Origin of the sequence: Streptomyces sp. NPDC096339 (assembly GCF_044762985.1) — a bacterium.
Taxonomy (GTDB): Bacteria; Actinomycetota; Actinomycetes; order Streptomycetales; family Streptomycetaceae; genus Streptomyces.
Window position 1 is genome coordinate 170851 of sequence record NZ_JBIWFI010000006.1, and the last position, 57671, is coordinate 228521.

A 57671-nucleotide genomic window follows, 5' to 3' on the forward strand; every position below is an offset into this window, starting at 1 on the left:
GACGCACTTGTCGCAGGCGATGCAGCGCTCCTGCGAGACCAGTTCGATCATGCCGCCGCCTCCGCCCGGGTCCACACGCGGTCGAGTCCGCCCACGGTGATGCGGTGGTGCAGCCTCGGGTCCTGTTCCGGGTGGTCCAGGCGCCTGGCCATGCCCCGGCTCTCCGGCCGCGCGAGCGCGGCCGCGTACATCCACCGCGCGTGCGCCGTCATCGCGGCCGCCTGCCGGGCCCTGACCAGGTCGGCGCCCTGCCCGTGCAGGGAGCCGCGCAGTTCGGCCCAGGCCCCGTCGAGGGTGCGCAGGGCGTCGCCCAGCACCCTGCCGTGGCGCAGGTAGTTCTTGTCGTACGGGAGCACCTGCGCCTGTACGAGTTCCACGGCCGCGCGGTGCCCACCGGCGGTTCCGGGAGTCCCCGTCGGGCGCAGTCCCGCGCCTCCCGCGCCGGTGACGGGCCGGGAGGCGGCCCGTCCCGGGCCGAGGGAGAGGGCGTGCCCGGCGGCTCCCCGGCCGGCCCAGCTGCCCGAGGAGATGGCCCAGGCGGCGTTGTGGCTGCCGCCTCCGGTGAAGCCCCCGCAGATCTCCTCACGGGTGGCCGCGTCCCCGGCCGCGTACAGGCCGGGGACGCCGGTGGCGCAGTCGTCGCCGGTGATCCGGATGCCGCCGGTACCGCGGACCGTGCCCTCCGCGAGCAGGGTGACGGCGAAGCGGTCGGTGAACGGGTCGATGCCGAGCCTGTCGAAGGTGAGGAAGAAGTTCGGCTGGGCCAGTCGCATCGCGGCCCGCGCCGCGTCGTCGGCCCGGTCGAGGCGCGCGTACACCTTGGCCCCGGTCAGGAGTTCTCGGGCGATGACCGAGCGGCCGCCCTGGCCGGCCGCGCCCTCCAGCACGCTGCCGTCCTCCTGGTAGAAGGTGGCGAAGGAGTAGAAGGCGGTCTTGGTGACGGAAGTGCCCTCGGGGGCGATCCCGTAGGCGTTGGAGAACTCCATCCCGGAGAGCTCCGCCCCGGCCTCGGCGGCGAACAGCGCGCCGTCGCCCGTGTTGGTGTTGGTTCCGAGCGCCCCGCTGAGGAAGGCGCAGCCGCCGGTGGCGAGGACCACGGCGCCGGCCCGGACCCGGTAGTGCTCGCGGGCCTGGCGGCGGTACCCTGCGGCGCCCGCGACGGCTCCCTCCGCGTCGGTGAGCAGTTCGGTGACCGGGCTGTGGTCCAGTACGCGGACCCCGGCGCGGCGGATCCGGATGCGCATCCGCCGCATGTACTCGGGCCCTTGGAGGCCGTTCCGCAGCGGCTGCCCGTCCCGGCCGGTCGGGAACGGGTACCGGCCGTCGGTGGCCAGCTCGTTCATCCGGTCGTAGGTCTCGTCGAGGACCCGGGCCATCCAGCGCCGGTCGGCGAGGTAGCCGCCGAGCCCCTCCCGGGAGGCCATGGCGGCCTCCCGGGCGGCGGGCTCGGGCGGGACGTACCAGACGCCGGTGCCGCCGGCAGCCGTGGAGCCGCTGGTACCGCAGTAGCCCTTGTCCGCGAGGACGACCCGGGCTCCGGCCTCGGCCGCCTTGAGGGCGGCCCAGGTGGCGGCCGGTCCACCGCCGACGACGAGGACGTCGGTGACGTACTCGTGAACGGTCATACGGATTCCCTCGCGTGCCGGTTGACGGGGCGCGGCAGGCCGTAGTTCTCCCGCAGGGTGCGGCCGGTGTACTCGGTGCGGAAGAGGCCGCGGCTCTGGAGGATCGGCACGACGTGGTCGACGAAGTCGGTCAGGCCGGTCGGCAGGATCGGGGCCATGATGTTGAAGCCGTCGGCGGCTCCCTGCGTGAACCACTCCTCCAGCTGGTCGGCGATCTGCTCGGGGGTGCCGGCGAAGGTGCGGTGGCCGCGGCCCGCGCCGAGGCGGGCGATCAGCTCGCGCAGGGTCAGCCCGTCGCGGCGGGCGAGCTCGGCGACGAGGGTGAAGCGGCTCTTGTTGCCGTTGATGTCCCGCTCCTCGGGGAGATCGGGCAGCGGGCCGTCGAGGGGCAGGCCGGTGAGGTCCACGCCGAGCATCCCGGAGAGCTGGGCGAGACCGTACTCGGGGATCTGGAGGTCGGTGAGCTGCTGCTCCAGGGCCTTCGCCTCGGCCTCGGTGGAGCCGATGACGGGGGCGATGCCCGGCAGCACGAGTAGGTCGCTCTCGGCGCGGCCGTGGCGGGCGAGCCGGGACTTGAGGTCCTTGTAGAAGGTCTGGCCGTCGGCGAGGGTCTGCTGGGCGGTGAAGACGGCCTCGGCGTACTGGGCGGCGAACTCCTTGCCGTCCTCGGAGGAGCCCGCCTGCACGAGGAGCGGGTATCCCTGCGGGGAGCGGGGCACGTTGAGCGGGCCGGCGACGCCGAAGTGCTCGCCCCGGTGGGCGGCGGGGTGGAGCTTGTCGGTGTCGGCGTAGATGCCGCGCTCCTTGTCGAGGACGATCGCGTCGTCCTCCCAGCTGTCCCAGAGCTTGGTGGCGACGTCGAGGAACTCGCGGGCGCGCTCGTAGCGGCGGGCGTGCTCCAGGTGCTCGTCCCGGTTGAAGTTGCGGGCCTCGTCGACGCTGCCGGAGGTGACGATGTTCCAGCCGGCGCGGCCGCCGCTGATGTGGTCGAGGGAGGCGAACTTGCGGGCCAGGTTGTACGGCTCGTTGAAGGTGGTGGAGACGGTGGCGATGAGCCCGATGTGCTCGGTGACGGCGGCGATCGCGGAGAGCAGGGTGATCGGCTCGAACCCGCCGAGGGCGTTGTAACGGGCCTTGCCCCACAGGGCGACCCCGTCGGCGAAGAAGATCGAGTCGAGCCTGCCGCGCTCGGCGGTGCGGGCCAGTTCCTGGAAGTACTTGAGGTCGGTGGCCCGTTCGGGCGTGCTGTCGGGGTGACGCCAGGCGGCGTCGTGGTGCCCGGCGTTCATGAGGAACGCGTTGAGGTGGAGGGTGCGGGATGCGGTCATGGCTGGTCCTGGGGTGGGAAGGGGGGCGGGCGGGGCGCGGCAACGGGTGGCGGGCGGGGCGCGGCAACGGGTGGCGGGCGGGGCGCGGCAACGGGTGGCGGGTGGCGGTCCCGCGGACCCGGCCCCGAACGGGGGGCGGGTCCGCGGGGCCGTGCTCTCGTTCGCCGCCCCTGCCGGGAGGCGAACGGCGTCAGGCGGCCGGGACGCGCCAGAGGCTGAGGCGGCGTTCGACGCTGACCAGCAGCTGGTTGAAGGCCACCCCGATGGCGGAGATGGTGATGATGCCCGCGTACATCTGCGGGATCGCGAAGTTGAACTGGGAGGCGTTGATCAGGTAGCCGAGGCCCGCCTTCGCGCCGATCATCTCGGCGGCGACGAGGACGAGGATGGAGACGGCGCCGGCGAGCCGGATCCCGGTGAAGATGACCGGTACCGAGGCCGGGAGGATCACCTTCTGGAAGAGCCTCGGCGTGGACAGGTCCATCGAGCGGGCCAGCCTGACGAGGGTGGGGTCGGCGTTGCCGACGGCGCTGATGGTGTTCAGGAGGATCGGCCACACGCAGGCGTAGACGACGATCGAGATCTTCGACGTCTCGCCGATGCCGAGCAGGAGCACGAAGACCGGCAGCAGGGCGAGCGCCGCGGTGTTGCGGAACAGCTCCAGCAGCGGGCCGAGCAGCGCGGCGACCGGCCGGTACCAGCCGATGAGCAGGCCGAGCGGGACCGCGACGGCCACGGCGATCCCGAAGCCTCCGAAGGAGCGGGTGAGGCTGGCCGAGGTGTGCTCGGCGAGCTGGCCGTTGCCCAGGAGGTCCCACCACGCCTGCGCCACGATGCTGAAGGGCGGCAGGAAGGTGGCGTCGACCAGGCCGAACCGTGGTGCGAGCTCCCACACGGCGAGCAGGGCGAGGACGGCCGCCGAGCGCAGGGCGGCGGCGCGCAGCCACCGGCCCACGGCCCGGACGGGCCGCCGGGCCGGAGCCCGGGCCGGACGGGTGGTCCGTCCGGCGCCGGGAGCCGGCAGGGGCGCGGCGTCGCGTACCGCGGCGGCCGGCGCCGGTACGGCGGGCTGTGCCGCAGGGGCTTCGACGGTGGCCGTGGCCGTCGCGGTGGCGACGGTGCTTTCGGTCCGGGTGGTCATACGGTGGCCTCCTCCTTCTCCAGTTGCTGGGCGCGGGCCACCTCGTCGTGGAGCAGGGTCCAGACCTCGTGGCGGTAGCGGGCGAACTCCGGGCTGGAGCGCAGCTCCTCGCCCTGCAGACCCTGGCTCCGCTCGCCGAAGGAGACGGGGACGATCTCCTTGATGCGTCCCGGGCGGGAGGTCATGACGGCCACCCTCTGGCCGAGGTAGACGGCCTCCTCGATGCCGTGCGTGATGAAGACGACGGTCTTGCCGGTGCGCTGCCAGATGCGGCGCAGCTCGTCCTGGAGGGACTCGCGGGTCTGCGCGTCGAGCGCGGCGAACGGCTCGTCCATCAGCAGCACGTCCGGGTCGTACGCCAGCGAGCGGGCGATGGCCACGCGCTGGCGCATGCCGCCGGAGAGCTCGTGCGGGTGCCGGTCCTCGAATCCGCTCAGTCCCACCAGGTCGAGGAACTCCCGTGCTCGGTCGGCTCGTTCACGCCTCGGAACACCGGTGGCCTCGAGGCCGAATTCGACGTTGCCGAGCGCCGTCCGCCACGGCAGCAGCGCGTACTGCTGGAAGACGATCCCCCGGTCCAGACCGGGCCCGGTGACCGGCTTGCCGTCGAGCAGGATCCGCCCCGACGTCGGCCGGGACAGGCCGCCGAGGAGGTCCAGGAGGGTGGATTTGCCGCAGCCGCTGGGGCCCACGACGACCACGAACTCACCTGCCTCGATCTCCAGGTCGATGCCGTCGAGGGCGGTGAACTCCTCCCTGCCCCGGCTCCTGTTCCTGGCCGGGAAGGTCTTGCCCACCCCCGCGAACACGATCTTCGCCATGTCCGGTCAGCCCTTTCCGAAGCCGTTGAACTCGTTGGTGTAGAGATCGGAGGGCTTGAACTGCCCCTTCTTGATCTCGCCGCGCTCGCCGAGCCAGTCGATCCACAGCTGGAAGGACTTGTCGGGTATCCGGCCGCCGTGCTCGGCGATCCCGTAGGAGTGCCAGTACTGGAGGGCGGCCGTGTCCTCGTTGCGCCCGCGCTTCTTGACGATCTCCGTCATCCGCGCGACGACCTCCTCGCGCGGGGTGGTGCGGGACCACTCGATGGCCTTGGCGACACCCGTCGTGAAGGTCCGTACGGTGTCGGGGTTCTGCTTGATGAAGCGCTCGGTCATGATGTAGGTGCCCGCGCTGAACGGGCCGAGCAGCTCGACGTCCGTGAACAGCGGCCGGATGCCGCCGGTGGCCAGGGCCTTGTCGCGCAGGATCCCGGTGAGCACCCCCACTTCGATCTGCTTCTGGCGCAGGGCCTGTTCGGTGTTGACGGGCGGCACCACCAGGGGCTCGACCTTGGCCGCGTCCGCCTTGGAGAGGCCGTTGCGGCTCAGGTAGAGGTCGAGCAGGGCCTGGTAGTGCGCGCCCAGGGTGTTCATGCCGACCTTCTTGCCGACCAGGTCGCGGGCGGAGCGGATCGGGCTGTCCTCCAGGACGAAGTAGCCGCCGTAGGAGTACTGGTCGGATCCGTAGGAGGAGATGACGGCCTTGATCGGGGCGTTGCCGGCGGCGAGCTTGATGACCGCGCCGTTGAAGGCGCTGCCGAAGTGGGTCTGGCCGGTGGCGGCGGACTGGATGTCCTGCGGGCCGCTGATGGTGTTGCCGACCCATTCGAGCTTGAGGTCCTCGAGGTGGCCGAGGTCGGCGGCGAGTTCGGGGAGCGAGACCGAGCCGACGGCTCCCTGGTACTTCAGGGTCTTGATCTGCGACCCCGAGCCCGAGCCGCCGTTGGCGGTGGCCGTGCCGCAGCTCACCGCGGCCGCCGAGATGCCGAGCAGGGTGAGGAACTGGCGACGGGAGGTGGAGGTCGAGGTGAAGGCTGCGGCCATGACGGTTCCTTGTCGGTGCGGGTTGCGGGGCTACGGGGTTTACGGGGCGGCGGTCAGCGCGGTGGCGGGGACGGGGCGCAGGGCGTCCGCGAACTCGTCCACGGCCTGGTAGAGGTCCAGCTCCGCCTCGGGCCGCAGCCGGTCGGGGCCGTTGCCCCGCTCGACGGTGGAGTCGAGGACGAACCGGCCGGCGGTGACGTGTCGGGCGCCGAGGGCGGAGAGGACGGGGCGCAGGGCGTAGTCGATGGTCAGGACGTGGGCGAGGCTGCCGCCGGTGACCAGGGGCAGGATCGTTTTGCCGGCGAGCCCGTCCTGCGGGAGCAGATCGAGGAACGCCTTGAGCAGACCGGTGTACGAGGCCTTGTAGACCGGGGTCGCGATGACCAGGCCGTCGGCCTCGGCGACGGCTTCGAGCGCACGGCGGATCTCCGGCTCGCCGCGGCGGGCGGCGAGCAGGTCGGCGGCGGGCAGGTCGCGTACGGAGAGGTGCGCGGTCTCGAAGCCGGAGTGGGCCAGGCGGCCCAGCACGTGGTCGGCGACCACGGCGGTACGGGAGTGGGCGGAGGGGCTGCCGGTGATGGCGAGCAGTCTGGGCACGGGTGCTCCTTGCGGGACGGTCAGGCGGCGGAGGCGTCGGCGGAAGCGCCGGAGGTGGAAGCGCCGGAGGTGGAAGCGCCGGAGGCGATGCCGAAGGACGGGTCCGGGACGGCCTCCGGGGTGATCAGTCGCGAGGGCTCGCCGTCGGGGCCGACCGGGACGTCTCCGTCGACGGTCACGCGGCGCAGGGTGCGCTCGTGGTCGTCGGAGTCGTTCACGCCGTAGTGCTGGGTGGCGCGGTTGTCCCAGATCGCGACGTCACCGGCCCGCCACTGCCAGCGCACGGTGTTCTCGGGGCTCTCGATGTGGGCCTGGAAGAGGTCGACGAGGGCCCGGGAGTCGCGGCCGGTCAGGCCGTCGATGCGCTGCACGAAGTTGCCGAGCAGCAGGGTGCGCTCGCCGGTCTCGGGGTGGACGCGGACCACCGGGTGCTCGGTGAGGAACTTCGTCGAGGTGAACACCTCGCGGTACTGCACCAGGGCCTCGGGCAGCGCGTCGGGCTTGAGGGCGGCGTAGTCGTACTCGTTGGAGTGCAGGGCGCGCAGGCCGTCGGCGAGGGCGCGCAGCGGCTCGGGGAGGTTGGCGTAAGCCGTGGCCGTGTTGGCCCAGAGGGTGTTGCCGCCGTACGGCGGGACGGTGACGGCGCGCAGGATGGAGAAGGCGGGGTAGGCGGGGACGAAGGTGACGTCGGTGTGCCACTGGTTGGCGCGGGCGCCGTGGTGCGAGTCGATGCCGAGGGCGTAACGGCCGTCCGCGGAGGGGACGGTGGGGTGCGCGACGGGCGTGCCGAGCAGCTGGGCGAAGGCCTCGTGGCCGGCCTCGTCGAGGTGGTCCTGGTCGCGGAAGAAGACGACCTTGTGGGCGAGGAGCGCGGACCGGATCTCGGCGACGGTCGCCTCGGGGAGGTCTCCGCCGAGCTTTACGCCACCGATCTCGGCGCCGATGCGGCCGCCGATCTTCGTGACGGTGGTGGCGGTGGTGACGGTGGTCATGGGGACTCCTTGGACGACGGGCCGCGGCAGTTATTTCCGCAGCGGAAGAAATGGACCTACGGGGGTACGCGGCCACGGACCCACGGGGACTGGCGGGGGCACGGGGCTACGGGACGACGGGGAGAGCGCGAGTACGGGACGACAGACGACAGGGGGACGCCGGCGCGGATCCTCGCAACGACGGGCGCCGACGACACCGGGGCGCGGGCCCGGGGACGGCCGGGCCCGGGAGCCGGTCCCGCCAGGGCCCCCGCGGGGCTCGGGTCGGACGCGGTTCGTACGGGACCCGGACGACCGGACACCCGGGCACGGGCCCCTGCGGGACCGGGACGTGACGCGGGGTCCGGGGGCCTGGTCCGGGGTCGGACCCGACGCGGGGTCCGGGCCGCGGGACTCGGATCCGGTGTCGAGGCGCGAGCCCCGTGCGGGGCTCAGGACCGACACGGAGCCGGGACCCTCCGGAGCCGGGACCCTCCGGGACCGGGACCCTGCGGAGCCGGGACCCTTCGGGACCGGGACCCTGCGGAGCCGGGACCCGGCGTCGGGGCGCGGGCCCCGTGCGGGACTCAGGCCCGACGCGGGGCGCTACAGCGGCCCGGACAGCCACCCGGCGCGGTACAGGGGCCGGGGGTGTGGAGCCGCGGGACAAGGAGTTCGTTCGCGGACATGTCCCGGAGCGTGTCAGCGCCCGCGCCCCCGGTCAACCCTCGTCCCCGGCCCCGTCACAATCCCGCGCCGACCCCCGTCCACCCCACGTGACCTGTGCTTTCCCGCCGCCCGCCCATCCCACCGCACCTCTCCGGTCGGCCGAAAACCATGGCCGGATTTCATACCCCCGCAACGCGCCCGCCACGGGTGCGGACTCCTGCCGAGCGGGGCGCCTTCCCCACCCCGTTCCCGGCCCCGTTCCCGGCCCCGTCCCCCGGGCCCGTCCCCCGGCCCCGGCCCTCCCGGCGACGGCCGGGGGAGTTCGGGGTGCGGGGTCAGGGGCGGGGCCCCGGTTCTTCGTGCCGCGCCGGCCCGGCCCCGCCGGGGACCCGGCATCATCGGGGGACCGAGCCCCAGGAGCCCCCATGCCCCCCACCACCGGCGACGGCCGAGCCGCCGCGAACGCCGCCACCGTGCTGCGCACGGTCCTCGCGCACGGGCCCGTCGCACGCAGCGCCATCGCCCGGCTGTGCGGGCTCAGCCCCGCCGCCGTGTCCCGGCAGACCACCGGCCTGCTCCGCAGCGGCCTGCTGCGCGAACTCCCCGGCCCCGCCGCGGGGGTCGGACGCCCGCGGATCCCGCTCGACCTGCACACCGGGGCCATCGGCGGTCCCGTCGCCGCCGGGCTGCACATCGGCGTGCCCTCCGCCACGTTCAGCATCGTCGACCTCCGCGGCACGGTCCTCGCCCGCCGCACCTCCCCCCACCCCTCCTCCGGCGCCACCGACCCCGCCGACATCGCCGACCGACTCGCCGTCTTCCTCCGCGAGTTCGACACCGGCCGTCCGCTCCTCGGCCTCGGCGTGGCCCTCGGCGGATGGGTCCGTCCCGCCGACGGGACCGTCGTACGCCACGAGGCGCTCGGCTGGCACGACCGCCCCCTCGCCGCCCAGCTCGCCGAACGGCTCCGGCTGCCCGTCTCGGTCGACAACCACGCCCGCGCCGTCGCCCACTCCGAGATCCTCTTCGGCCGCCCCGAGGCCCGGCGCAGCATCGTCCACCTCTTCATCGGCAGCGTCGTCGACGCCGCCTTCGGCATCGAGGGCACCGTGCACCAGGGCCCCGGCGCGGCGGCCGGTGACGTGGCCCACCTCCCCGTGCCGGGAAGCCGTACGGTCTGCCCCTGCGGCCGTACCGGCTGCCTCCAGGCCACCGCCTCCGACGCCGCGCTCGGCGCCGAGGCCCTCCGCCTCGGCATCGTCCCGGAACCGTCCGTCAACCTGCTCGTGGACGCCGCGGCGACCGGCGACCCACGCGCCGACCGGCTGCTGCGCGAGCGGGCCCGGGCCGTCGGCAGGGCCGCGGCCGTGCTCCTCGACGTCTTCAACCCGGCCGTCATGGTGATCACCGAACTGTCGAGCGTGCTGCACGACGGCTACCTGGACGAGATCCGTACCGCGGCGGCCTCCGTCTCCCGGACCGGCGCGGCCCCCGGCGCTGCCGACCGCATCGTGGCGCCGCACGCGGGTCCCGCCGTACTCCCCGGGGCGGCCGCGACCGTCCTGCTCGGCCCGCTCTTTCGTGACCCCTCCCACCTCAGTTGAGAGGGGGAGATCACATCCGGTGGTTATTGGTCGTGCACAGACACCCCCCTAGCATTCGAGCCATGACGGTCCTGCCTGACGACGGGCTCTCCTTGGCCGCCGAGTTCCCTGACGCGACGCATGAGCAGTGGCAGCGCCTGGTAGAGGGCGTGCTGCGCAAGTCGGGCAAGGAAGCCTCCGGCGAGGCCGCGGAAGAAGCGTTGTCCACGAAACTCGAGGACGGGCTCACCACCCGCCCGCTGTACACCGCGCGCACCGGCGCGCCCGACGCCGATGCCACGGGCCTGCCCGGCTTCGCACCCTTCGTGCGCGGAGGCAGGGCCGAGGGGAACGCGGCGACCGGCTGGGACGTGCGCCAGCGCCACCTGGGCACCGACCCCGTACGGGTCAACGAGGCGGTCCTGGCCGACCTGGAGAACGGGGTCACCTCCCTCTGGCTGACCGTCGGCCGAGGCGGTATCCCGGTGGACGGCCTGGCCCGCGCCCTGGAGGGCGTCTACCTCGACCTCGCACCCGTGTCCCTGGACGCCGGGGCCGACCACGCCGAAGCGGCAAGGGCGTTCCTCGCCCTCTGCGCCGAGCGCGGGACGCGCCCCGAAGCCGTGCACGCCTCTCTGGGCGCCGACCCGCTGGGCCACGAGGCCCGCACCGGCGAGGTCCTGGACCTCGCGGAAGCCGTGGAGTCGGCGAAGGCCGTCGCGGACCACCCGCACGTGCGGGCGCTGACGGTGGACGCGCTGCCGTACCACGAAGCCGGCGGGAGCGCCGCCGAGGAGCTGGGACTGTCCCTGGCCACCGGCGTCGCCTACCTGCGCGCCCTCACCGACGGCGGCCTGAGCGTCGAGTCGGCTCTGCGACAGGTGGAGTTCCGTTACGCGGCCACGGCCGACCAGTTCCTCACGATCTCCAAGCTCCGCGCCGCCCGCCGCCTGTGGGCCCGTATCGCCGAGGCGTGCGGAGCCCCGGCCGCGGGCGCGCAGCGCCAGCACGTGGTGACCTCGCCGGTGATGATGACCCGCCGCGACCCGTGGGTGAACATGCTCCGCACCACCGTCGCCTGTATGGCGGCCGGTGTCGGCGGCGCGGACTCGGTCACCGTGCTCCCCTTCGACCACGAGCTGGGTCTCCCGGACGCCTTCGCACGACGGATCGCCCGCAACACCTCCACGATCCTCCTGGAGGAATCGCACCTGGCCCGGGTCATCGACCCGGCCGGCGGCTCCCACTACGTCGAGCGGCTCACGGACGAACTCGCCCACGCGGCATGGGAGTTCTTCCAGACCCTGGAGAAGGCCGGCGGCCAGGCCGCCGCCCTGCGCTCCGGACTGGTCGCCGACCGCCTCGCCGCCACCTGGGCCGAGCGGTCGAAGAAGCTCGCCAAGCGCCGCGAACCCATCACCGGCGTCAGCGAGTTCCCGCTGCTCGCGGAGAAGCCCGTCGTACGGGAACCCGCCCCCGCGGCCCCCTCCGGCGGCCTGCCCCGGGTCCGCCGCGACGAGGCCTACGAGGCACTGCGCGCCCGCAGCGACGCCCACCTCGCCGCCACCGGCGCCCGCCCGCGGATCTTCCTCGCCGCGCTCGGCCCCGCCGCCGCGCACACCGCACGAGCGACCTTCGCCGCCAACCTCTTCCAGGCGGGCGGCGTCACACCGGTGCACGACCCGGTGTCCGTCGACCCGTCCACGGCCGCCGAGGCGTACGCCGCGAGCGGCGCCGACGGCATGGCCGTGCTCTGCTCCAGCGACGCGCTGTACGAGGAGCAGGCGGAGGCGGTGGCCGCAGCCCTGCGCGCGGCGGGCGCCACGACCGTCTACCTCGCGGGCAAGCCCGGTACCGCCGAGGCCGCCGTGGACGCGTACGTCTTCGCCGGCTGCGACGCGGTCGCCGTGCTGTCCTCCGTACTCGACCGGATGGGAGTCGCGTCTTGAGCGGCACCGGAATCCCCGATTTCTCCGAGCTCGCCCTCGGCGGCCACGGCGCCGCCGCATCCGAGGACCACTGGCGCGCGGCGGTCAAGGAGTCCACCGGCCACGCCCCCGCCGACCTCCTCTGGGAGACCCCCGAGGGCATCGGCGTCAAGCCGCTCTACACCGGCCGTGACCTCGAAGGCCTCGACTTCCTGAACACCTACCCGGGCGTGGCCCCGTACCTTCGCGGCCCCTACCCGACCATGTACGTCAACCAGCCCTGGACGATCCGGCAGTACGCCGGTTTCTCCACGGCCGAGGAGTCCAACGCCTTCTACCGCCGCAACCTCGCGGCCGGCCAGAAGGGGCTCTCGGTCGCCTTCGACCTGCCCACCCACCGCGGCTACGACAGCGACCACCCCCGCGTCACCGGCGACGTCGGCATGGCGGGTGTGGCGATCGACTCCATCTACGACATGCGGCAGCTGTTCGACGGGATCCCCCTCGACAAGATGTCGGTGTCGATGACGATGAACGGCGCGGTCCTTCCGGTCCTCGCGCTCTACATCGTGGCGGCGGAGGAGCAGGGCGTCTCGCCGGACAAGCTCGCGGGGACCATCCAGAACGACATCCTCAAAGAGTTCATGGTCCGCAACACCTACATCTATCCGCCCACGCCCTCGATGCGGATCATCTCCGACATCTTCGCGTTCACCTCGCAGAAGATGCCCCGGTACAACTCGATCTCCATCTCCGGCTACCACATCCAGGAGGCCGGGGCCACGGCCGACCTGGAGCTGGCCTACACCCTCGCCGACGGCGTGGAGTACCTGCGGGCCGGGCAGGCGGTCGGGCTGGACGTGGACGCGTTCGCGCCGCGCCTGTCGTTCTTCTGGGCGATCGGCATGAACTTCTTCATGGAGGTCGCCAAGCTCCGCGCGGCGCGCCTGCTGTGGGCGAAGCTCGTGAAGCAGTTCGACCCGAAGAACCCCAAGTCGCTTTCGCTGCGCACCCATTCGCAGACCTCGGGCTGGTCGCTGACCGCGCAGGACGTCTTCAACAACGTGACGCGCACCTGCATCGAGGCCATGGCGGCGACCCAGGGCCACACCCAGTCCCTGCACACCAACGCCCTCGACGAGGCCCTCGCGCTGCCGACGGACTTCTCGGCGCGCATCGCCCGCAACACCCAGCTCCTGCTCCAGCAGGAATCGGGCACCTGCCGGTCGATCGACCCCTGGGGCGGCAGCGCGTACGTGGAGAAGCTGACGTACGACCTGGCCCGGCGTGCCTGGCAGCACATCGAGGAGGTCGAGGCGGCGGGCGGTATGGCGCGGGCCATCGACGCGGGCATTCCCAAGCTCCGCGTCGAGGAGGCCGCGGCCCGCACCCAGGCCCGTATCGACTCCGGCCGCCAGCCGGTCATCGGCGTCAACAAGTACCGGGTGGAGAACGACGAGGCTATCGAGGTCCTGAAGGTCGACAACTCCTCGGTCCGCGCCCAGCAGATCGCCAAGCTGCGGCGCCTGCGCGAGGAACGCGACGAGGCCGTCACGCAGGACACCCTGCGGGCGCTGACGAACGCGGCCGAGCGCGGCGACGGCAACCTCCTGGCCCTGGCGGTGGACGCGGCGCGGGCGAAGGCCACGGTCGGCGAGATCTCGGATGCGCTGGAGAAGGTGTACGGACGGCACGCGAGCCAGATCCGTACCATCTCGGGTGTGTACCGAACCGAAGCAGGCGAGTCCCCGTCCGTGGAGCGCACCCGTACCCTCGTCGACCGGTTCGAGGAGGCGGAGGGACGCCGTCCGCGCATCCTGGTCGCCAAGATGGGCCAGGACGGGCACGACCGCGGCCAGAAGGTCATCGCGACCGCCTTCGCCGACCTGGGCTTCGACGTCGACGTCGGCCCCCTGTTCCAGACCCCGGCGGAAGTGGCCCGCCAGGCGGTCGAGGCCGACGTCCACGTCGTGGGCGTCTCCTCCCTCGCCGCCGGCCACCTGACCCTCGTACCGGCACTGCGCGAGCAACTGGCGGAAGAGGGACGCGAGGACATCATGATCGTGGTGGGTGGGGTCATCCCGCCGGCCGATGTCCCCACGCTGCTGGAGATGGGCGCGACGGCGGTCTTCCCGCCCGGAACGGTCATCCCGGACGCGGCCCACGACCTGGTGACGCGGCTCGCCGCGGATCTGGGCCACGAGCTGTAGGCCGGCGATGGCGCGGATCGACATCGAGGCCTACGCGAAGGGAGTGCTCGACGGGAAGCGCGCGCTGATCGCGCGCGCCATCACCCTCGTCGAGTCCACCCTGCCCGCTCACCGGGTGCTGGCACAGCGCCTGTTGACGGAGCTGCTCCCGTACGCGGGCAACGCGCGCCGCATCGGCATCAGCGGGGTGCCGGGCGTCGGCAAGTCCACCTTCATCGACGCCTTCGGCACCATGCTCACCGGACTCGGCCACAAGGTCGCGGTCCTCGCCGTCGACCCCTCCTCCACCCGCACCGGCGGCTCCATCCTCGGCGACAAGACCCGGATGGAGCGCCTGGCCGTGGACCCGGCGGCCTTCGTCCGCCCGTCCCCCTCCGCCGGGACCCTGGGCGGCGTCGCCAAGGCCACCCGCGAATCCATGATCGTGATGGAGGCGGCGGGCTACGACGTCGTCCTCGTCGAAACCGTCGGCGTCGGCCAGTCCGAAACCACCGTCGCCGGCATGGTCGACTCCTTCCTCCTGCTCTCCCTCGCCCGCACCGGCGACCAGCTCCAGGGCATCAAGAAGGGCGTCCTGGAACTGGCCGACGTCCTCGCCGTCAACAAGGCGGACGGCCCTCACGAGCGCGACGCGAAGGCGGCGGCGCGGGAGCTGTCGGGGGCGCTGCGCCTCATGCACCCCACCGACGCCGCCTGGACCCCACCCGTCCTCACCTGCAGCGCCCGCGAATCGACCGGACTCGACGAGGTCTGGAACCGTCTCGAACAACACCGCACGCTCCTGGACGCGGGTGGCCGCCTGACGGCGAAGAGAGCCGCGCAGCAGGTGGAGTGGACCTGGTCCATGGTCCGCGAGGAGCTCCTGGAACGTCTCCGCGCGGACCCGGCCGTCCGCGACCTCGCACCGGCCCTGGAGGACTCGGTCCGGGCCGGCACCGTCACGCCCACCTCGGCCGCGGACCGGATCCTGGCGGCCTTCGCGTCCGGTGAGGCCTTCGCGTCCGGTCAGCCCAGGAACTGAACGACCTCGGTGGTGAAGGCCTCCGGGTCGTCGCGCCAGGGGAAGTGCCCGGCCCGGCGCTGGACGACCAGCCAGGGGTCCTGGAAGAGCTCCGCGTACTGGGCCACGACCTCCGGCAGGGCGCCCAGGTCGGTCTTGCCCGCGAGGAGCATCACGGGCCGGTCGAAGTCGGCGAGGGCGGCCCGGGTGGCGGGCGGGTCGTAGGCTCCCTCCGAGCCGTAGACGGAGGCGGCCTCGTGGTTGCGCGTGGCCTCTTCGGCCACCTTGCGGGCCTGCGCGGCGGCGTCCCAACGGCCGTGCGAGAACGGCTCGATCGCCTGCCAGTTCTCCGGGGTCTGCTGTCCGGCCAGGATGGCTTCGAGGGCGGCGTAGGCCTTGGCGAACCACGGCTGGTGCGAGTGCCTGCGCGCGCCCCGGAGCCGCGTCTCGGCGGGGACTTCGATGCCGACGGCGAAGACGCTCGGGGTGATGAGGACCATCCTGCCGATCCGCCGGGGATGGCGGGCGGCGTACAGGGCGGCGAGGTTCGCGCCGGCCGAGTGCGCCAGCAGGTCGAGGTGTCGGAGGCCGAGGTGCTCGCGCAGGGCCTCCACGTCGTCGACGAGCCGGTCGCACCGATAGCTGCCCGGGTCCTTGGGTATCGCGGAGCGGCCGGTGCCGCGCAGGTCCGGCAGGATGAGGCGCCGGTGTGCGGACAACCCGCCCAGCTCGTCGAGGTAGGCGGCGTCGATCATGGGGCCGCCCGGGAGGCAGACCAGCGGGGCGCCGTCACCGACCTCGCGGTAGGCGAGTTCGGTGCCGTCGTACGCGGAGAAGAGGGGCATGGCGCGGATCCTGACAGCCGCGTTCGGGGCGGTCAATGCGTTTTCGCGGCGCCAGGAACCCTCTGAACAGCGGTTTCGCGCTGTCGGTCGTTGCCGTCAGACCTCGACGAGGACCGATCCGGGCGCGGACAGAGTCTGGCGCAGCAGCGCCGTCTGTTCGGCCTGGTCGTCGCTGCCCAGCAGGGCGGAGAGCACGGCGATCCGCGCCTGGCCCGCCCGCAGGGTCCCCGTCGGGACGGCTCCGGCCGCGACGAGGTCCACCGCGCCCCCGTGCGTGTAGATCTCGGTGACCGGCCCGGCCATCACCCGTGTGGTGAGCGCGACCAGCACTCCGCGCTCGACGGCGGCCCTCACCGCGTCCACGATCTCCGGCGTGGCGTTGCCCGCCCCGGTGCCCACCAGGACGACACCGCGCGCCCCCGCCGCGATGGCGGCGTTGAACAGCACCGGGTCCCCGTCGGCGTGGTGCACCACCACGTCGACGCGCGGCGGCAGTTCCGGCATCGCCGGCAACGGGAGGGCTTGCGGCCGCTGCGGCGTGCGCAGGACGGTGATCTTGCCGAAGCCGATCTTCCCGAGCAGTTCCTTCGACGGGTCCGCGAACGCGTCCAGCGCCACCGCCTGGGTCTTCACCGTGCCCCGTGCGGCGTGCACCCGTCCCGCGAAGGAGATCAGCACGCCGAGCCCGCGCGTGTTGGCGGCGGTGAGGAGGGCGTCGTAGAGGTTCTCCGGACCGTCCCCGTCCGCGGTGCCCATGGGGCGCTGCGAGCCGGTGAACACCACGGAGCGCGCGTCGTGGTGGTGGAGGTCGACGAGGAAGGCCGACTCCTCCAGGGTGTCGGTGCCGTGCGTGACGACGATGCCGTCGACGCCGGGGTCCGCGAGGACCTCGTGCACGGTGCGCAGCAGGGTCAGCTGGTGGGCGGTGGTGAGGCGGGGGCTGTTCACGCTGAACAGGTCCACCACGTCGACGGTGACGCCTTCGGGCATCGGGGCGGTGGCGATGACCTCGTTCCCGTCCGCGTCCGCCGCGAAGCCGGAACCCTGCCAGCGGCTGGCTATGGTCCCGCCGGTGCTGATGACGACGATCCGTCCCATGGCCGTTGGCCGCCCTTCTCTCGAACCCCGAAAAGGCCCGCACATATGTACCTAAAGCAGCAATGATAGAGCGATCTACGCGCAATGTGCTTGCGTCTTCGGGCGCCCCTGTAACATTCGATGGGGGATAATTGCGCCATGGACGCGATTGACCGAGATATCTTGCGCGAGCTCCAGGCGGACGGACGACTCAGCAACCAGGAGCTCGCCCAGCGCGTGGGCCTCACTCCCTCCCCCTGCATGCGCCGTGTGCGCCAGCTCGAACAGGACGGGGTGATCCAGGGCTACCGCGCCGTGATCTCCCCCGAAGCGGTGGGCCGCGGCTTCGAGGTGCTCGTCTCGGTCGAGGTGCGCCGCGACCGCGAGGCCGTCGAGTCCTTCGAGGCCGCACTCCAGGACATTCCGGACGTCATCGAGGCCTACCGCCTCTTCGGCAGCCCCGGCTGCCTCCTGCGGATCGCCGTCGCGGACCTGCGTGCGTACGAACGCCTCTGGATCGAGAAGTTGACGGCCCTCTCCGGTGTCACCGAGGTCAACTCGCAGATCATCATGAAGCGCATCAAGGAGCCGACGGGCCTTCCCATCGAACGCTGACGCAGGCGCCGACGGCTGCGCCGAGACGCGGCGCGACACCGTACGGCCTGGCACGACACGGCCCCACCCGGACACGACAGGAAGCAGCGCACACCATGGAACCCCTCGGCGTCGGAGATCCCGTCCGGCTCGGCCCGTACCGCATCCTCGGCGTCCTGGGCGCGGGCGGCATGGGCAAGGTGTACTTCGGCCGGGACAACGACGGCCGGACCGCCGCCGTGAAGGTGCTGCTGCCCGAGCTCGCCCACGACGCCCACCTCGCCCGGCGCTTCCTGCGCGAGGCACACACCGCCCAGGCGGTGACCAGCGCCGGCGTGGCCCGTGTCCTGGCCGCGGAGAGCGAGGAGAGCCGGCCCTGGATCGCCACCGAGTTCCTGTCCGGCCCCACCCTCGACGACGCGGTCCGCACGTACGGGCCCTTCGGCACCGACGCCGTCCGCGCACTCGCCGCCTCGCTCGCGGCCACCCTGCGCGACATCCACGCGGCGGGGCTGGTGCACCGCGACCTGAAGCCGCCGAACATCGTGCTCACCTCCACGGGCCCGCGCGTCATCGACTTCGGCATCGCCCGCCCCGAGCACGGGATGACGCTCACGACCACCGGCCAGGTGCCGGTCACCCCCGGCTACGGGGCCCCCGAGCAGGTGCTCGGACAGCGCGTCGGGCCGGCGGCGGACGTGTTCTCCCTCGGAGCGGTACTGGCCTACGCGGCGACCGGCCGGCGCACCTTCGACGGCACGCACGTGGCGGCGGTCCAGTACGAAGTGGTGCACGGGGAGCCCCGGCTCGACGACGTACCCGCCGAGCTGCGCCACCTGATCGCTCCCTGCCTCGCCAAGGACCCGGCGCACCGCCCGACCACCGACCGGATCGCCGGCGCCTTCGCCCCGCCTCCCGGCGCCGACCGGATCTGGCGCACGGGCCCGCTGGCCAAGGACATCGCCCGCCGCGGCGCCGCCGCCGAACGCCACTCCACCCTCACCGGCGGAAATCCCGCAACCGGCCCCTCCCGCAGGAGGCTGCTGCGCACCTCGCTGGCCGCGGGCGGGGTCCTGGCGGCGACGGGCGGGGCCGGGGCGTGGTGGCTGCTGCGCGGGGAACCCGAGGAACCCCGTACGCCCAATGAACCCGGAGCGGCGAGCAGCGCGGAACCGCTGCCCCTGTCCGCGGCCACGTCCGGCAAGGCCCCCGAACCCCTGTGGGGCCCGCTGCCGGTGGCGGCGAAGCCGGCGAACGGCGTGGTCGCCACACCCGTGTCCCTGCGCGACGTGGTCGTCTTCGCCGCCAAGGAGGGAGGGCTGGCGGCCAGGCTGACGCGGAACGGAAAGGAGAAGTGGAGGCTGCCCGACATCGAGCCGGCGGCCGGCATCTTCCCGTTGCAGGACCGTCGGATCGCCGTGGCCGGCGTCGACGGCGCACTGTTCGTCCTCGACGCGTCCACCGGCAAGCAGCAGTCGTCACAGCCGCAGGCCGATGTCGGCCGCCTCCTCGCACAGGACGACGAGTACCTGTTCGCGGTGACCCGGGGTGGAATGCTGCGCGCGTTCGACATCCAGACGCTGGTGGTCCGCTGGACGGCGCCGCTGCCGGCGGCCGCCGCACAGGGGGCCGGACCCCGGGGCGCCGTGGCGGGCATCTCCCTCGTCGTCTTCGGCGCCGACGGCACGGTGCGCGCCTTCTCCCGGCTCAGCGGGACCCCGACCTGGCAGGTCGAAGGCCAGGCGCGCTCGGCGATCGATCCGCTGGTCGTGGAACACAAGACCCCCACCACCAGGGACTACACCGTCATCCTGGGCGGCCGCACCCTGACGGCCCGCAAGGCCCTCGGCGGCGACGAACTGTGGAAGATCGCGGCCGCGGACGCCCCGGCGCCGGGCGTCGGCGGCTGGGGCCCCCTTCTGCGGGACGGCGAGACCTTGATCGGCGCGAACGGGGCGACCCTGTCCGCGCTCACCGTCGACGGCGGGCAACTCCCGCCGCGCGGCCGCGCCTCCCGCGGCCCGCTCCCCCACACCCCGCTCGTGCTCCAGGGCGAGGCGCTCTGGGCCGTGGAGGCGGACGGGCGGGGGGTCTCGGCCTATGCGCGTGCGGACGGCAGACGACTGTGGACCTGGTCGGGCACCTCACGCGGGCCCTGGGCCGTGTCCGCCGCCGGAAACCGGGTCTTCCTGGTCAACGACGGGAAGCTCACGGCCATGCCCACCGTCGGCTGACCCCGTGCCGGGCACCCTCGCGATCACCGCTTAGGCTCTGGGCCGGACCACCGACCCGGGAGAGCGCCCGCATGGAACGCCTACGCCACGACGACCCGACGCGGATCGGCCCGTACGTGACCCTGGCCCGGCTCGACGCGGACTCCGACGCCGCGCACTGCGTCCCCGAACGCCGCTACCTCGCCCGCGCCGCCGACGGGGAGCGCACGGTCCTGCTGTGCGTGCCCCGGGTCGGCGCCGATCCGTCCCGGTGGGCGATCGAGGCCGAGGGCGCCCGGCGGCTGTCCGTGCCCGGCTTCCTGACCGTCGCGGAGGTGGGCGGCACGGCCGGTTTCCCCTGGTACGCGGCCGCGTACGCGCCCGCGTTGCCGCTCCCGGCCGTGCTGGCGGCCTATGGCGGCCCGCTGCCGGAGGACACCGTACGCAGGCTGGGCGCGGCACTCGCGCAGGCGCTGGCCGCCGCGCACGCCCAGGGCGTGACGCACGCCGGGCTGTCCCCCGCCGCGGTCCTGGTCACCCCGTCCGGGCCGCTGCTGGCGTGCTTCGGGGCCACCCGGGCGGAGCGCACCGGGCACGACCCTGGCTGCCTGGCCCCCGAACGGGCGGCGGGCGCACCCGCCGCCCCCGCCGGAGACGTCTACTCCCTCGGCGCCGTACTCGCGTACGCGGCGACCGGCCACACGGTGCCGGAGCAGAGTGAACTGCCCCTGTCGCTGCGCCGGCTGACCGGCGCGTGCCTGGCCCGCGACCCCGCCGACCGGCCGGGGACGGCACAGGACGTGCTCCGCGAGCTGGCGGCCCCGGTCGAGCGCCCGGGACCGGCCCGGGATCCACGTCTGCCGACGGGGGTCCACGCCCCGGCCCCCTCTCCCCTGCCGACCGGAACGGTCCTGGACCCCGCCACCCCCCTCTCCCTGCCGGGCCGGGTCGTGGCCGCGCTCGCCGCGCAGTCGGGCGCGCTCCTGGCCGCTGAACTCCCGGCCCCGTACCAGTCGTTCGCCACGACACCCCAGAAAGCGCACTGACCCCGATGCCTTCCGCTCCGACCCCCTTCACCGGCCTCACGCACGAGGACCCGACGCACGTCGGCGACCACCGGCTGCTCGCCCGACTGGGCAGCGGCGGCATGGGCACCGTCTACCTGGCCCGCTCGTCGGGCGGACGTACGGTGGCCCTCAAAACCGTGCACCCCCGCATCGCGGCCTCCGCCGACACCACCTTCCGCACCCGCTTCCAACTCGAAACGGACGCGGCACGCGTCATCGGCGACCGTTACGGGGCCCGCGTCTTCGGCGCCGACCCGCTGGCCGCGACCCCCTGGCTGGCCACGGAATACGTCCTCGGCCCCCAGCTCGACGAGGCGGTGCGCCTCACCGGCCCCCTCCCCGAGCTGCTGGTCCGCTCCCTCGGCGCGCACCTGGCCCAGGCCCTCACCCAGCTCCACCGATCGGCCATCGTCCACCGCGACCTCAAGCCGTCCAACATCATGCTCACGGCCACCGGCCCCAAGCTCATCGACTTCGGCATCGCGCGGGCCCTCGGCGACGGACGGCTCACCAGCACCGGCACCGCGGCGGGCACGCCCGCGTACATGTCCCCCGAGCAGGCTTCCGGCCAGGAACACACCCCGGTGGGCGACGTGTTCGCCCTGGCCTCCGTACTGGTCTTCGCCGCTTCCGGGCACGGCCCGTTCGGCGCCGGCCGGCCCGCGGACCTCCTGTACCGGGTCCGCTACGCGGACCCCGACCTCACGGGCGTGCCGCAGGCGCTCACCCCGCTGCTCACCCGCTGCCTGAGCAAGGACCCCGCCGTCCGCCCCTCGACGATGGAACTGGCATCCCTCCTCACACCCCCCGCCCCCACCACCTCCACCTTCCCGGACCTCCTCCCCCACCCGGTGCTGGCGGACATCGCACGCCGCACCACGGCCGTCTGGCAGGACCCCCCACCCCGCGTGGAGGCCCCGGAAACCTCCCCTGGAACAGCGCCGCCGCAGCCCGCGCCGCGCGCCGTGTCCCGCCGCACGCTCCTGGCCCTCACCGGTACGTCGGTCCTCGCCACCGGCGGCGGCCTGTGGGCCTGGCTGTCGACGCGCGACCGGACCGACGCCCCCGATGCCAAACCGTCCCCGGCCCAGCCGCCCGCTCCCCTGTGGGCGGCGTCGGGCAGCCTGCCGGGACCGGACGCCATCCCCATGCGCGTGGGCGCCGAACTCGTCATGAGCTCGGGCACCGTGGTGAACGCCGTCGATGCGGAGACCGGCGCAAGCCGGTGGCTGAACAACGCCGACAAGTCCCCATGGCAGGTCACCACCGACGGCAAGACCGTCTACGCCCTCCGCATCCCGGCCGCCGACGACAGAATCAAAACACTGTCGATCGAGACGCTCCCCCAGGAGTCCGAGAAGAAGAAGCCGCCCGTCCTCACCCTCGCCTCCCTCGACGGCACCGAGGCACTCAACCAACTCCTGTGCGTGGAGGGCGACACGGTGTACCTGATCGCCAAGTCGGCAGCCGGCGCGCAGTGGTTCCTGGTCGCCGCGAGTCTGCGGTCCGGCCGTGAGCTGTGGCGCCGCGAAGAGGCGGCGCCCGCTCAAACCGCGAGGAAGCCCGGCGTCACCTGGGGCGAGATCGTGAAGGGCGGCCTCCTGCTGTGCCACGGCGCCCCGGATTCCCTCGTCCTGTCCCTGCACGACCCCGCCACCGGCGCGGAGCGCTGGCGCAGGGCCGATCTGTCCGTCCAGGGCATGCCGCCGTACCGGCCGGCCACGGACGACGACCACGTCTACGTCGGCGCGAACACCCTCCAGGCACTGCGCCTCGCGGACGGCGCGACGGCCTGGTCGTTCGGCGCGGGCCGGGACATGGGCAAGAAGCCCTACGGCTTCCGCCGCTACGGCCTCCCGGCCGTGGCGGACGGCGTCGTCTACGCCGTCGAGGCCGTCCGCGGCATCGTCGCCGTGGACGCCCGCACCGGCGCGGAACGCTGGTCGGAAACCCCGTTGGAGGACACCGTCCCCAATGGCGACGTAGCCCCCGTGGTCAGCGCCGGTCTGGTCTTCTCCTTGGACAAGCTCGGTCTGCGAGCCGTGGACCCCCGAACCCACCGCCCCCTGTGGCGCTACCCGATCACGGCGAACATCCTGATGGCCGACCCGGACGGCAAGCGCCTCTACGTCCGGGATCCAACCAGGACGCTGGCCCTCCCGACGTCCTGAGCCCGGCCGCGCACCCTCACGGTCCTTCACCGCGGCCCCGTACACCGGGGCGTGTGCGCGGCTCAGCCGGTCCGGGCCGCCTTCGCGTCGCGTGCCGGGGCCTCGATGCCCGCGCTCAGCCGCAGCTGCTCCTCCTGCGTGTACTCGACCCGCTTCATGGCCAGGCGCAGCAGCGGCGGCGCCATGACCGAGGTCACGACGGCGACCAGGACGATGATGGTGTACGTGGCGGTGTCCAGGATCCCGAGCCGCAGCCCGACCATCGCCACGATCACCTCGATGACACCGCGGGCGTTCATCCCGGCACCGAGCGCCATCGCCTCCCACTTGCTCAGCCGGCTGAGCCGCGCCCCCAGGTAGGCTCCGGCGAACTTGCCCACGATCGCGATCAGGAGCACCACCAGGGCGGCGCAGAGCACCGTCGGCCGGGCCAGCGCCCGGAGATCGATGCGCAGGCCGGCCGTGGCGAAGAAGACCGGTGCCAGGAAGCCCACGACGACCGTACGCAGCGAAGCCGTGCGCTCGCGCTCGAACTCACCGCTGGAGCCGATGAGGAGGCCGCAGAGAAAGGCTCCGAAGACGGCTTCGAGCCCGAGGGACTGGGTGCCCGCCGCGGCGAGCAGGATGAGCGCCGCGGCCAGGGCGACCGTCTGTTCCTCGGACCCGCGGCTGGCCCGGAGGGCCAGCCGGACGACCGGCCGGCCCACCACGACCGCGATCACGACGGCGAGCAGCAGGAAGGCGATCGCGGTCACGACGTGGCCGGTGGTCAGTCCGCCGACGGCCATCGCGGAGACGACCGAGAGCATGAACCACCCGAAGGCGTCGTCGACCATGCCGGCCGCGAGGGTGAGTTGGCCGATGTTGCGGTGCATCAGGTTCATGTCCATCAGCGTCTTGGCGATGACCGGGATGGCGCTGACGCACATGGCCACGCCCAGGAAGAGGGCGAACACGTGAGGGTCGGCGGTGTCGTAGTCCAGCAGCCGGACCAACGGGTAGCCGATGCCGATGCCGAGGGCGAGCGGAACGATCAGGCCGGACAGGCTGACCTTCAGGGCCGTGACGCGGCGGCGGCGGATCATGCCCAGATCCATTTCGATGCCGGTGAGCCCGACGAGCAGCAGCACGGCGATCTGCCCGACGGCGTCGAGCAGATGTGCCTGATCCGGCCGGGCCGGGAACAGCCACCCGGAGAGTCCCGGCGCCAGCCAGCCGAACAGCGAGGGGCCGAGAAGTACGCCCGCGCTCAGTTCGCCCACGATGGCCGGCAGGCCGAAGCGCGCCGCCAGGCGGCCGAGGAGGACGGCCACGAGGAGGAGCACACCGACCTGGAGGAGGAAGACCAGCAGCGGGTGCGCGGCTATCGGTGGTACCAGAGCGACTGTCATCAACAGGACTCCTTGGGGAAATCGTCCTGGCGGAAGCGCGACCGAGGGGCCTCCGCCAAGGGCAGTCGGTGTGCCGTTCGGTGCTGCGGCGGGGGTGTCGTCGCACCCGCCCGGGTCTCGGAATCGCATGACTTGGCAAGGGCCGCACGCAAATGCCCCGCAGACCGGAAAGCTTATTCGAAAGCGATACTCATCGCGCCACCGTCGGATCTGGACAATCGATCACGGCGTGCTTCCACTCGCCGGATTCACCGCGCGAATTCCTGCCGGATCCCGCCGCCTCCCAACTGCCGGGGTTCAGCACTTGGACGCCGGGCAACGCGGCGGGGGCGCTGGGGGCCGGGGGCATCGAGGCCGAGGCTACGGGTCGGCATGTGTCTTCCGCGTATCGAAAATCGCATACGTGCCGGCAACATCCGGTCGTCTTCCCTGGCAGCATGTCTCGAACCCAGCCCTCGGCACGAACGAAGACCCGTCGGGTTCACTGGCTGATCTTCCGCGACCTGATATCCGGCACGTCCGGTGAGGCGGTCGGCATCGGGCGCTCCGTCGCGACGGCGTGGCCGCCCGCGGACGCACGCCGATCCCACCCGTGACCCGAGAACGCGGCAGTGATCAGTGGTGAGCAAGAGTGAGCGAGGGCAGACGATGACACAGGTGGACACGGCGAAGGCCGGACAGGGCAGCCGGGCGGCCGGCGACGAAGGAACTCGACCAGCGGGCGGCTCCCGGCCGGGCCCGTGGAAGCGCGGCCCGGTGCTCGCCGCGTGCGCGCTGCTGCTCGGCCTGCTCCTGCTGTTGCACGGGAACCTCACGGACTGGGCCGGTCTGGGCAGTCTGGTGGAGACCTTCCTGCCGTGGTTCGGCCTGTTCCTCCCGGTACTGCTCGCCGGGGCACTGTGGCGCCGCTCCGCCTCCGCGGTCGTCGCGCTGCTGTTGCCGGTCACCGTGTGGCTGAACCTCTTCGGCGGGCTGCTCGGCGACAAGTCCGACCAAGCCGGCGATCTCACGGTGGTCAGCAACAACGTGGCCGCCGAGAACCGTGATCCGGCCGGCACCGCCCGTGACCTGGCCGCCTCCGGCGCGGATCTGCTGGCGCTCGAGGAGCTGACCGACCGGGCCAGGGACACGTACGAGAAGGAGCTGGCGAAGGCGTACCCGCACCACACCGTGCAGGGCACGGTCGGGCTGTGGAGCAAGCTACCGCTGTCCGGCACCCGGCCGGTCGACGTCCTGGAGGGCGATGTCGGGCCACTGGCCGACAAGGTGCCGACCGAGGACATCCAGGTGGACCCGCCTCGTGCGCTGCGCACCACGGTGGCCACCGAGAAGGGGCCGCTGACGGTGTACGTGGTGCATCTGGGCTCCGTAAGGGTGATGCTCAGGGGCGGTTTCTGGACGGACTCGCGGAACGCCGGCGCGACCAAGCTCGCGGAAGCCGTCGCCGCCGAGCGCGCCCAGCGGCTTCTGGTGCTGGGCGACTTCAACGGCACCATGGGCGACCGTGCGTTCGACGGGCTCACCTCGCAGCTGCGCTCGGTCCAGGACCTGGCCGGTGACGGCTTCGGCTTCAACTGGCCGGCGAAGTTCCCGGTGGCGCGGATCGACCAGATCCTGGTCCGCGGCGTGGAGCCGAAGAGCGCGTGGCTGCTGCCGGCCACCGGCAGCGACCACCGGCCGGTGGCGGCCGGAATCAGCTGGTGAATGCCGCGAGTCGCCGGCCCGTAACATATCGTCGGTGTATCGAGAATCGCATACGCCCGGGCAACACCCCACTGCATTGACTGGTGGCATGTCCTACAACTCCCCTAGTGAACCAATTCGAACTGCGGTCGGAAATCCGGTCGTCAGGCCGATCGGCGCCGCCGAGCATTTGGCGTTCGTGCGGGCCCAGCGGTCCGTCAGCTTTCTGCAGACCCCGGCATGGGGCCGCGTCAAGACCGAGTGGCGCAGCGAGTCCCTCGGCTGGTTCGACGGTCAGCGCCTGGTCGGTGCCGGGCTCGTCCTGCACCGACCGGTGCCGCGCCTCGACCGTTACACGCTGGCGTACCTGCCCGAGGGCCCGGTCATCGACTGGAGCGGCGAGATCGGTGTGTGGCTCGATCCGCTGGCGGCGTACCTGAAGGAGCACGGCGCGTTCGCGATCCGGCTCGGCCCGCCGGTGGTGACGGACACCTGGAGCGCCGCCCAGGTCAAGGAGGGCATCTCGGACCCGGGCATCCGGCGGCTGACCGACCTGCCAGGACAGTGGGGCGACCCGGTCGGCGCCCGCGTGAGCAGCAAGCTCAAGGACGCGGGCTGGCTGCCGCAGAACCCGCAGGACGGGTTCGGGGTCGGGCATCCGCAGTTCAAGTACGAGGTCCCGCTGACGAACAGGACCGAGGACGAGCTGCTCAGGGGCATGAACCAGCAGTGGCGCCGCAACATCAAGAAGGCGGCCAAGGAAGGCGTCGAGGTCACGGTCGGCGACGGGGGGCCGGAAGACCTGAAGGCGTTTCACGACCTCTACGTCCACACCGCCGAGCGCGACCACTTCACACCCCGGCCTCTGCGCTACTTCGAGACCATGTTCGCGGCGCTGAACGCCGAGGACCCCGAGCGGATCAAGGTCTACCTGGCCCACCACCAGGGCGACTTGGTCGCCGCGACCGTCCTGGTCCGCGTCGGGGCCCACGCGGTGTACTCCTATGGCGCTTCCGCCACCGCGAAGCGCGAGGTGCGCGGCTCCAACGCCTGCCAGTGGGCGATGATCCGCGACGCGCTCGCGGCCGACTGCGACGTCTACGACCTGCGCGGCATCACCCCCACCCTCGAGGCCGACGACCCGCACGTCGGCCTCGTCCAGTTCAAGGTCGGCACAGGCGGCCAGGCGGTGCGGTACGTCGGCGAGTGGGACCTGCCGCTGCGGCCGTTGGTCTACCGGGCCTTCGACCTCTACATGAGGCGGCGCGGCCGCTGAACCGCACGGTCCAGGCCGTCTCTTTCGGATCTTGCCGGTCAAGCCCGCGTCGTCTGGCACCGTGCATCGCAAGGCGGAGGGGCGCCCGAGTACTGGACGTACTTGGGCGCCCCGACAACGCAGCGAGGTGCGGTGCCAGGCGGCGCGGGTCAGGCAAGATCCGAAAGAGACGGCCTAGGCGAGCCCCGCGGCGACTTCGTCGAGGCGCGCCCCTCGGGAGGCCTTGACCAGCACCACATCGCCGGCGGTGAGGTGGTCCCGCAGCCAGTCGACGGCCGCGTCGTTGCCGGCGAGGACCACCGCCCGCTCTCCCGCACCGTCGGCGATCGGCCGGGCGGCCTCGCCGACGGCCGCCACCACGTCGGCCCGGGCGGCGGCGTACGCCCCGACGGCGCGGTGCTCCGCCTCGCCGGCGTCGCCGAGTTCGAGCATTTCGCCGAGTACCGCGATGCGGCGCCCGCCCTCGATGGCCGCCAGCGCGTCCAGGGCGGCGCGGGTCGAGTCGGGGTTGGCGTTGTACGAGTCGTTGAGCAGCCTCGCCCCGCAGGCGAGGTCGCGCTGCTCCATCCGCCACGGCGACAGCGAGGCGGTGGCCAGCGCCGCCGTGGCCAGGTCGAGGGGAACCCCGGCCACGAGTGCCGCCGCCGCGGCAGCCGAGGCGTTGAACGCCTGGTGGGCGCCGACGAGCGGCAACGTCATGTGAGCCGAGGTGTCGACGGTCCGCAGCGTGCAGGACGGTCGTCCGAGCCGGTCGAGGGCCAGGTCGAGTACCCGTACGTCGGCGTGGTCCGCCCGGCCGAAGGTCAGGACCGGACCGTCGGTGAGCGCGCGCATCGCGGCCACCCTGGGATCGTCGGCGTTGAGGACGGCGGTGCCGCCGGGCGCGAGCCCCTGCACCAGTTCGCCCTTGGCCCTGGCGATGGCGGCGCGCGACCCGAACTCGCCGAGGTGGGCCTGCCCGGCGTTGAGGACGACGGCGACGTCGGGCGCGACCAGGCCGGTGAGCTCGGCGATGTCGCCCACGTGGCGGGCTCCCATCTCCAGGACCAGGAACCGGGTGGCCGCCCGGGCGCGCAGCATGGTGAGCGGCACACCGAGCTCGTTGTTGAGGGAGCCGGCCGTGGCGACCGTCGGCCCGGCGCCCGAAAGCACGGCCGCCAGCAGGTCCTTGGTGCCGGTCTTGCCCTGAGAGCCGGTCACCCCGACGACGGTCAGCCCGTCGCGCAGCCGGGCCACGACATGGCCGGCGAGCCTCTGCAGCGCGGTCTGGACGTCCTCCACGACGACGGTGGGCAGCGACGTGGGCCGGGAGCCGAGTACGGCCACCGCACCGGCCCGCCCGGCCTGTTCCGCGTAGTCATGGCCGTCGGCGCGCTCGCCGGCGAAGGCGACGAAGAGGCCACCCGGCTCGGCCTGCCGGCTGTCGAGTACGGCCGGCGCCGTCACGGTCGCGGAGCCGTCGCCCACGGCCTTCCCGCCGACGATTTCGGCGATCTCGCCGAGGCTGAGCGGGATCACGTCGATTCCCTGGGCGCCGAGCCCGGTGTTGTGTGAGTCATGTCTCCAGTCAAGGGAGCGGGACGTATCGCGGGCATATCGAAAACCGCATACGTTCCGGCAACAGCACGCCGCCTTGACTGGAGGCATGAGCCACAGCGACAAGACCACCCGCATCACCATGTACGGGTGCGGTCCGGACGAGGCCGTTCTGTTCCGCGAGTTGGCGTCCGGCATGGGTGTGCAGCCGGCCATCACCGACGCACCGGTGTCCGAAGCCAACAGCGAACTGGCCGCCGGCAGCCGGTGCATCAGCGTCGGCCACAAGACTCCCATCACCCATGCCACGCTGCGTGCGCTCGGTGGAGTCGGCGTGGGCTACATCTCCACGCGGAGCATCGGGTACAACCACATCGACGTGGAATACGCGGACAGCATCGGCATCCGTGTCGAAAACGTCTCCTACTCGCCGGACAGCGTGGCCGACTACACGCTGATGCTCATGTTGATGGCGGTACGGGACGCGAAATCCATCGTCCGCCGCACCGACGTGCACGATTACCGGCTGAGCGATGTGCGCGGGAGGGAACTGCGCGATCTGACGGCCGGAGTGATAGGGACGGGCCGCATAGGCGGGGCGGTCTTGGACCGGTTGCGGGGCTTCGGCTGCCGCATTCTGACCCATGACCGTCGTCCCGTGGACCGCCCCGGTGTCGCTGTCGAGTACGTGTCGCTCGATGAATTGCTGCGGCGGAGCGACCTGGTCACGCTGCATACGCCGCTCACCGCCGCCACCCACCATCTGCTGAACCGGGAGCGCCTGGCGCAGATGAAGGACGGTGCGCTGATCGTCAACACCGGACGTGGTGGGCTCATCGACACCGAGGCCCTGTTGCAGGAATTGGAGAACGGCAGGCTGGGCGGCGCGGCGCTGGACGTCGTCGAAGGCGAGGAAGGCATCTTCTACGCCGACCACCGAGACAAACCCATGGAAAGCAAAGCGCTGTTGCGGATGCAGGAGCTGCCGAACGTGCTCATCAGTCCACACACCGCCTATTACACGGATCACGCCCTGCGCGACACCGTGGAGAACTCCCTCACCAACTGCCTGACATTCGAAAGCGGGAAACAGCATGGCTAGGCTGAAGGTCGGCATCATCTTCGGGGGTCGTTCCGAGGAGCACCTCGTCTCCGTCAAGTCCGCCCGAGAGGTGGCCCGGAGCCTGGATCTCGAGAAGTACGAACCCTTCTACATCGGGATCACGAAGAGCGGTGCCTGGAAGCTGTGCGACGGGCCCGACGCGGAGTGGGAGAACGGCAACTGCCGCCCCGTCGTGCTGTCGCCGGACAGCGACGTGCACGGACTGCTCGTTCTGGAGCAGGGGCGCTACGGAACGATACGCCTGGACGTCGTGCTGCCCGTGCTGCACGGCACACTCGGCGAGGACGGCGCGATGCAGGGACTGCTGGAACTCTCCGGCATCCCCTACATCGGCTGCGACGTCCAGAGTTCCGCTCTGTGCATGGACAAATCCCTCGCCTATGTCGTCGCCAGGAGCGCGGGAATCGCGACGCCGAACTTCTGGACCGTCACGGCGGAGGAGAACATCGATCCCGCCCGGCTCACCTATCCGGTCTTCGTGAAGCCGGCCCGATCGGGATCGTCCTTCGGTGTCACCAAGGTGTCCCGGGAAGAGGAACTTCCGAGTGCGGTGGAAACGGCACGGCAGTACGACTCGAAGGTGCTGATCGAAGAGGCCGTCGTCGGCAGCGAGATCGGCTGCGCCATCCTCGGGAACGAGTCGGATCTCGTCACGGGCGAGGTGGACCGGATCGCGCTCTCGCACGGATTCTTCAGGATCCACCAGGAAGACGCCCCCGAGACCGGTTCCGACAACTCCGTGGCGATCGTTCCCGCCGACATCCCCGAAGAGTCGCGGCTGCTGGTCCAGGAGGCGGCCAAGGCCGTGTACCGCGCCCTGGGGTGCGGCGGTCTCGCTCGGGTGGACATGTTCCTGAAGGAGGACGGCGAAGTCGTCCTCAACGAGGTCAACACCTTCCCGGGTCTGACCTCGTACAGCCGTTATCCGAGGATGATGGCGGCCGCGGGTCTGCCGCTGTCCGAGGTGATCGACCGGACCATCTCCCTCGCCCTGACGGGGAAGATCCGATGAAGTCGGGGGAGTCGATGCGGTCGATGACGGACGATTTCGCCTTCGTGGACGACCTGATGTCCCGAATACGCTGGGATGCCAAGTACGCCACGTGGGACAACTTCACCGGCAAACCCGTGGACGGATATCTGGCCAATCGGATCGTCGGTACGAGGGCTCTGTGCACGGCCCTGGAGGAGGCGCAGAAGAAGGCCGCATCACTGGGGTTCGGCCTGCTGCTCTGGGACGGCTATCGCCCGCAGCACGCCGTCGACTGCTTCGTGCGCTGGTCGCAGCAGCCGGAGGACGGCCGGACGAAGTCGCGGCACTATCCCAATATCGACAGGGCCGAGATGTTCGAGAAGGGATACGTGGCCGCCAGGTCGGGCCACAGCCGGGGCAGCACCGTCGACCTCACGATCTACGACCTGGCCACGGGTGAACTCGCCCCCATGGGCGGCGACCACGACCTGATGGATCCCATCTCGCACCATGGCGCACATGGGATCACGCCCGTCGAAGCACAGAACCGTCTGCACCTGCGGTCCATCATGGAGACCTGCGGTTTCGGCGCGTACGAGTGCGAGTGGTGGCACTACACACTCGTCGACGAGCCCTATCCGGACACCTACTTCGACTTCCCCATCGCGTAGGACGGTCGCGCTCGGACCGCCGACGCGAAGGCCGTTGCGGGCCGGCGCGCCACGAAGGGTGCGCCGGCCCGCAACGGCTGTCCGGCTCATGGCCCGACATCATCCGATCGGGTTCAGTACGACCATTGCCATTCGGCCTGGTTGAGCAGGTGACCGGATTTGACTCCCTTGCGCGAGCACCATTCCTCGAACTCGGCGATCTGCTGGAGCTGGTAGGAGTCCTCGTTGTAGCTCGTGGCCATGACGTGGCCGAGCCAACTCTCCTCACCCATGGCGTAGATGTACACCTCCTCCGCCCCGAGCTCGGTGACGATCGCGCTCGCCTGCTCCGCGTTGGATCCGGACAGTTTGCGGGTGTCGCTCATCTTCTTCGGTATCGGCTGGGTGAGCAGCGGCTGGTACTTCCAGGTCATCGGCGCACCGTCGCACTCCATGCCGAGGAACGCGATGTCGACCCGTCCGAGATGCCGGCGGACGTAGCGGTAGAGGACCGGATCGAGGCCGGAGGAGTCCGCTCCCACGTACACGGTCTTCCCGCCGAGACTGATCCAGTAGGTCGCCTTGGCGCGGATGTCGAGATCGGCGTGCTCCCCGAAGAACGGCGTGGCGACGATCTTCCCGCCGGGGAAGGCCACCTCGTCGAAGTCGTCCACCTCGATCACGGGGAGCCCGAGGGATTTCAGGAAGAGCGCCAGCGACGGGTCGCACAGATTGCCGCGCGAGCTCCTCGGCACGACGAACGTGCCGACCCGGCCGCGCAGCTGGAGCAGGGTCTCGGACACGAGATGGTCGGAATGCCCGTGGGTGATGAGGACGTAGTCGATGTGGTCGGGCAGGTCGTCATAGGTGTACCGGCCGGTCGCGCTGGTGTCGGCGCTGATGAACGGGTCCGTGAGGATCGACACCTCGGGCGTCTGCAGGAGGAGGCAGGCATGCCCCCAGTACCGGATCCTGGCTCCGGCCGTGACGTGGCGGTCGGCGGCGAGCCCCGGCTCCGGGACCAGCAAGCGGGACAGCCGGGAGGCTTCGGCGTCGCCGAGTTCCAGCGCCTCGCGGAGCGCGGCCAAGGTGGTGGGCCGGATCCTGGTGCGGAACAACTCCTCGATACCGGGGTGCCGGAAGGGGATGTCCAGCTCCAGCACGTCGGGCGAGGGCAGCCGCGGGGTGCTCATCACGAACGGCCGCTCGATGCCCGTCTCCACCGAGAGCTGGACCGACTGGCGGTCCTCGGTGTAGGCCTTGCTCTGGTAGGCGAGCGGTTCCAGGAAGTGCAGCGAGGCCTCGTTGCCGGTGCCATAGGTGACTTCCACCAGGCCCGCCAGTTCGGAGGGCAGCCTCGGGTAGAGCGGCCTGAGGTCGTAGCCGGTCGCCTCCTCCCGGACCATCTTCTCGGCCTCCGCGATGGCCTCGGCGAACCGGATCATGTCCGCGCGGTCGCGCCGGATGGCCGCCAGCAGTGCCTCGACCTCGCCCTTCCGCTTCTCCTCGATGCCGACGAAGAATCCGCCGCGGAACTTCGGATCGCGGCTCCCCGAGAAATGGAAGTCCGGGGTCTGCAGGTAGGACTCCAGCATCGGGATCTGCCGGAAGGCCAGGTTCATGGTGCCGGTCACCGGAGCCATCGTGTACAGCTGGGCGTAGAACCGGTCGACCAGTGGCTCGATGATGGTGTCGGACCGGAGAAACAACCGTTCCTCAGTCATTCGTGCTCCTCACGATCAAATGTCTCGTCACTTCGGCTGGTGGGGCAGCCATGTCAATCCGTCGGGTGAAACCGCCGGCCCGCCCGCGAACATCGGCTCCTCGGACGCCGACGCCCCTGCGCCCCGTGCCGCGAGCGCCGCATCGCCGGACGACACACCGGCGGCCAGGTCCACGAACGACTCCGGTTCCGGGTACTCGTCGCCGGTCGTCGTGTGGAACTCCGTGAGCAACTCGGAGAACGCGCCGAACTCGCGGCGGTACCGCGCCTCGAACTCCGTCAGGGCGGTCTTCTCGTCCAGATCGCCCGCGAGGACGCTGTTGATCGAACGGGCGGCCAGCAGGGCGCTGTAGGTCGCGAGATGAACGCCGCTGGAGAACAGCGGGTCGAGGGAGCAGGCGGCGTCGCCCACCAGGACCATCCCCGGACGCCAGAACGTCGTCTGGTGGTAGGCGTAGTCCTCGCGGATCCGCAGCTTCCCGTACTTGCCGGCCGTGACCCGCATCCCCTCCGAGAGCAGATCCGAGATGGTCGGGCATTCGGCGATCAGGGCCTTCAGCGCCTCCTCCCGGTCATGGGGGAGCTTCTCGGCCCTCTCCCGGCGCACCACCGCGCCCACGCTGGTCAGCCCGCCGAACAGTGGGACGTACCAGAACCAGCCGCCGTCGAAGGTCACGCTCAAGGAGTCACCCGAACGCGGTTCGGGCAGCCGCTTGCAGCCGTTCCCGAAGTAGCCGGACAACACCAGGCCGCGGAAGGACTCCGCATGGTCGCGGGTGCCGCCGACGCTGGAGAACAGCGGGCTCTCGTGGCCCGAGGCGTCGATCACGAAACGCGCGCCGACCTCGTGCTCACCGCCGTCGGCGTCGGTGTACCGCAAGCCGGTGACGCGGTCGCCCTCCTCGACCACCGCGGTGACCGAGCACCCTTCACGGACCACCACGCCCTTGCGCTTGGCGTTGTTCAGCAGGATCTCGTCGAACCGCGCCCGATCCGCCTGGTAGGCGAATGACGTCGACCCGGTCAACCTCGGTGACGCCTCGAAGGAGAAGGCCCACGGCTCCCGCCGACCGCCCCACTGGAACGTCGCACCCCGCTTCACCGGGAAATCCGTCTCCGCCAGTTCTTCCGTGACGCCGAGCATCCGGCACACCCCGTGAACGGTGGACGGAAGCAACGATTCTCCGACCTGGTAGCGCGGAAGGACCTCTTTCTCCACCAGGAGCACCCGGTGGCCGTGCATCGCCACCAAGGTGGCCGCGGTCGAACCCGCCGGCCCACCCCCCGCCACCACCACGTCGAATGCTTCTGCCGACATCTCCCACCGTCTTTCCGTAGATCGCTGATCCGTCGTCATGGCGGCCGCTACCAGGTGACCGGCAAGCGATCCGGGCTGTCTATGAACGCGTTGCGGAACTTCACGTCCCCCGCCGGTACGGCCAGGCTCAGCCCGGGGAACCGTCGCCACAGGGACTGATACGCGATGCGGAGCACCGCCCTCGCCACTGCGGCGCCTATGCAGTGGTGGATGCCGTGCCCGAATCCGACATGCGGGAGTGCTTCGCGGTTCGCGTCGAGGAGATGGGGGTTCGGCGTCAACCCCTCGTCGCGGTTGGCCATGAGGATCGAGCAGAGGACGTACTCCCCCGCCTTGATCAACTGCCCGTCGACGACGACGTCCCTGACGGCCATGCGCGGAGTCGGCTGCTGCACGGCCGAGAGGAAGCGCAGCAGTTCGTTCACCAGGCCGTCGGTCTCCTCGCGGGAGGAGAAGAGCAGCCGCCTCTGGTCGGGATGGTCGAGCAGCGCGAGGACCCCGAAGCCGATCATGCCGGCGACGCTCTCGACGCCGCCGAGGACCAGCGCCGTGCAGACGCCCCTCAACTCCTCGTCGGTGATCCGCTCGCCGTGCTCACGGACGAGCATGCCGAGGAACCCCTCGTCGGGCGCCTTCCGCTGCCGGGTGATGAGACCGTTCAGGTATCGGTTGAACGCCGCGCTGTCCGCCGCCCGGGCCTTGAATCCGCGGCTGAGGTCGACGTTCTGCCTGACGCGGCGGATGAACTCGCCCCGATCGTCGCGCGGGACCCCGAGCAGCTCGCACAGGGTCTCGCCGCCGACCGGGTCGGCGAACAGCACCTGGAGGTCCGCGGGTGGTCCCGCGGCCTCCATCGCATCGAGGTGCTCTTCGATGATGCCCTCGATCGCGGGCTCCAGCCGGCGGATCCGTCGGACCGTGAACTCGGGCGTCAGCATCCGTCGCAGTCGCGTGTGTTCGGGCTGGTCGTAGATCGAGATCTGTCCGGCCAGCTCGGGCGGGATCGGCACCCCTTCGCCGCTGAGGGGTTCCGACTCGGTCAGCCGGAGCCGCGTCGTGAAGTTCTCGTGGTCACCGAGTATCTTCCGCACCACGTCGTAGCCCATGGCCTGCCATACGTAGTCCGTGCTCATCTGGTCGGACGCGTTCCCCGCGATCCGGATCAGCGGGCCGTGCGCCCTGAGGGCGAGCATGTCCTCGTGCGGATCGCAGAGCGTTCGTCTCATGTAGTTCGCCGTCGGTTGGACGACCGGCGCCGCCTCGTCCACCTCAGCCACGGTAGGGCAGCCATTTCATCCCGTCGGGCGAGGCCACCAGCCCGCCCGGGAACACCGGCTCCTCGGGCGCGGCGTCCTCGCCGAGCACCGCTCGCATCTGGACCTGGCCGCCCTCCTGCATCACCTGCTTGACCACCTGCGACTTGAACAACGGCACCATGTCCGCGTCATCGCCGGCGGCCATCTGGTCGACGGCCACGGCGAACTCGGCGCTGCGCTCGGCGATCCTGGACGCCGCGAGCGCCGCCTCGCCGGACGACACCCCGCCGACCAGGTCCACGAAGGATTCCAACTCCGTGTGCTCGCCGTTCGTGACCTTCTTGGCGTGCCAGAAATACGATTCCTCGTTCTCGTTCATCTGGTAGAACGCCGTGAGGAACTCGTAGAACACCCCGTATTCGCGGCGGTACCGGGCCTCGAACTCGTTCAAGGCGGTCTTCTCGTCCAGGTCGCCCGCGAGAATGCTGTTGATCGAACGGGCGGCGAGCAGGGCGCTGTAGGTCGCCAGATGCACTCCGGAGGAGAACACCGGGTCGACGAAACACGCGGCGTCGCCGACGAGGACCATTCCCGGGCGCCAGAACGTCGTCTGGAGGTAGGAGTAGTCCTTTCGCACTCGCAGTTCCCCGTATTTCCCGGTCGTCACCCGGCGTGCGTCCGACAGGTATTCCGCGATCAGCGGGCATTCGGCGATCAGGGCCTTGTAGGCTTCTTCCCGGTCGCCCTGGACCTTCTCGGCCATGTCCCTGTGGACCACCGCACCCACACTGGTGAGCGTGTCGCTCAGCGGAATGTACCAGAACCATCCGCTGTCGAAGGCGACGCTCAGGATATTGCCCGAATAGGGCTCCGGGAGCCGTTTGCCGTTCTCGAAGTAGCCGAACAGCGCCAGGCTTCGGAAGAACTCCGAATAGTCGCGCGTGCCGCCGACGCTGGAGTACAGCCGGCTCTTGTTGCCCGACGCGTCGATCACGAAACGTGCGCTGACCTCGTGCTCGACGCCGTCGGCGTCGGTGTACCGCAGGCCGGTGACCCGGTCGCCCTCCTCCACGACTTCGCCGACCGGGCATCCCTCGCGGACCGTCACGCCCTTGCGCTTGGCGTTGTTCAGCAAGATCTCGTCGAATCGCGCCCGCTCCACCTGATAGGCGAACGAGGTCGGGCCGGTCATTCGCGGGGACACCGCGAAGGAGAACGTCCACGGTTCCGGCCTGGATCCCCACCGGAAAGTACCGCCGCGCTTCACCGGGAATTGTGCCGCCGCGAGTTCATCGGTGACTCCGAGCATCCGGCACACACCGTGAACGGTGGCCGGAAGTAACGATTCGCCGATCTGATACCGCGGGAATACCTCTTTCTCCAGCAGCAGCACTCGGTGGCCCTGCATGGCGACCAGGGAGGCCACGGTCGAACCCGCGGGTCCGCCTCCCGCCACCACCACGTCGAACGTTTCCACCGACATTCTCCCACCATCCCTCGATCGAGTCTTTTGCGATTGTGCAGGGCAATGGATCTCCGCTCAAGCCGTCCATCCGGTCACCACGCGACCATCAGACGGCTGATTCCATATGCGGGGGTGCTCAGCCGGTAGGCGGTCGCCCCGTCGGGATCCGCCGGCCGCAGATCGGGAAAGCGCCGCCATAGAGCGGTATAGGCGATGCGCAGTTCAAGGCGGGCGAGCGCGGCTCCCAGGCAATGGTGAACGCCGTGCCCGAACGCGACATGGGGGACGGCTTCCCGGGTCACGTCGAGGCGATCCGCGTCCGGCAGCAGAGCGGGGTCGCGGTTGGCCGTCGGGAGGGAGCACAGGACCGTCTCCCCCGCCTTGATCACCTGGTCGTCGACGGCGGTGTCCTCGATGGCGGTTCGGGGGGTCGGAGCGTAGGGGACCGTCAGGTACCGGATCAGCTCGTCGACCGCCCGGTCCGCCGACTGGACGTCGCCGCGCAGCGCGGCGATCTGCTCGGGGTTCCGCAGCAGCGCCAGCACGCCCAGGCCGATCATGCCGGAGATGTTGTCGTCGCCGGCGAGCATCATCTGCACGCAGACGCCCCTCAACTCCTCGTCGCTGACCGCGTCGCCGTGTTCGGCGACGACCATGCCGATGAGCCCTTCGCCGGGGTCCTTGCGTTCCCTGGCGACCATGGTCACCAGGTAGCGGGAGAAAGCCTCGCCCGCGGCCGCCCGCCTCCGGCCGCTGAGCGAAGCGTCGAGATGCCGGTGGCAGAGTTGGAGGAACATGGCGCGGTCGTCTCGCGGTACCCCGAGCAGCTCGCACAGCACGGGGCCGGGCACCTCGTCGGCGAACATCTCGATCAGGTCCGCGGGGGACCCCTCCCGCTCCATCGCGTCGAGGCGTTCCGTCACGATCTGTTCGATGTAGGGGGCCATCCGCCGTATCCGGCGATGGGTGAACCCCGGTGCCAGCAGGCGCCGTAACCGGGTGTGCTCCGGTGGGTCGTAGTCCATCAGGTTGCCGACCAGCTCACGCGGCCGGAAGACGCCCTTTCCGCCGATCTCGTCATTCCGGTCGAAGCGGCGGCGCGTGCTGAACCGTGTGTGATCGCCGAGAACCTGCCGGACGACAGCGTGCCCCGTGGCCAACCAGGTGCTCTCGGCGTCCGCTCCGGATCCGATCGTGATCCGCGTCAGCGTTCCGGCGGTGCGCAGCTCGTCGGCCGGGTCGAAGCCCTGCCGGCGCGTGTGGATCGGAGGCCTCTGGTCACCACTCAACGGGAAGCTCCTCCACGGCGAAGGGCGCGGGCCGGCCCGGCTTGAACCGCAGGTCCTCCTCGGGGACGGCGAGCCGCAGCGACGGGAAGCGGCGGAACACCGCCGGCAGAGCCACCCGTAGCTGGAGCCTGGCCAGCGGTGCCCCGAGGCAATGGTGGATGCCGTATCCGAACGCCATGTGCTTCGGGTTCTCACGGGTGATGTCGAAGCGGTCGTCCTGCGGACGGTTGATCGCCAGCATGGAGCAGGTCACGACGTCGCCGGCCCGGATGTCGCGTCCGGCGACGCGGGCGTCCGCGAGGGCGACCCGAGGGGCCGGGGCCTCCACGATCGAAGCGTGCCGCAGCAGTTCCTCGGTGGCGCCGTCCACGAGTTCGGGACTTTCGCGAAGCAGCGCCATCTGGTCGGGGTGGGTCACGAACAGGAGTACCGCGATGGCCAGCTGGGCGGCCATCTGCTCGGCCGCCATGATCAGGTTCCCCTCGGCGAGCCCCGCCAGTTCCTCGTCGCTGACCTCCGCCCCGTGCTCGCGCACGATGACACCGATCATGCCCTCGCCGGGATCGTGGCGTTTGCGGGCCGCGAGCTTCCGGGTGTAGTTGACCACGCCCATCCCCGATGAGGTCCGCTGTCGGGGGAGCCTGCTTTCCCTGCTCTCCCGGATCATCCGTGACAGCTCGGCCCGGTCGTCGCGGGGGACGTCGAGGAACTCGCAGGCGATGAGCGCCGGGATGGGCCAGGCCGCGTACCTGACGAAGTCGACCGGCGACCCCACGTCCTCCAGATCGTCCAGGCATTCCTCGACGATCTCCTCGATGCGGGGCCGCAGTCGCTCCATCCGCCGGACGGAGTAGGCCGAGGCCACGGTCCTGCGCAACCGGGTGTGGTCCGGCGGGTCGTACGCCTGAAGGATTCCCGGCAGCAGGGCCCGGTCGGCCTCGTCGTCGACCGGCCGCATGGAGCTGAACCGCACGGGATCGGCGAGGATCTCCCGGACCTCGTCATACCCGGTGACCAGCCATTGCCTACGGCCGTCCATCCCGGGCTCGGTGTCGTATTCGTGCAGCGGCCCCTCGTCCATCAGGTCGTGGAACTCCGGCACAGGATCGAGCCGGTGCCGCTGGTGCGGCAAGGGAAGTGCCATCGGTCCTCCTATGTCCGGTGTTACCAGTCGAGCAGCAGGGCTTCCACGTCGAAGGGCGGCGGCCCCAACGTGATCTCGCGGTGCGGTTCGGCGAGCCGCAGGGTGGGGAAGCGCTGCGCCAGCGCCGGAATGGCGACCCGGAACATCAGCTCGGCCATCGCCCTGCCGAGGCAGTGATGGATGCCGTACCCGAACGCCAGATGGTCCGGCCTGTCACGGGTGATGTCGAACTCGTCCTCCGTACCCGGGTAGTTCCGGCGGTTGGCGGCCAGCAGGGAGCAGGTGACGGTGTCGCCGGCCTTGACGAGGCGGTCCCCGATCCGCACGTCCTGCGTCGCGACGCGCGGATGGGTCTTCTCGTCGGTCGTGAGGTACCGCATCACCTCGTCCAGCCATTCCGGTGCGGCGTCGGGCTTCTCCCGGAGCAGAGCGAACTGCGCGGGCGCTTCGACCATCAACCAGGCGCCCGCCGCGAGGAGACGGGCCATCTGGTCGGCGCCCGCGCCCATGACGAACGCGGCCACCCCCGTCAGCTCGGCATCCGTGATGGCGTCGCCGTGCTCGCGGACCACGACGCCGAACAGGTCATCGCCGGCATCGCGGCGCGCGTTGGCGACGTGCTGCTTCATGTAGGTCATGTACTTGTTCCCGGCCGCGGTGCGCCGCCTGTCCGACCGGTCGGTCCGACTGGCGAGGAGGATCCGTGACAGATCCGCCTGGTCGTCCCTGGGAATGCCGAGGAAGTCGCAGGTCGACGGCGTCGCCACGGCCCATCCGAAGTGCGGGACGAAGTCCACCGGGCCGCCGAGGGCCTCGATGGCGTCAAGGCTGTCCTGGACGATCCGCTCGACCCGCGGCCGGAACTTCTGCATCCGGCGGGCGGAGAACGCGGGAAGCACCATCCGCCGGAGCCGGGTGTGCTCCGGCGGGTCGTACTGGGTGAGGAAGCCGGGCCAGGTGAAGCCGGCCGCGGTCCCGCCGTAGAGCAGGCGCGCGCTGAACTTGTCCGAGCCGAGGACCTGCCGGACCTCCTCGATCCCGGTGGCGAGCCACGCGGTCCGCCCCTCGGCGGAGTCCTCGGTTCCCAGGACGGTCAACTCGCCCTCGCTCATCAGGGCGTGGAGTTCGGGCACCGGATCGAACCGGTTCCTCCGGTGTAACTGCGACGCCCGGACGACGTTGATCTCCTCAAACATTCCGCGGGTCCTTTCGTCTCATCCGGCCGGCGTACGCAGAACGAGGATGTCCGGGCGGTCGGACGGGCGTCGAGCCCGTCCAACTGCCCGAATTGAGCGGCCGGACACCCTCAGCCGCCGATTTCCGCGATCAGGCTCTTCGGCCGGAGGTCGGTCCAGTTCTCCTCGATGTAGGCGAGGCAGTCCTGGCGGGCGGCCTCACCGTGCACGGGGGTCCAGCCGTCCGGCACCTCGGCGAAGGCGGGCCAGAGGGAGTGCTGGCCCTCGTCGTTGACGAGCACGAAGAAGGAGCCGTCCTCGTTGTCGAAGGGGTTGGTCATGGTGGTCCTTTCCCGCTACGGCCGCGGCCGGAGCTTCTCGGCGACGATGGCCCCGATCCGGGCCAGCGACGCGGGCTGCATCATCTCGTTGTGGTCGACGTGGATCTCGTGGGACTCCAGGACCCCGCTGGTCAGGGGCTGCCAGCTGGCGATCGCCCAATCGACGGGCATGTGCGGGGGGCGGTCCTTCGAAGCGACGAACAGCAGGATGTCGCCGGCGAAGCTCGGGGCGTCGTGCCTCGGCCCGACCTCGGCGAGGTTGCGCATCACCTCTTCCAGGCGGGCCCGGGCTCCGTCCCCCCGGACCAGTCCGGCGGCGAGCTCCATCTGCTGTTCCTTCAGCTTGTCGACGGCCTCTTGGGCGCCCCGGTCACCGCGTGCCTTCTTCCCCATGTAGGTGGGGTAGGCGTCGAGCAGCGCGAGCGTCGCGACCTGCTCGCCCTCGGACTCGAACAGCGCGGCCATCGCCTGCGCGATCCGCCCGCCGAGTGACCAACCGAGGAGGTGGTAGGGCCCGGTCGGCTGCACGGTGCGGATCTGCGCGACGTAGTCGGCCGCCATCTCCTCGACGCCGCCGGGCAGGGCTTCGGTGCGGGCCAGGCCGCGCGCCTGGATTCCGTAGACCGGCTGGTTCGACGGGAGTTCCCGCAGCAGCGGCCCGTAGTTCCAGCTCAGGCCGCCGCTCGCGTGGACGCAGAACAGCGGCGGACGGTCGCCGCCGGGGCGCAGCGGCAGCAGGACCTCGAAGTCGCCCGTGGCGGTCTTCGCCCCGGCGCTGGATCGCCGGCGCTCGCCCAGGAGGACCAGGGTTCCGGCAGCGGACCAGCGGGCGAGCGAGCCAGTGCGCAGCATACGCCGTCCCTCGGCCCCGAACGGGCAGGGCAGGCTCTGGTCGGCCGGGCCCGCGTCGACGGCGGAGCCGGTGACGTAGAGATCGCCGACGGCTCCGGGTGCGACGGGGAGCAGCCGTTCGTCGAGCACGAGCGCGCCGGACAGGCCTTCCCGGTCCAGGTCGGCGACTGCCGGGGGCACGGACCCGGTCCACACGGCCGGGGCCTCGGCCGGGCGCTCGCGCTCGGCGTCGTCCAGCAGGAGGTCCAGGTCACTGACGCGCCGGTGGGGGTCCTCCGCCACCTGTTCCAGGACTCGGATCAGTCGTCGTGCCAGCGATTCGGCCGTGGCCCTGTCGAACAGGTCGACGGCGTAGCGGAGCTCTCCGTCGATGCCGTCGCCGTGGTCGTCCTCGTCGCGGTGTTCGGTGAGCTTGAACGCGAGGTCCAGCTCGATGGCCTCGGGCCGGCCGGGTTCGACGCTGGTCCGCAGCGCCGGCAGTTCCGTCGCGTCCCAGGCGCCGGTGTCCTCCTCGGCCACACCCAGGGACACCTGGAACACGGGGTGGCGGGAGAACGAAGCGGGCAGGTCCAGCAGATCGACGATTCGCTCGAAGGGTACGTCCAGGTGCTGGCGGGTGTCCCGGACGGTCTCCTGCACCCGGGCGACGGTCTCCAGGAAGGTCGGGTCTCCCGAGACGTCGGTGCGCAGGGGGAGCGGCCGGGCGAAGGGCCCGATCATCGGCTCGAGGTCGATCAGGTCCTCGTCCCGCGGCAGCGTCGTGCCGATCACGAGGTCGTCGCCCGCGCCCGATCGGGTCAGCAGCATGGCGAGCGCGGCGTGCACCAACTGCTGGGCGTCGGCGCCCGCCGAGTCCACGGCCGCCAGCAGCCGGGCGTGCGGGGCGCCGTCCAGCCGGAGCGCGACCGTGCCGGCCTGCCGCGACGGGATGGCCGGGCGCGGACGGTCGAAGGGGAGGACCGTGTCCCCGTCGATGCCGGCGAGGCGGTCCCGCCAGAAGGACGCCTGGTCGTCGATCAGGCTTCCCTGCTCGCGCTCGCCCTCGAGCAGCCGTCGCTCCCAGATGGCGTAGTCGGCGAACTGCAGGGCCAGTGGCGCGCGCTCCGGGACCCGGCCCGCGCGCCGCGCGCCGTACGCGGCCGCCAGGTCGCGGAAGTACACGTCCAGCGAGTCGTCGTCGGCGGCGATCCGGTGCACCGTCAGCGCCAACACGTGCTCCCGCTCGTCGATCGCGAAGAGGTCGCAGCGCCACGGCGTGTCACGGGTGAGGTCGAAGGGCCGCCGGGCCCGTTCGGCGAGAAGCCCGGGGAGGTCCTCCTCGGTGGCCGGAATCGGCTTCAGCTCGACCGTCGCGGAGTCGTGGACGTGCTGGTGGACGGTCGTGGCCTGGCCGGGGAAGGTCGTCCGGAGGATCTCGTGCCGGGACGCGACGTCACCGAGCGCCGCCTCCAGCGCGGGCACGTCCAGCCGGCCGCGCACGCGCAACGCGACCGAGGCGTGCATGCCGGCGGTCGTCTCTCCGGGACGGGCCAGCAGCCAGGCGCGGAGCTGCCGGGCGGTCAGGGGCACCTGCTCCGGCCGGGTGGCGGCCTCCAGCGCGGGACGTGACTTCGCCGCCAGCGCCCGGGCGATGCCCGCGGGCGTGGGCGAGGAGAACAGCTGCCGGATGGGCAGGTCCGCGCCGATCTCCTCGCGGATCCGCGCGATGAGCCGCATGGCCAGCGCCGAGCTGCCGCCCAGGTCGTGGAAGGCGTCGTCGACACCCACCCGCTCGACGCCGAGGATCTCGGCGAACAGCGCGCACAGCACCTTCTCGGTCTCGCTCTCGGGGGCCTTCTCCGAGGTGCGTTCCGCGAGGTCGGGGGCGGGCAGGGACCGGCGATCCACCTTGCCGTTCGGGGTGATGGGCAGGCCCGGACGGACGACGATCGCCATGGGGACCATGTAGGAGGGCAGGACGAGGCCCATCCGGCGCCGCATCTCCTCCACGTCGGCCTCGCCCCCGTCGGTGACGACGTAGCCGACCAGACGCCGCTCGCCGGGCTGGTCCTCGCGTGCCATGGCGACCGCTTCGGTCACGCCCGGCTGGGCCGCCAGCACGGCTTCGACCTCGGCCAGCTCCACCCTGAAGCCCCGGATCTTCACCTGGTCGTCGGCCCGCCCGACGAACGCCACCTCGCCGTCGCGGGTCCAGCGCGCCAGGTCTCCGGTGCGGTACATGCGTTCACCGGCGAGGAACGGGCATGCGACGAACCGCTCGGCGGTCAGGTCCGGCCTGCCGAGGTACCCGCGGGCCAGGCCGGTGCCGGCGATGTACAGCTCGCCGGTGATGCCCGGCGCGACGGGCTGCAGGAAGGCGTCGAGGACGTAGATCTCGCGGTTCGCCATGGGGCGGCCGATCGGCAGCTCACGCCCGATCGCGTCACCGGGCTCGATCGGCTTCCACGTCGCGCACAGGGTGGTCTCGGTCGGCCCGTAGGTGTTCCTCACCCGCAGACCGGGCTGGGCCCGCCGCAGGTTCTCCACCGCGAAGGCGGGTACGACGTCCCCGCCGGTGCCGACCTCGATCAGGCCCGTGAAGCATTCCGGTGACGCCTCCGCCAGGGCGCGGAAGGTTCCGGCGGTGAGGTGGATGGCGGTCACGCCCCGTTCGACGGCCCGGCGCACTCCTTCGGCGTCCACCACTCCCGGCTCGGCGAGCAGGATCCGGCCGCCCGTGGCGAGCGGCACCCACATCTCGTAGAGCGAGGCGTCGAAGACATGGGTCGCGTGCATCAGCACGCCGTCCTCGGGACCGATCCGCCAGCCCGCGTCGCCCGCCAGACCGGCCACTCCCCCATGGGTGACGGCCACGCCCTTCGGGACGCCGGTGGATCCGGAGGTGTACATCACGTACGCCAGATCGTCCGCGCCGACCCGGATCTCCAAGACGGTGGCGGCCTGGTCGTCGACGGCCGCGCGGGTCTCCGGCGCGTCGAGGACGATCGCGTCCTGCGGTACGACCGCGCTGGTGGCGGTCGTGCACACGACGGTCGAGACCCGGGAGTCGGCGAGGATGAGCGCGATCCGCTCAGCCGGATTCCCCGGGTCGACGGGGACGAACGCGGCGCCCGCCTTCCAGATCGCCAGGAACGTGATCAGCAGGTCGGCGGACCTGTCCATGGCCACCCCGACCAGGGCTCCGCGCCGGACGCCGCGGCCGGTGAGGTACCGGGCCAGCCGGTTCGACGCCTGGTCGAGCTCGGCGTAGGTCAGGTCCGTGCCGCTCGCATCGGTGATCGCCACCGCGTGGGGTGCGGTGTCCACCCGCCGCCCGAACAGCTCGACCACGGAGTCCCCGGGCACCGGGGCCGCCGTCTCGTTCCAGTCGTTCACCACCACGGCGCGCTCGGCGACGCTCAGCAGGGCCAGCCGGCCGACCAGGACGTCGGGCTCGGCGACCAGCCGTTCCACCACCCGGACGAAGGCGCCGAGGACGGATTCGGCGACCTCCCGGTCGAACAGACCCCGGTCGTAGTTGAGAATGACCGGCATCCGCTCGCCCGGCCCGGTGACCAGGGTGAACGGGTAGTGCGAGGAGTCGCGTCCCTTCCGCACGGGACGCATGTTCAGGCCGTCGTCCTGCGGCCGGTCAAGTCCGGTACGGGGGAAGTTCTCGTAGATGACGAGCGTGTCGAAGATCGCTCCGAGTCCGGCGGCGGCCTGTGCCTCTTGCAGGCCGAGATGCTGGTGGGCCATGAGCGCCGACTGGTTCCGCTGCAGATCGGCGAGCAGGTCGACGACCCTGCGCCCGCCGTCGAGCCGGACGCGCACCGGCAGGGTGCCGAGCAGCATGCCGACCATCGACTCCACGCCGGCCAGCTCGGCCGGCCGTCCCGAGACGGTCGTGCCGAACACCACGTCGGTGCGGCCTGCCAGCTGCGACAGCACGACGGCCCACACACCCTGTACGACGGTGCTCAGCGTGAGGTCGTGGCCGCGGGCCAGCCGTGCCAGATCGTTCGTCAGCTCCGGGGAGAGCTCGGTCATCACCGTATCGATGTCCGGTATTCGGCTCGGATCGGCCGGGGCGACCGTGGTGGGGGCGTCCAGACCGGCGAGCTCCTTGCGCCAGGCGGCCCGGGCCGCCTCCTTGTCCTGGCGGCCCAGCCAGGCGAGGTAGTCGCGGTAGGAGGTCGTGGCCGGCAGCCCGGACGGGTCCCCGCCCGCCGCGTAGATCGCGGAGAGCTCGCGGTGGATGATCGGCATCGACCATCCGTCGGCCAGCACGTGGTGAAGGGTGTGGACGAGCCGGTGGCTCTCCGGGCCCAGCCGGATCAGATGCAGCTTCGTCAACGGGGCCGTCTCAAGGCGGAAGCGCTCGGCCAGCTCTTCCTCCGCCAGCCGCCCCACCTCGTCGTCGGCCAGGTCGTCCGGGAGTTCGGACAGGTCCGTCTCCCGCCACGGGATCTCGACGTCCCGTAAGACGACCTGGACCATCTGCGCACCGCTGACGTACCGGAAGCAAACCCGCAGCGCGGCATGCCGGTTCAGGAGCGCCTGCCAGGACTTCTTCAGACGCTCGGAGTCCAGAGGGCCCTCGATGCCGTAGACGGACTGCACGGTGTAGGTGTCCGGGCCGTCCTTGTCGAGAGCGGTGTGGTAGAGCATCCCCTCCTGCAGCGGCGACAGGGGCCAGACGTCTTCCACGCCGGAGCGCGGCTTCGCACGAGTGTCGTCAACAGTCACGTTTTGCTCCTTGTGGAGGTTATTCATCGGTCGGCCCGGCCTGGAGTTGGTCCATCTGGTCGGGCGAGAGGGCCAGGAGCATGCCGTCTTGGGACTCCGGCTCCTCGCTCTCCTCGCTCTCCTCGCCCTCGGCCGGGAGCTCCTTGGCGAGCGCCGCCAGCCGTTCGGGCGTCTTCTCCTCGAACACTTGCCACGGGGTCAGTTCCAGTCCTTCGCGGCGGAGCCGGGCCGACAGCTGCATCGAGCTGATCGAGTCGCCGCCGAGTTCGAAGAAGCTGTCGTCGGCCCCGACCCGTTCCACCCCGAGGATCTCGGCGAACAGCGCGCACAGGAGCTCTTCGACGGCCGTGCGCGGATCCCGTCCCGAGGAGCCGCCGGCGAAGTCGGGTGCCTGGAGCGCCCGGTGGTCGACCTTCCCGTTCGGGGTCAGGGGCATCACGTCCAGCGGTACGAACGCCACCGGCCTCATGTACTCGGGCAGTCGTTCGGCCGCCGTCTCACGGAGGGCGGCGATCAGCGCGTCGGCCGACCGGGAGGGCGCCGGGACGACGTACGCCACCAGCCGCTTCTCGCCGGGCCCGTCCTCACGAGCGACGACCACCACCTGGGCGGCCCCCGGATGGTCCGCCAGCACGGCCTCGATCTCACCCGGCTCGATCCGGTGACCGCGCACCTTGACCTGCGCGTCGGCCCGGCCGACGAAGACCAGCTCTCCCTCACGGGTCCAGTGGGCCCGGTCGCCGGTGCGGTAGATACGGCCCCCGGAGGAGAACGGGTCGGCGACGAACCGCTGCGCGGTCAGGCCCGGATTCCCGAGGTATCCACGCGCGAGCCCTGCCCCGGTGACGTAGAGCTCACCGGCCACGCCGGGCGGCACCGGCTGGAGGTAGGCGTCGAGCACGTACGCCCGCATGTTGGTGATCGGGCGGCCGATGGGGACCACGTCGCGTCCCGGGGACAGCGGCGAGCTCATCGTCGCGCACACGGTCGTCTCGGTGGGCCCGTAGGCGTTGATCATCCGGCGGTCCCGCGACCAGCGGTCGACCAGAGCGGGCGGGCACGCCTCACCGGCGACCACCAGGGTCTCCAGGCCGGCCGGCAGGTCGTCCTCGACGGCCGGCACACTCGGCGGCACGGTGACGTGGGTGATGCGCCACCGGCGCACCGCGTCGCCCAGCGACACGCGCGGCGGCATGCTGTCGGGGTCGGCCAGCACCACGGTCCCGCCTGACAGCAGGGCCGTGCACAGCTCGGAGATCGCGGCGTCGAACCCGAGGGACGCGAACTGCAGGACGCGTGAGGAGGACGTCACTCCGAAGCGCTCGATCTGCGCGCCGGCCAGGTTGCCGAGCCCGGCGTGGGTGACCTGGACGCCCTTGGGCCTCCCCGTCGACCCGGAGGTGTAGATCACGTACGCTCCGTCGCCCGCCGCCACGGCCGGCAGTACCACTCCCGGGTCGGCGGCCGGCCGCTCGTCCAGTGCGACCACCACGCCCGCGAACCCGTCCGGCACGGCTGTGCGGGTCGCCCCCGTGCAGAGCAGCACCTCGGGCGCGGAATCCGCCAGCATCAGCTCGATCCGACCGGCGGGATAGTCCGGGTCGACGGGTACGAACACCCCGCCCGACAGCGACACGCCCAGCAGGGCCACCACCAGTTCCGCCGACCGTCCGACGAGCACGCCCACGCTCGTCTCACGTCGGACGCCCAGCCCCACCAGCAGCCGCGCCAGATCCTCCGCCTCTTCCAGCAGCCCGCCGTAGGACAGGTTCCGCGCAGCGTCCTCCACCGCGATCGCGTCCCGCGAGAGCTCCGCGCGGCGGCGGAACAGCACCGGCAGCGGCTCCGGCGCGAACGGCGCGTCGGTGGCGTTCCATTCCTCGACCACCAGGCCGCGCTCCGCCGTGCCGATCAGGCCGACCCGGCCCACCGGAGTCCGCGGATCGGCCGTCACCTGCTCCAGCGCCCGGACGACCGCCGCGAGCATCTCCTCCGCCCTGGTCCGGTCGAAGACGTCCGGACGGTAGATGAACTCGCCGTGGACGCCGCCGTCGTGGGAGGCGCGCATGGATACCGGATAGTGCCCGCTGTCGTTCGGGATCCCCACGGGGCGCATGACGAGCGCATCGGGGGCTTCGGACGGGAGCGGCGGGCGGGGGTAGTTCTCGAACACCACGATCGTGTCGAACGCGGCGCCCTGCCCGGCGATCTGGTTGAGCTCCGACAGCCCGACGTGCTGATGCGCCATCATCGCGACCTGACGCTCCTGCAAGTGCGTCAGCATGTCGAGGAACGGTTCACCACCCGCGAGGCGGGCCCGGACCGGCAGCGTGTTCATGAACAGGCCGACCACGGACTCCACTCCGGGGATCTCGGGCGGACGCCCGGCCACGGCGGAGCCGAAGACCACGTCGTCCCGGCCCGTCAGCCGGGCCAGGAGAAGCGCCCAGATCCCCTGGAAGAGGGTGTTCATCGTGACGCCGTGCCGGCGCGTGAACTCCACCAGCCGACGGCTCAGATCGTCGTCGAGTTCGAACCGGACGCGTTCGGGCTCGACGGGCGCGGTGATGGCGTCCGGCGGCACGACGTGGGTCGCCTCGTCGAGCCCGGCGAGCTCGGTCCGCCACGCCTGCCAGGCGGCTTCCTTGTCCTGGCGGGAGAGCCAGGCGAGATAGCTGCGGTACGAGGTGGGGGCGGGCAGGGACAGGCCGTCACCGCCCGCTTCGTAGGCCGCCATCACGTCGATGGAGAGGATCGGGAGGGACCATCCGTCGCAGGAGATGTGGTGGGAGGCGAGGGCCAGCCGGTGGCTGCGTTCGCCGATGCGCACCAGGTGCAGGCGCAGCAGCGGGGCCCGGCTCAGGTCGAACCGGTCGGCGTGCAGTTCCTCCGCGATTCGCTCGAACCGCGCCAGCGCCTCGTCCTCGGGCAGATGGGACAGGTCGGTCTCCGTCCAGGGCAGCGCCACCTCGCGTGCGATCGCCTGCACGGCCCGGCCGGAGCCGAGTTGATGGAAACTCGCCCGCAGGGCGGCGTGCCGGTCGAGGAGGGCCTGCCAGGACGCGCGGAAGCGGGCGACGTCCAGCGGGCCGTCGAGGGCGAGGGTGCGGATGCCCGCGTAGACGTCCGGGCCTCGCTGGTCGACGGCGTGGAACAGCAGGCCCTCCTGGAGCGGGGAGAGCGGCCAGATGTCGGCGAGGCCCGGAACGGCGGCCTCGATCTCCTCCACGTCCCGCTGCGTCAGCGCGACGAGGGAGAAGTCGGAGGGGGTGTGCCCGCCGACTCCGAGGGCGGCGTGCGCGGCGAGGCCGGACAGCAGGTCCAGCCAGGCCCGGCCGAGCGACTCCGCCTCGGCTTCGCCGAGGATCCGTCCGGCCCAGGTCACGGTCAGCCGGAGCTCGGGGCCGTCCGGGGAGTCGAGGACGACGGCGTCGACCTCCACGGCGTGTCGCAACGGCGCGTGCTGCTCCGCCGCGCCGCCGATGGTCCCCGTCATCTGCCAGGGCTCCGGGTCGCCGTCGGGGCGGGAGGAGAAGCGGCCCAGGTAGTTGAACCCGATCTCCGCCTTCGGCAAGGCCGCCAGGGTCGGTGCCGTCTCGGCGTTCAGGTGGCGCAGCATCCCGTAGCCGAGGCCGCCGTCGGGCACGGCCCGCACGTTCTCCTTGACCTTCTTCAGCAGGCGGCCGGCCGCCTCGCCACCGGCGACGGCCTCGTCGGTGTCGATCCCCGTCACATCCAGCCGCAGCGGGTGGACGTCGGTGAACCAGCCGACCGTCCGCGAGAGGTCCAGCTCTCCGATGGGTCCGCGGCCATGGCCTTCGACGTCCACGACGACGCGGTCGCCGCCGCGCCACCGAGTGACCGCGCCCGCCAGGGTCGCCAGGAGCACCTCGTGGACACCGCAGTGGAAGGCCGAGGCGGCCTTCTCCACGAGTACGCCCGCGCGGTCTCGCGGCAGGGTCCACGACCTGCGTCCCGCGGTCGCGATGGTGTCGCGGGTGGGGTCGAGGGAGGCCAGACGCGGTTCCGCGTGGTCGAGGATCTCCGTCCAGGTCTCGAGTTCCGCGGTCCGGGTCGCGGCTTGATCGGCCAGTGTCCGCGCCCATCGCCGGAACGGGACCTCCACCGGGTCGAGAGCGGGCTGCCCGCCCGCGATCACGGCCTCACACGCCGCACGCAGGTCCAGCAGCAGGATCCGCCACGACACCGCGTCGGCCACCAGGTGATGCGCCGCCAGCACGAGCCGGCCCACGCGACCGGGTCCGGCGTCCACCCACACCGCCCGGATCATCACACCGGCGGCGGGATCCAACCGCGCCGCGGCTTCCCCGGCGCACCGGTCCGCGAGCTCATCGATGTCGCCGGTGCCCGCCTCGACCCGCTCGACCAGATCGGCCGCGTCCACCGCGCTGCGACCGGACACGGCCAGGACCGGCTCTTCGCCCTCGGCCGTGACGATCCGGCTCCGCAGCAGATCGTGGGCGCCGATCACCGCGCCCAGCCCGGCCGCCAGCGCGTTTGCCGACAGGTCGCCGGGAGCGCCCACGGTCACCCACTGGGTCAGGGCTCCTCCGGTCAGCGCGCCGGGGTCGCTTTCGATGAGCGCCCGCATCACCGGCGTCCACGCGACCTCGCCGACGGCGTCGGCGAGGTCTGCCCGCGTGGTGCCGCCGCGCTCGGCGACCGCGGCGATCCCGGCCGGTGTCTCCTGCTCGAAGACGTCCTTCGCGCCGAAGACGACCTCGGCGCGGCGGGCTCGGGCGGCCAGTTGCATGGAGAGGATCGAGTCGCCGCCCAGCTCGAAGAAGCTGTCGTCGGCTCCGACCCGGTCCAGCCCGAGGATCTCGGCGAACAGTGTGCACAGCACCCGCTCCGCCTCGGTGCGCGGCTCGCGCCCGGCGGGCTTCGCGGAGAACTCCGGAGCGGGCAGGGCCTCGCGATCGATCTTCCCGTTGATCGTCAGCGGGAAGTGCTCCAAGACCACCACCGCGGCCGGGACCATGAACTCCGGCAGCCGCGCCGCGAGGTGTTCGCGGAGCACGCCGGGGTCCAGGGCCTGGTCCGGCTCCGCGATCGCGTAGCCGATCAACCGCTTCTCACCCGGACGGTCCGCCCGCGCGACGACGACCGCCTGCGCGACCCGGGGAGCCTCGGCGAGCGCCGCCTCGATCTCCGCCGGCTCGACCCGGTAGCCCCGGATCTTCACCTGGGAATCGGCCCGTCCGGCGAACAGCAGCTCGCCCCGGTCGGTCCAGCGTGCCAGGTCGCCGGTGCGGTACATCCGCTCGCCGGGGGCGAACGGGGCGGCGACGAACCGCTCCGAGGTCGCGCCGGAGGCGTCGAGGTAGCCGAGCGCGAGACCGGCGCCCGCGAGGTAGAGCTCGCCGGTCACGTTCGGGGCTACCGGCTGGAGGAAGGCGTCGAGCACGTACGCCCGCCGCCCGGCGAGAGGGCGGCCGATCGGCAGGACGTCGCCCGGCTCGTCCCCCGGCCGGAGGAGATGCCACGTGGCGCACAGTGTGGTCTCGGTCGGGCCGTACAGGTGCCGGACCCGGACGTCCGGGCAGGCCCGGCGCAGCCGTGCGACGGAGGCGAGGGGCACCACGTCCCCGCCGGTGAGGATCTCGCGCAACCCGCCGAAAGAGGCCGGCGACTCCTCGACCAACACCCGGAAGCTCCCGGCCGTCAGATGGACGGTGGTCACGCCTCGTGCCACCGCGTCCCGCAGGCGCTGCGCGTCGACCGCGCCCGGTTCGGCGACCATGACGCGGGCACCGCGGACCAGCGGCGCCCAGATCTCCAGCAGCGACGCGTCGAACGAGTGCGAGGCGTGCATCAGTACGCAGTCATCGGCATCGAGTGACCAGCCGGGGTCGCCGGCCAGGGCCGCGACGCTTCCGTGCGGCACCGCGACGCCCTTGGGCTCCCCGGTCGATCCCGACGTGTACATCACGTAGGCGACGTCGCGCGCCGTGACCGTCGGCGTCTCGTGGCTCGTCGCCCCGGTCCACGGCGCGTCCACGGGCACGGGCTCGACCCCGTCCGGTACCGCGTTCCGGGTCGCCTCGGCGCAGACCGCCACCGCCGCGCCCGCGTCGGCCAGCATCCGCTCGATCCGTACCCGCGGGTAGTCCACGTTCACCGGGACGTACGCGGCCCCGGCCTTCCACACCGCGAGGAACGCGACGAACAGGTCCGCGCCGCGCTCCATCACCACGCCGACGTGGTCGCCGCGCCGCACGCCCATCCCGGCCAGATGACCTGCCAGCCGGTCCGATTCCCGGTCGAGTTCGCCGTAGGACAGGGTGCGGTCCCCGTCGACGACGGCCACCGCGTCCGGCGCGCTCGCCGAGCGCCGCCGGAACAGTTCCACCACCGACGGATCGCCGGCGGCCTCGCCGGTCGCGTTCCAGCGCTCCACCACGGACGCGCGTGTCACGTCGCTCGTCACGCCCAGGCGGCCCACGGAGAGCGAGGGCTCGGCCATCACCCGTTCGATGACGCGCACGACCTGCCCGGCGACCTCGGCGGCGGTCTTCCCGTCGATCCGGTCGGGCCGGTAGGACACGCGGATCTGCAGGCGCTCCCCGGGACTGGCGCTCATGGTCAGCGGGTAGCCGGTACCGGTCCGGGTGAGGGCCGAGCTGATCGTGACACCGCCCTCGTCGCCGAGGCCGGCCGCGTCGAGCGGGTAGTTCTCGACCATCATGATGGTGTCGAAGACCGCGCCCGGCCCCACCGCCTTCTGGATCTCCGACAGACCCATGTACTGGTGTTCCGTCAGCGCCGACTGGCGTCGCTGCAGGTCCTGGAGCAGCTCCAGGACCTGCAGGCCGCCGTCGAGGCGTACCCGGACCGGAACGGTGTTGATGAACATGCCCACCATCCGCTCCACATCCGGTACGTCCGCCGGGCGGCCCGACACCACCGTTCCGAACGCCACGTCCGTCCGGCCCGCGAGCCGGGCCAGCACCAGGGCCCACGCGCCCTGCACGATCGTGCTCAACGTGAGCCCGTGGCCGCGGGCGAAGTCGGTGAGCGTCCGCGTCGACTCGGCGGACAGCCGTGCGCAGTGCTCGTCCGGCATCACCATCGCCTTGCCCGCGTCGGCGTCCACCACGGTCGGCTCGTCCGACCCGGCGAACTCCGACCGCCACGCCGATCGCGTCGCGTCCTGGTCCTGACCGCTCAGCCACGCCAGGTAGTCGCGGTAGGAGGGTGACGTCGACGAGGTCGGTCCGCCCGCGTAGCCGGACGACATCTCGCCCAGGATGATCGGCGTCGACCAGCCGTCCAGGAGGACGTGGTGCGACGTCAGTACGAGCCGGTGCCTGTGCTCGCCGAGACGGATCAGCAGCAGCCGGAGCAGCGGCGGGCGGGTCACGTCGAACCGCTCCGCCTGGTCTTCCGCGAGAAGGCGTTCGGCCTCGACGGCCGCCTCGGCCTCGCCGAGATGCGACAGGTCCGCCTCACGCCAGGGGATGGCGGCCTCGCCCGCGACGACCTGCACCGTCTCACCCGAGCCGAGCTGGTGGAAGCTCGTGCGGAGCGACTCGTGCCGGGTGACCAGCGACTGCCAGGCCGCGCGCAACCGTTGCGGGTCGAGCGGCCCGTCGAGGTCCAGGATCCGCTGGCTCTGGTAGACGTCCACCCCCTCCTCGTCGAGGGCCCGTTCGAAGAGCATGCCCTCCTGCAAGGGCGACAGGGGCCAGATGTCGGTCAGTCCGGGCGCGGCGGCCTCCAGCTCCGCCACGTCCCGCCGCGACATGTCGACGAGGTCGAAATCGGACGGCGTGTGGCCTCCGGCGCCGGGGGAGGCGGCGTGGGCGGCGAGGCCGGCGAGCATCTCCAGCCAGGCCTCCCCCAGCCGCTCCACCGTGGCGGGGTCGAGATCCCGGCCGTCCACGGTGAGCCTCACCAGGGGACCGGCCGGCGTGTCCTGAACGTCCGCACCGACCTCCAGGGCATGGGCGAGGACCAGGTCGGGGCCGGCGGCTCCCGCGCCGAGCGGTCCTTCGGCGACCTGCCACGGAGTGCCCGGGGAGGCGGAGGCCGACCGGCCGAGGTAGTTGAACCCGATCTTCGGGGACGGCAGTTCGGCCAGCCTGGCCCCGGTGTCGGGGTTGAGATGGCGCAGCAGCCCGTAGCCGAACCCGTCGCCCGGCACGGCGCGGACCTGCTCCTTCACGGCCTTCAGCAGCTCCCCGGCCTGCTCGTTCCCGGCCGCGGCGGCTGCCAGGTCGACGCCGGAAACGTCGAGGCGGACCGGATGGACGCTGGTGAACCAGCCCACGGTGCGCAGCAGGTCCTCGCCGTCGGCCGCGTGGCGGCCGTGTCCCTCCAGGTCCACCAGCACCCCGGCGTCACCGCCGCGCCAACGCGCCACCGCGCCCGCCAGGCCCGCCAGCAGGACCTCGCGGATCCCGCAGTGGAAGGCTCCCGGGGCCCCACCCACCAGGCTGCGCGCCGCGGGCCCGGACAGTGTCCAGGACCATGAGTGCGGCCGCCCCGCGTGCTGCTCGGGGAACGGGTCCGCGCCGTCCAGGACCTCGACCCAGTGATCGATCTCGGCGACGGTGCCCTCGCCGAACGCCTGCTCGGTCAGCCGCCGCGACCACTGCCGGTACGAGGTCGTCGCGGGTTCGAGGGACGGGGTCCCTCCGGAGGTCACCTCGTCGTAGGCCGTTCGCAGGTCCGGCAGCAGGATGCCCCACGAGACGGCGTCGACCACCAGGTGGTGGGCCACCACCGCCAACCGGCCCGGCTCGGAGGCTCCGGCATCGATCCACACGGCCCGCACCACGGTCCCCGTCGACGGGTCCAGGCCGGCGGCGGCCGTCCCGGCCTCGCGTTCGGCGATCTCATCGAGGTTCCCGGTCCCGGCCTCCACCCGTGTCACCAGTGCGGCCGCGTCCACCGTGCCCCGATCGGGCACGATCAGCCGTCCGTCGGACTCCACCCGTCCGCGCAACTGGTCGTGGACGTCCAGCACCGCTCCCAGGGCGGCCACCAGCGCGTCGCGGTCGAGGCCGGGCGGGGCGACGACGACTCGCGCCTGGGCGAAGCCGGGGCGTAGCGCGTCGGCTCCGAGGGCGCGCATCACCGGCGTCCGGGGAACCTCCCCGATGGCCGCGTCCGCGTCGGAGCGGCCCGGCCTCGTCGCCGCGGCCGCCGGCGCCAGCGCGGCCAGCCGTCCGGGGGTCCGCTGCTCGAACACCTGCCGGGGGGTGAGGGCGATTCCCTCGCGACGGGCGCGGGCGGCCACCTGCATCGACGAGATCGAGTCCCCGCCCAGCTCGAAGAAGCCGTCGTCGACCCCGACCCGTTCCAAGCCGAGGACCTCGGCGAAGACCCGGCACAGGATCCGCTCGGCCTCGGTGGCCGGCTCCCGGCCCACCGACTTCGAGGCGAAGTCCGGTGCGGGCAGGGCCTGTCGATCCACCTTCCCGTTGACCGTCAGCGGCAGCTCGTCCAGCACGATCACCGCCGCCGGAACCATGAAGTCGGGCATCGTCTCGGCGAGCCGCTCCCGCAGCCGTACCGGGTCGAGGTCCCGCCCGGCTTCGGCGACCACATAGCCGATCAGATGCTCGTCCCGGGCGGCGACCACGGCCTGGCCGACGCCGGGAATCCCGGCGAGGACCGCCTCGATCTCTCCCGGCTCCACGCGATAGCCACGGATCTTCACCTGATCGTCGGCCCGTCCGCCGAACACGAGCGTGCCCTGGTCCGTCCAGTGGGCCAGGTCACCGGTCCGGTACATCCGCTCGCCGGGGACGAGGGGATCGGCGACGAACCGCTCGGCGGTCGATGCCGCACGTCCCAGGTAGCCGCGTGCGACACCGGCCCCGGCGACGTACAGCTCGCCCTTCACGCCCTGGGGAACGGGGCGCAGGAACGCGTCGAGGACGTAGGCGCGCCGGCCCGTGAGGGGACGTCCGATCGGCAGCACCGGTCCGGTCTCGTCGCCGGGTTCGATCAGCCACCAGGTCGCGCACAGCGTCGACTCCGTCGGGCCGTAGAGATGCCGCACCCGGACGTCCGGGCACGCCCGCCGTGCGCGCTCCACCGCCGCCGGCGGCACCTCGTCCCCGCCGGTCAGCACCTCGCGAAGTCCGGCGATCGACTCCGGTGACTCCTCGGCCAGCACTCGGAAGGCCCCTGCGGTCAGGTGGGCGGCCGTGACGCCGCCCGCCACGTATCGGGCCAGGGCCTCCCCGTCCACCGCTCCCGGTTCGGCGATCACGATGCGGGCGCCCGACAGGAGCGGCACCCAGATCTCGAACAGGGAAATGTCGAAGGCGTGCGAGGCGTGCGTCAGCACGGCGTCGCCCGGCCCGACCTCCCATCCCGGTTCCCCGACCAGCCCCGCCACGTTGCCGTGCGACACCCCGACGCCCTTGGGCGTGCCCGTCGACCCCGAGGTGTACATCACGTAGGCGAGGTCGTCGGCTCCCACCTCCACCGAGGGGCGGGCGCACCGCTCCACGGCCCGCCGCGTCTGCGGATCGTCCAGGACGATCGGATCGAGCCCGCTGTCCAACACGGCCGCCCGGTTCGCGGCCCGGCACACCACCGCGGCCGGATCGGCGTCGGCCAGCATGACCTTCACCCGCTCCGCCGGGTAGGCGGGGTCCACCGGCACAAACGCCGCCCCCGCCTTCCACACCGCGAGCAGCGTCGCGATCAGGTCGGATGACCGTTCCATCATCACGGCGACCCGGTCCCCGCGCCGGATGCCCCGGCCGGCCAGGTACCCCGCGAGCCTGTCCGCCTCCCCGGCCAGCTCCCGGAACGACGTCGTCCGATCTCCGTCGGTGATCGCCGTCTCGTCTCCGCGCAGCTCCACCTGGCGATCGAACAG

35 protein-coding genes (2 of these 35 only partly in view) are annotated in these 57671 nt (G+C 71.8%); 13 read left to right on the forward strand and 22 right to left on the reverse strand.

The features are described from left to right. The 8 genes from ACIQ5Y_RS12180 to ACIQ5Y_RS12215 form a co-directional block, all read right to left on the reverse strand. A protein-coding gene (locus tag ACIQ5Y_RS12180; RefSeq protein ID WP_403878611.1) for a 4Fe-4S binding protein crosses the window boundary here: on the reverse strand, positions 1–51 show its start. 303 nt of this gene lie to the left of the window's left edge; 51 of the gene's 354 nt are visible here — the first part of the coding sequence; the start codon lies at positions 49–51; its stop codon lies off the left edge, out of view. After that, positions 48–1625, reverse strand: a complete 1578-nt coding sequence (locus tag ACIQ5Y_RS12185) for an FAD-dependent oxidoreductase (protein WP_403878615.1) — start codon at positions 1623–1625, stop codon at positions 48–50. Before ACIQ5Y_RS12185 ends, ACIQ5Y_RS12180 begins: the two co-directional genes overlap by 4 nt. Continuing rightward, complete coding sequence (locus ACIQ5Y_RS12190; protein WP_403878618.1) at positions 1622–2953, reverse strand: LLM class flavin-dependent oxidoreductase; 1332 nt, start codon at positions 2951–2953, stop codon at positions 1622–1624. The genes ACIQ5Y_RS12185 and ACIQ5Y_RS12190 overlap by 4 nt, the downstream gene beginning before the upstream one ends. A gap of 190 nt (positions 2954–3143) precedes the next feature. Beyond that, positions 3144–4094 carry an ABC transporter permease gene (locus ACIQ5Y_RS12195; protein ID WP_403878621.1) on the reverse strand — a complete coding sequence of 317 codons (951 nt, stop codon included), beginning with the start codon at positions 4092–4094 and terminating at the stop codon, positions 3144–3146. Further along, a complete protein-coding gene (locus tag ACIQ5Y_RS12200) occupies positions 4091–4915 on the reverse strand; it encodes an ABC transporter ATP-binding protein (protein WP_403878624.1) in 825 nt (274 codons plus the stop codon). Before ACIQ5Y_RS12200 ends, ACIQ5Y_RS12195 begins: the two co-directional genes overlap by 4 nt. A 6-nt stretch (positions 4916–4921) precedes the next feature. Next, on the reverse strand, positions 4922–5959 hold the full coding sequence (locus tag ACIQ5Y_RS12205) for an ABC transporter substrate-binding protein (protein WP_403878627.1): 1038 nt from the start codon (positions 5957–5959) through the stop codon (positions 4922–4924). 39 nt (positions 5960–5998) lie between these two features. After that, positions 5999–6556 carry an NADPH-dependent FMN reductase gene (ssuE, locus tag ACIQ5Y_RS12210; RefSeq protein WP_403878630.1) on the reverse strand — a complete coding sequence of 186 codons (558 nt, stop codon included), beginning with the start codon at positions 6554–6556 and terminating at the stop codon, positions 5999–6001. Positions 6557–6576: 20 nt separating this feature from the next. Beyond that, positions 6577–7548 (reverse strand): TauD/TfdA dioxygenase family protein, encoded by a 972-nt coding sequence (locus tag ACIQ5Y_RS12215; RefSeq protein ID WP_403878633.1) that lies wholly within the window; start codon positions 7546–7548, stop codon positions 6577–6579. 1073 nt (positions 7549–8621) lie between these two features. Between ACIQ5Y_RS12215 and ACIQ5Y_RS12220 the strand changes: the two genes are divergently transcribed. The 4 genes from ACIQ5Y_RS12220 to meaB all read left to right on the forward strand — a co-directional run bounded on the left by ACIQ5Y_RS12220 (position 8622) and on the right by meaB (position 14938). Continuing rightward, positions 8622–9800, forward strand: coding sequence for an ROK family protein (locus tag ACIQ5Y_RS12220; protein ID WP_403878635.1), 1179 nt, complete (start codon positions 8622–8624; stop codon positions 9798–9800). A 62-nt stretch (positions 9801–9862) separates the two neighbouring features. Continuing rightward, a complete protein-coding gene (locus ACIQ5Y_RS12225) occupies positions 9863–11728 on the forward strand; it encodes a methylmalonyl-CoA mutase family protein (protein WP_403878637.1) in 1866 nt (621 codons plus the stop codon). Further along, positions 11725–13917, forward strand: a complete 2193-nt coding sequence (gene scpA / locus ACIQ5Y_RS12230; RefSeq protein WP_403878640.1) for a methylmalonyl-CoA mutase — start codon at positions 11725–11727, stop codon at positions 13915–13917. Before ACIQ5Y_RS12225 ends, scpA begins: the two co-directional genes overlap by 4 nt. Before the next feature lie 7 nt (positions 13918–13924). After that, the gene (gene meaB, locus ACIQ5Y_RS12235; protein WP_403878643.1) at positions 13925–14938 is read left to right on the forward strand and encodes a methylmalonyl Co-A mutase-associated GTPase MeaB; all 1014 of its coding nucleotides are present in this window, start codon (positions 13925–13927) and stop codon (positions 14936–14938) included. Here the strand turns inward: meaB and ACIQ5Y_RS12240 are convergent. Together ACIQ5Y_RS12240 and ACIQ5Y_RS12245 are read right to left on the reverse strand one after the other, a co-directional pair. Next, a complete protein-coding gene (locus ACIQ5Y_RS12240) occupies positions 14923–15762 on the reverse strand; it encodes an alpha/beta fold hydrolase (RefSeq protein ID WP_403878646.1) in 840 nt (279 codons plus the stop codon). The two genes, meaB and ACIQ5Y_RS12240, sit on opposite strands and share 16 nt — an antisense overlap. 96 nt (positions 15763–15858) lie before the next feature. Beyond that, complete coding sequence (locus ACIQ5Y_RS12245; protein WP_403878649.1) at positions 15859–16860, reverse strand: asparaginase; 1002 nt, start codon at positions 16858–16860, stop codon at positions 15859–15861. Positions 16861–16998: 138 nt separating this feature from the next. On the opposite strand from ACIQ5Y_RS12245, the gene ACIQ5Y_RS12250 reads away from it, so the two are divergent. From ACIQ5Y_RS12250 to ACIQ5Y_RS12265, 4 genes are all read left to right on the forward strand, one after another. Then, entirely contained in the window at positions 16999–17454 is a 456-nt protein-coding gene (locus ACIQ5Y_RS12250) for an Lrp/AsnC family transcriptional regulator (protein WP_403878652.1), read from the forward strand. Between the two features lie 95 nt (positions 17455–17549). Continuing rightward, positions 17550–19667 carry a protein kinase gene (locus ACIQ5Y_RS12255; RefSeq protein WP_403878654.1) on the forward strand — a complete coding sequence of 706 codons (2118 nt, stop codon included), beginning with the start codon at positions 17550–17552 and terminating at the stop codon, positions 19665–19667. Between the two features lie 71 nt (positions 19668–19738). Then, complete coding sequence (locus ACIQ5Y_RS12260) at positions 19739–20692, forward strand: serine/threonine protein kinase (RefSeq protein ID WP_403878656.1); 954 nt, start codon at positions 19739–19741, stop codon at positions 20690–20692. Between the two features lie 5 nt (positions 20693–20697). After that, positions 20698–22884, forward strand: coding sequence for a PQQ-binding-like beta-propeller repeat protein (locus ACIQ5Y_RS12265; protein ID WP_403878659.1), 2187 nt, complete (start codon positions 20698–20700; stop codon positions 22882–22884). A 62-nt stretch (positions 22885–22946) separates the two neighbouring features. Here ACIQ5Y_RS12265 and ACIQ5Y_RS12270 read toward each other — a convergent pair whose 3' ends face one another. Further along, positions 22947–24275: a cation:proton antiporter gene (locus ACIQ5Y_RS12270; protein WP_403878662.1), complete on the reverse strand. Its 1329-nt coding sequence runs from the start codon at positions 24273–24275 to the stop codon at positions 22947–22949. 648 nt (positions 24276–24923) lie between these two features. Between ACIQ5Y_RS12270 and ACIQ5Y_RS12275 the strand changes: the two genes are divergently transcribed. Together ACIQ5Y_RS12275 and ACIQ5Y_RS12280 are read left to right on the forward strand one after the other, a co-directional pair. Continuing rightward, complete coding sequence (locus ACIQ5Y_RS12275) at positions 24924–25979, forward strand: endonuclease/exonuclease/phosphatase family protein (RefSeq protein WP_403878665.1); 1056 nt, start codon at positions 24924–24926, stop codon at positions 25977–25979. 88 nt (positions 25980–26067) lie between these two features. Further along, a complete protein-coding gene (locus ACIQ5Y_RS12280; protein ID WP_403878668.1) occupies positions 26068–27234 on the forward strand; it encodes a lipid II:glycine glycyltransferase FemX in 1167 nt (388 codons plus the stop codon). 174 nt (positions 27235–27408) lie between these two features. Here ACIQ5Y_RS12280 and murF read toward each other — a convergent pair whose 3' ends face one another. Next, entirely contained in the window at positions 27409–28752 is a 1344-nt protein-coding gene (gene murF / locus ACIQ5Y_RS12285) for a UDP-N-acetylmuramoyl-tripeptide--D-alanyl-D-alanine ligase (protein ID WP_403878671.1), read from the reverse strand. A 127-nt stretch (positions 28753–28879) separates the two neighbouring features. Here murF and ACIQ5Y_RS12290 point away from each other — a divergent pair, with 127 nt between their 5' ends. Genes ACIQ5Y_RS12290 through vanX form a run of 3 tightly spaced genes read left to right on the forward strand, consistent with a single transcriptional unit; the run spans position 28880 to position 31537 of the window. Continuing rightward, positions 28880–29872 (forward strand): D-isomer specific 2-hydroxyacid dehydrogenase family protein, encoded by a 993-nt coding sequence (locus ACIQ5Y_RS12290; protein ID WP_403878673.1) that lies wholly within the window; start codon positions 28880–28882, stop codon positions 29870–29872. Beyond that, positions 29865–30905, forward strand: a complete 1041-nt coding sequence (vanA-Sc, locus tag ACIQ5Y_RS12295) for a D-alanine--(R)-lactate ligase VanA-Sc (protein ID WP_403878676.1) — start codon at positions 29865–29867, stop codon at positions 30903–30905. Before ACIQ5Y_RS12290 ends, vanA-Sc begins: the two co-directional genes overlap by 8 nt. A 23-nt stretch (positions 30906–30928) precedes the next feature. Continuing rightward, positions 30929–31537 (forward strand): D-Ala-D-Ala dipeptidase VanX, encoded by a 609-nt coding sequence (vanX, locus tag ACIQ5Y_RS12300; protein ID WP_403878678.1) that lies wholly within the window; start codon positions 30929–30931, stop codon positions 31535–31537. A 113-nt stretch (positions 31538–31650) separates the two neighbouring features. Here the strand turns inward: vanX and ACIQ5Y_RS12305 are convergent, their stop codons facing one another. The 10 genes from ACIQ5Y_RS12305 to ACIQ5Y_RS12350 form a co-directional block, all read right to left on the reverse strand. Continuing rightward, positions 31651–33240: an MBL fold metallo-hydrolase gene (locus ACIQ5Y_RS12305; protein WP_403878681.1), complete on the reverse strand. Its 1590-nt coding sequence runs from the start codon at positions 33238–33240 to the stop codon at positions 31651–31653. A gap of 27 nt (positions 33241–33267) precedes the next feature. After that, on the reverse strand, positions 33268–34557 hold the full coding sequence (locus tag ACIQ5Y_RS12310) for an FAD-dependent oxidoreductase (RefSeq protein WP_403878684.1): 1290 nt from the start codon (positions 34555–34557) through the stop codon (positions 33268–33270). Between the two features lie 47 nt (positions 34558–34604). Further along, positions 34605–35783, reverse strand: a complete 1179-nt coding sequence (locus ACIQ5Y_RS12315) for a cytochrome P450 (protein WP_403878686.1) — start codon at positions 35781–35783, stop codon at positions 34605–34607. 43 nt (positions 35784–35826) lie between these two features. Then, positions 35827–37296 carry a tryptophan halogenase family protein gene (locus ACIQ5Y_RS12320; protein ID WP_403878689.1) on the reverse strand — a complete coding sequence of 490 codons (1470 nt, stop codon included), beginning with the start codon at positions 37294–37296 and terminating at the stop codon, positions 35827–35829. 74 nt (positions 37297–37370) lie between these two features. Then, positions 37371–38567: a cytochrome P450 gene (locus tag ACIQ5Y_RS12325; protein ID WP_403878692.1), complete on the reverse strand. Its 1197-nt coding sequence runs from the start codon at positions 38565–38567 to the stop codon at positions 37371–37373. Continuing rightward, complete coding sequence (locus ACIQ5Y_RS12330) at positions 38557–39711, reverse strand: cytochrome P450 (RefSeq protein ID WP_403878694.1); 1155 nt, start codon at positions 39709–39711, stop codon at positions 38557–38559. The genes ACIQ5Y_RS12325 and ACIQ5Y_RS12330 overlap by 11 nt, the downstream gene beginning before the upstream one ends. Before the next feature lie 20 nt (positions 39712–39731). Further along, positions 39732–40907: a cytochrome P450 gene (locus tag ACIQ5Y_RS12335; protein ID WP_403878697.1), complete on the reverse strand. Its 1176-nt coding sequence runs from the start codon at positions 40905–40907 to the stop codon at positions 39732–39734. Positions 40908–41017: 110 nt separating this feature from the next. Next, positions 41018–41227 carry an MbtH family protein gene (locus ACIQ5Y_RS12340; protein ID WP_403878700.1) on the reverse strand — a complete coding sequence of 70 codons (210 nt, stop codon included), beginning with the start codon at positions 41225–41227 and terminating at the stop codon, positions 41018–41020. Positions 41228–41242: 15 nt separating this feature from the next. Next, complete coding sequence (locus ACIQ5Y_RS12345) at positions 41243–46807, reverse strand: amino acid adenylation domain-containing protein (RefSeq protein ID WP_403878703.1); 5565 nt, start codon at positions 46805–46807, stop codon at positions 41243–41245. 19 nt (positions 46808–46826) lie between these two features. Then, positions 46827–57671: the 3' portion of an amino acid adenylation domain-containing protein gene (locus tag ACIQ5Y_RS12350; protein ID WP_403878706.1), read on the reverse strand. The gene runs 1374 nt beyond the window's last position; the window shows 10845 of its 12219 coding nt (coding positions 1375–12219); its start codon lies beyond the right edge, outside the window; the stop codon is at positions 46827–46829.

Bases quoted from the DNA above. Each gene is read 5' to 3' on its own strand.
- ACIQ5Y_RS12185 (WP_403878615.1), bottom strand. From the start codon at position 1,625: ATGACCGTTCACGAGTACGTCACCGACGTCCTCGTCGTCGGCGGTGGA.
- ACIQ5Y_RS12190 (WP_403878618.1), bottom strand. From the start codon at position 2,953: ATGACCGCATCCCGCACCCTCCACCTCAACGCGTTCCTCATGAACGCC.
- ACIQ5Y_RS12195 (WP_403878621.1), bottom strand. From the start codon at position 4,094: ATGACCACCCGGACCGAAAGCACCGTCGCCACCGCGACGGCCACGGCC.
- ACIQ5Y_RS12200 (WP_403878624.1), bottom strand. From the start codon at position 4,915: ATGGCGAAGATCGTGTTCGCGGGGGTGGGCAAGACCTTCCCGGCCAGG.
- ACIQ5Y_RS12205 (WP_403878627.1), bottom strand. From the start codon at position 5,959: ATGGCCGCAGCCTTCACCTCGACCTCCACCTCCCGTCGCCAGTTCCTC.
- ACIQ5Y_RS12215 (WP_403878633.1), bottom strand. From the start codon at position 7,548: ATGACCACCGTCACCACCGCCACCACCGTCACGAAGATCGGCGGCCGC.
- ACIQ5Y_RS12220 (WP_403878635.1), top strand. From the start codon at position 8,622: ATGCCCCCCACCACCGGCGACGGCCGAGCCGCCGCGAACGCCGCCACC.
- ACIQ5Y_RS12225 (WP_403878637.1), top strand. From the start codon at position 9,863: ATGACGGTCCTGCCTGACGACGGGCTCTCCTTGGCCGCCGAGTTCCCT.
- meaB (WP_403878643.1), top strand. From the start codon at position 13,925: ATGGCGCGGATCGACATCGAGGCCTACGCGAAGGGAGTGCTCGACGGG.
- ACIQ5Y_RS12240 (WP_403878646.1), bottom strand. From the start codon at position 15,762: ATGCCCCTCTTCTCCGCGTACGACGGCACCGAACTCGCCTACCGCGAG.
- ACIQ5Y_RS12245 (WP_403878649.1), bottom strand. From the start codon at position 16,860: ATGGGACGGATCGTCGTCATCAGCACCGGCGGGACCATAGCCAGCCGC.
- ACIQ5Y_RS12250 (WP_403878652.1), top strand. From the start codon at position 16,999: ATGGACGCGATTGACCGAGATATCTTGCGCGAGCTCCAGGCGGACGGA.
- ACIQ5Y_RS12255 (WP_403878654.1), top strand. From the start codon at position 17,550: ATGGAACCCCTCGGCGTCGGAGATCCCGTCCGGCTCGGCCCGTACCGC.
- ACIQ5Y_RS12260 (WP_403878656.1), top strand. From the start codon at position 19,739: ATGGAACGCCTACGCCACGACGACCCGACGCGGATCGGCCCGTACGTG.
- ACIQ5Y_RS12265 (WP_403878659.1), top strand. From the start codon at position 20,698: ATGCCTTCCGCTCCGACCCCCTTCACCGGCCTCACGCACGAGGACCCG.
- ACIQ5Y_RS12270 (WP_403878662.1), bottom strand. From the start codon at position 24,275: ATGACAGTCGCTCTGGTACCACCGATAGCCGCGCACCCGCTGCTGGTC.
- ACIQ5Y_RS12275 (WP_403878665.1), top strand. From the start codon at position 24,924: ATGACACAGGTGGACACGGCGAAGGCCGGACAGGGCAGCCGGGCGGCC.
- ACIQ5Y_RS12280 (WP_403878668.1), top strand. From the start codon at position 26,068: ATGTCCTACAACTCCCCTAGTGAACCAATTCGAACTGCGGTCGGAAAT.
- ACIQ5Y_RS12290 (WP_403878673.1), top strand. From the start codon at position 28,880: ATGAGCCACAGCGACAAGACCACCCGCATCACCATGTACGGGTGCGGT.
- vanA-Sc (WP_403878676.1), top strand. From the start codon at position 29,865: ATGGCTAGGCTGAAGGTCGGCATCATCTTCGGGGGTCGTTCCGAGGAG.
- vanX (WP_403878678.1), top strand. From the start codon at position 30,929: ATGACGGACGATTTCGCCTTCGTGGACGACCTGATGTCCCGAATACGC.
- ACIQ5Y_RS12305 (WP_403878681.1), bottom strand. From the start codon at position 33,240: ATGACTGAGGAACGGTTGTTTCTCCGGTCCGACACCATCATCGAGCCA.
- ACIQ5Y_RS12310 (WP_403878684.1), bottom strand. From the start codon at position 34,557: ATGTCGGCAGAAGCATTCGACGTGGTGGTGGCGGGGGGTGGGCCGGCG.
- ACIQ5Y_RS12315 (WP_403878686.1), bottom strand. From the start codon at position 35,783: ATGAGACGAACGCTCTGCGATCCGCACGAGGACATGCTCGCCCTCAGG.
- ACIQ5Y_RS12320 (WP_403878689.1), bottom strand. From the start codon at position 37,296: ATGTCGGTGGAAACGTTCGACGTGGTGGTGGCGGGAGGCGGACCCGCG.
- ACIQ5Y_RS12330 (WP_403878694.1), bottom strand. From the start codon at position 39,711: ATGGCACTTCCCTTGCCGCACCAGCGGCACCGGCTCGATCCTGTGCCG.
- ACIQ5Y_RS12335 (WP_403878697.1), bottom strand. From the start codon at position 40,907: ATGTTTGAGGAGATCAACGTCGTCCGGGCGTCGCAGTTACACCGGAGG.
- ACIQ5Y_RS12340 (WP_403878700.1), bottom strand. From the start codon at position 41,227: ATGACCAACCCCTTCGACAACGAGGACGGCTCCTTCTTCGTGCTCGTC.